This is a genomic window from Ornatilinea apprima, from assembly GCF_001306115.1.
GTDB classification, from domain to species: domain Bacteria; phylum Chloroflexota; class Anaerolineae; order Anaerolineales; family Anaerolineaceae; genus Ornatilinea; species Ornatilinea apprima.
On record NZ_LGCL01000023.1, the window covers coordinates 115343 to 173013 of the forward strand.

Here is a 57671-nt window from a genome sequence, read left to right on the forward strand (position 1 = left end):
TTCTTCTTGCTCCGGGGCCGCTTCAGAACGGCGAAACACAGAATGGATGCGTGCCAGCAGCTCGCGCATGCGGAAGGGCTTTACCACATAATCGTCCGCGCCAAGCTCCAGACCCAAAACCGCGTCGGTCTCTTCCTGGCGGGCGGTGATGATGATCACCGGTGTACGCGCTTCTTTGCGATACTGGCGAATAAATTCATAGCCATCCATTTTCGGCATCATGATATCCAATAAAATCAGGTCCGGCTTCACATGGCGCGCGGTGTAAAGCGCGTTTTCACCGTTATCGGCTTCCACAATCCGGTAACCCTGCTCCGCTAAATATTCGCGCAATAACTGTCGAACGCTGGACTTGTCATCTACAACCAGGATGGTTGAACTCATTTTCCTTCCTCGCAATCACAATCGGCTGAGGCTAAACGTATCACAGACTTGTTCAGATTTGGTTCAGGCGCCAAAGTAAATTTCCGCGCCGCCCGGCCCCCGCCAGCCACATACACAAGATATATAGACGCTCTAAACCAAATCTAAATCACCAGCGCCTACGATTAACTCGATCCTAGAAAAGCATTGATGATGATCGCATTTCCGTTGACTCGATTCAAAACCGTTTGGAGGCCTTGCATGTCATTGTCATTAAAGAAGATAACAGGTTTTTTCACAAAAAACAAAAGGAACACGGTTATTGGGGCCGTCGTGGTGGTGACTCTACTGGTTGTCGCCAGCGCGCTGGCCTTTTTCAAACCAGCGGTGGGGGCCGTCGCAACGGCCACGGCCGAAGCCGCCGCCACACCCAAATACTACACGGCATCCGTCAGCGTGGGAGATATTGAACTCAGCGCCTCCGGGTCGGGAAACTTAATATCCAACTCGGTGGTGGAACTAGCCTTTTCAACCTCCGGCACGGTAACCCGCCTGTATGTTCAACCCGGGGACATGGTGAAGACCGGCGACCTGCTCGCAGAGCTGAACGCCTCAAAAGAACTGCAAGCCGAGGTCGCCAGCAGGAAGTTAGCCGTGATTGAAGCCCAACAGGCGTTGAACCAACTGCAACAGAACGCCGAAGTGAGCCTGGCCAGCGCCTTCGAGGCGTACGTTACCGCCAAAGCGGATTATGAAGAGGCGCTCTTCAACAGCCAGCGCACCGCTTACTCGCGCTGCGACCAACAGACCACCACCCGCCTGGCGCAAACCCTGGAAAGAGCCACGGAGCAATTGAAAAAACTGACCGATACAACCACAGAAGAATATACAGAAGCCAAGAACAACTACGAAACCGCCTCCGCCAATTATACCTACTGTGTTTCGTACAGCGAGGACGAAAAGACGCTTGCCAACGCCGCCCTGTCGGTGGCCGAAGCCACCTTGAAACAGGCGGAAGCCACCTATAACAAGTTAAAAGAAGCCTCGGGGGTTGACCCGGAAGAACTGGCGCTGGCGGAAGCCAACCTATCCAACGCGCAGTCAAAGCTGGAAATTGCCCAGGAAAACCTGAATGGCACCACCCTCATCGCCCCGATGGATGGGACGGTGATATCCATCGCGGCCGGTGAAGGCCAACGGGTAGAGGCCACAACTTTCATCACCATCGCCGATCTCAAAGACCTGATGATGGAAGTCTCGGTGGACGAATCAGACCTGTCCTTCCTGACCCCCGGGACCCACGCGGAAATGGAATTTGATTCCATCGCCAACACGGTGTTCAGCGGCAGCGTGATCCAGGTTGACCCCACGCTCAGCGAATCGATGGAATATAAACTGGCAACCGGCAAAATCCGCATGGATATTGAAAACAACCCTGCCGCGGAGCAGCTGCTGCTGGGATTGAACGCGTCGGTTACGTTGATTAAAGAAAGAGCCGAAAACGCGCTGCTGGTTCCGCTGGAAGCCGTGCGCGACCTGGGGAATGGCAATACCGCCGTCTTTGTGGTGGGCGCGGATGGGAATTTGACCTTCCGGGCAGTGGAAGTGGGGATCACCACTGAAACCCAGGCGCAGATTTTGAGCGGTCTGCAAGAAGGGGATACCGTCTCTACCGGCCTGGTTTCCACCAATTCATAAAGGTGAACAAGATGACTGAGAGTAAATCAAAGCAGCCCACAAACCCCGGCCGGCGGCGCAGGCAGATTGCCATGATTACCGTGGCGCTGACTGCCCTTCTGGTTGCGGCAGCCTGGTTGTGGCAGCGGCAGCAGGCGCAAAACGCCAGCGCGCCGATCTACCAGACCAGCGTAGTGCGCCGGGGAGACCTGGTTCTGACCGTAACCGGAACCGGGAATCTGGCCGCGACCAGCATCCAGGAACTGGCTTTCCCGGTTTCGGGCAAGGTGGCCGAAGTGAACGTGCAGGTTGGCGATGAGGTGAAAGCCGGGCAGGTGCTGGCCGTGTTGGATAACCTGGACGAGCTGGCACTTGAAGTCGAGACACAGCAATTGGCTGTAAAGGCAGCGGAAAAAGAGCTGGAAACACTGCTGGCGAGCGCGGATCGCTCTTTAGCAGAGGCGCAGATTGCGCTTTCCGACGCACAGGCCAGTTATGAAGAGGCCAAAGCAAATTTACACCAAAAAGGTGATGGCCGCTGCAGTAAAGACCTGACGGAATCGTATTTCTACGCCTATTTGCGCGCCAAAATCGAGGCAGACAAATGGGAGAACTATTACAACGATGGCGTCGGATACGGAACCAACTTTGTGCTTGAACACCTGCAGCCCTTGTTGGAGGAGAAAAACCAGGCTTACCAGAATTGGAAATACTGCGAAGCCTACACCGAACAGGAAATCCTTGAATCGGAAGCCAACCTGGCCACAGCCGAGGCAGCGGTTCACCTGGCCCAGGCGCAATTGGAAGAGCAGTCAGCCAACGGCGGTGTTTCAGCCGCCAGCCTGGAACTGGCGCAAGCCGAGCTGGAAAGCGCCCAAGCCGCCCTGGCAGAAGCAGAAGAGAACCTGACCGGCGCAACGTTGACGGCGCCGTTCGACGGCGTGGTGACAGAAGTGGCCGCCAACGCGGGCGAAACCGTGGATTCTGACACGTTCATTCAAATCGCGGACCTGTATCACCCTGCTGTTGAAATCCAAATCGACGAAGTGGACCTGCAAAACATTGCCGAAGGCTGTACGGCCGAGGTCATGTTCGACGCGATCCCGGACCGGATCTTTAGCGGAGAGATCACCAACATCTTCCCCACCCTGGTGTCCGTGTTCGATTTTGACACCCTGTCTGGCATGGTAAGCCTGGAAGACCAAATCACCGCTTCCGGTAAGATCCTGCCCAGTGGATTAAGCTCGCTGGTCGACTTGAAATGCCGCAGCGCCAGCAACGCCCTGTATATTCCACTGGAGGCGCTGCACTACAGCGAAAATGGGGATGGCTTTGTGTATGTCTTGAACGCGCAGGGTGCAGCAGAGATGAGAAAAGTGAGCACCGGCCTGGAGACGATCACCGCGGTGGAAGTAACCAGCGGCCTGAGTGAAGGCGAAATTGTAATTACCTCCGGGGTCAGCCCCGAATCTTCTCAATCGTAATAATTCATTCCATTGAACTTTTTGGAGGAACTGTGAACTTAAACGCACTGAAACCAATAACCTGGAAAAAAGGTCTCATCCTGGGAGGAGCGGCGGTCATCCTGCTGGGCGGCGCCGCCTATCTGATGTGGGGACTCAACGCCAGCGACACGGCCGCGAGCGGCCAGACCACGTATGAAACCTCGCCGGTGAGAAGTGGAAACCTCACGATTTCCGCCTCCGGCAGCGGCACTTCTGTCGCCGGGCAAGAATTGAACCTGAGCTTTTCCACATCAGGCACGGTCTCGGCTGTTCATGTGCAAACCGGCGATCAGGTGAAAGAAGGCGACTTGCTGGCCGAACTGATTTCGGATGAAAGTCTGGACGTCCAACTGCTGGAAGCCAAAATCAATCTGGAAAACGCCGAACAGGCCCTGGAAGACCTGAAAACCAACGCGCAAACCACCTTAGCCGAAGCGCAGATTGCGGTTGTGGAAGCACAAGAAGCCTATGAAGACGCAAAATCAGCTGTGGTATATGAAGGCCAGGCGCGCTGTGATGAAGACACCACCCAGGCCTATTACCAGGAGTATTGGGAGGTTCAGCAAAAACTGGACCGCTACACCCAGGCAGATTATGACAACTCCACAATTTATCTGAGTGAAATCCAACCCCTGGTGCAAGAGCGCAACTCCAGATATGCCACCTACGCGTACTGTGCCAACTTCACAGAATATGAGATCGCCGGTTCACAAGCCGAATTGACCAAAGCGGAGGCGGTATTGAAAGAAGCCAAAGCTGCGCTGGCCGCGTTGGAAGCCAACAATGGTGTTGACCCGGATGAACTGGCGCTGGCCGAAAACAAGGTCAAAAGTGCGCAGATGGCCCTGGAAAAAGCACAGGCCAACTTGGACGGGGTGAAGATCGTAGCGCCCTTCGACGGGACGATTCTCAGTGTGGCTGGCGAAAGCGGAGACGACTACGAATCGGGTACCTTCATCACAATCGGCGACCTGAACCACCCCAACGTGGAATTTTATGTGGATGAAACTGATATGGACAAAGTGGGCGTGGGTTATGTGGCCAACGTGGTGTTCGATGCTTTCCCTGACACAACCTACAGCGGCGAGGTTGTGCAGGTAAACCCCTACATCGAAACCAGCGGGAATTCAAAAGTGCTGAAAGGTCTGGTCAAAATCACCCTCCAGAACGCGGACCAAAGCATTTACCTGCCCGAAGGGCTGAGCGCATACGTGGATATTATCGGCGGGGAAGCCACCAATGCCCTGCTGGTGTCGGTGGACGCTCTGCACAAACAGGACGATGGAAGCTATCTGGTTTACCTGCTGCAAAACGGGCAGCCCGTTGAACAGCCGGTTGAAATTGGCCTGATGGATTACACCTACGCCGAGGTGCTTTCTGGCCTCAGCCTGGGACAAGAAGTGGTTACGCAAATTGTGGAGTCGAAATGACAGCGATGAATCCAATCATTGAGACCGTTGAGATCAAGAAAATCTACGGGATGGGCGATGTGCAGGTGGCCGCGCTGGACGGCCTGAGCATTCGTATTCTACCTGGGGAATTTGTGGCCATTATGGGGCCAAGCGGATCGGGAAAAAGCACGTTGATGAACATTCTTGCCTGTCTCGACCACCCCAGCGAGGGACAATATTACCTGGATGGCAAAGATGTGAGTGGACTAAGCCGGCGCGAGCTGGCCGAGATTCGCAACCAGAAATTGGGTTTTGTTTTCCAATCATACAACTTGCTGCCGCGCTTGAGCGCGCTTGAAAATGTGATCCTGCCCATTATGTACCAACACCATAGCAGCATGCCGCCGGAAGAACGCCTGGAACGCGGTAAAGCAGCGCTGGATGTGGTGGGACTGGCCAATCGTGCCCACCATCTTCCCAAAGAACTTTCCGGCGGGCAGCAGCAGCGTGTGGCGATTGCCAGAGCGTTGATCAACGACCCGGTCTTAATTCTGGCCGATGAGCCAACCGGCAACCTGGACTCGAAATCAAGCGTGGAGATTATTGATTTGTTGAACGGCCTTAACGAGCGCGGCAGAACAATTGTGATGGTAACCCACGAACCGGATATCGCCAGTTACACCAAACGCATCCTGCATATTCGGGATGGAAAGCTGGAGTTTGACCATTTGAACGGGCATTCCCGCTCGAAACTAACCAAAGAAGCGGGCGCGGGCAGCCAAGCCGGCGCGCCCAAAACCGAGTTATTGGGAGGTGAGGCGTGATTCTCAAAGAAGTGTTTAGAGCATCCTGGAAAAGCATTTTATCCAATAAGTCGCGGTCACTGCTGACCATGCTGGGGGTGATTATTGGTGTGGCGGCGGTGATTGTAATGATGGCGATCAGCGCCGGAACCGAGGCCACCATTTCTGATGCAATCACCGGCCTGGGATCAAACCTGTTATTTGTGCGCTCTTCGATGATGCGCGGCGGGCCTGGCGAGCCGGGCACCAACCGCCAGAACCTGGTCTACGAGGACGTTACCGCCATCTCCGAGCAGATCAGCGGCGTCGCCGGTGTTACTGTCGACCAGACCTCATCGGTAACCATCAAGTTTGGCAACAACGCCCTGGAAGACATCGCACTGGTGGGAACCACCCCGGACTACACCGTGGTGCGCGATGTAGAAGTGGATGAAGGGCGCTTCTTCACCGAAAACGAAGTTGACCGCACCCAAAAAGTGGTGGTGTTGGGGTCGGCGGTGGCGGAAGAGCTGTTTGGCAGTGAAGATCCCATCGGCCAATTGGTCACTGTGGATGATGTGCGCTTAACGGTTGTAGGTGTGATGAAGGAAAAGGGGCTGGTGTCGGGTGTCAATTTCGACGAGCAGATTTACACCCCCATCAGCGTGGTCTTTTCCAAATTCGTGCCTAACCAGTTCGCGCGCATCTTTGGCAACGATATTCGCATGATCTATGTGTCGGTGGAAGATGGCGCGAATATGGAAGAGGTCTCGGACCAAATTTTGCGCCTGCTCGCCAAGCGTAAAGAAGTGAGCCTGGATGAAGCAACCTTCACCATCCAATCGCAAGAAGATATCATCGAAACGCAGGAATCGACCACCGAGTCCTTCCGCAATCTGCTGGCATGGGTGGCTGGTGTCTCGCTGATCGTGGGCGGCATCGGAATTATGAACATCATGCTGGTCAGCGTAACCGAACGCACGCGCGAAATTGGCCTGCGCCAGGCCATCGGTGCCACACCCGGCGATATTCAAATTCAATTTCTTTCCGAAGCCTTGATGTTAAGCCTGATCGGCGGTCTGCTGGGCGTGTTGGCCGGCGTAGGTGGTTCAATTTTGTTCGGCCAGTTCGGCGGCATGCGCACCGTGATTGTGCCGTACTCCATCGCGCTGTCCTTCACCTCGGCTGCCCTGGTGGGCATCTTCTTCGGATATATGCCCGCCCGCCGCGCCTCGCAGCTTGACCCAATTGAAGCCTTAAGACACGACTGATACCGATATAAAGGAAAAACCAATGAAAAACAAATTTTTAATTTTCATAATGATATTGATCATAGGCCTGCTGGCGGCTTGCGGACCCAGCGTCGCGGCCAGTGAACCCGCCAGCGGCGAATCGGCCGCGCCTGCAAGCCCCAGCACACCGGCCCCTGCCGAAACAGCCGGAGCCGATTCGCAAGCTGCTGGCGGGATGAATATGGAAATCAACGACAAACTGGCCGCGGGAACACTGCTGCTGGAAGGCACAGACCTGGCCGTTACACAGCAACAGGCGCAAACCCTGATCCTGTTATGGCAAGGAGTACAAAGCCTGTCTGCCAGCGACTCGACCGCCCCCGCGGAATTGGAGGCCATTTACCAGCAGATTCAAACCGCCATGACCAGCGAGCAATTGACAGCTATTGAAGCAATGGAGATTGACCCCGCCAGCTTGCACGAAACCCTGACCGGCTTAGGGCTGCAAATGGGTAGAATGGGCAACCCGGCGGGCGGTGAAGCCACCGGTGCTAACGCCGCAGAGGGCGGCTTCCCGCCTGGTGGAATGGAACCGGGTATGATGGGCGGCGGACCGGGTGGAGGTGCAGGCGGCGGCCCTGGCGGCGGCATGGGGTTGGAAGGCCAGCCTCCAGCGCAGGGCACCCCCAGCAGTGAAATGGCCACTGCCATCGCCGAGCGCCAGGCAGCGGGAGGATTTGATTTGAACGCCATGTACATCCGTCCCCTGATCCAGCTTCTGGAACAAAAAACGAGCGACGCGCAGTAAACCAGATAGATCTCCTCCTCGAAAACTCGATCCCCGGGGAACCCATGGGGATCGAGCATTTTAACCGGAACCCGCTGATTTTTTACGCGTTGTAAATGGGAATGCGGTCCGGTTTTTCGCTATAATTGAGAACAGGTTTATTTTTTACCACGATGGGCTGAGATGGAATTCAGGGATTGAGGTAACGCATGGTCATTATCGATTTGCTGCAGAACTTTGCCCTTCTCATCGCAATTTCCGCCACGTATCGGATTATTCTGGCCCGGCAGGAAAAAGACAGTCTCACCTTTAAAATTCTGGTCGGATTATTGTTCGCCGTCGCCGGAATTTTGGGTATGCTGACCCCCATGAATTTCCTTCCGGGCGTATTCTTTGATGGGCGATCCATCATTCTGAGCATAGCAGGCTTGTTTGGGGGACCGATTTCAGCGATCATCGCCGCCAGCGCCTGCGCGGCGTACCGCTGGTGGGTGGGCGGTGCTGGCGTTGTGATGGGAATTTCCGTCATCGTCGAATCAGCCGCCATTGGTGTCCTGTTCTTTTATCTGCGCCGCAACACAAAACTTGTCATGTCCGTGCCAGTTTTGTTTGGTTTCAGCTTCATCGTGCACCTCATTATGTTTTTCCTGACGCTTGCCCTGCCCGGCGGAGCCGGTTATGTGGTGATGCAGCAAATTGGCTACGCGATTCTGTTTCTCTATCCGCTCGTATCCACCCTGATTTGCCTCTTCTTCCTGGATTCTGAGGCACAAATTCGCGACCGCAAAGCCCTTGCAGAAAGCGAAAAAGCATTAAAGAAAGCCCAAGAAGTGGCCCATGTGGGCAGTTGGACCTGGTACTTACAAGAGGACCGGTATGTATGGTCAGATGAAATGTATCGCATTTTCGGAATAGACAAAGACCGCTTCACCGGCCATTTGAGAGAAGCGATCTTTAACACCGTCCATCCTGATGACCGCGCCGCGGTGGAAGAAACGTACCGTTCGATGATGGAAAAGAATCAGCCTATCCCCGTTGAACATCGCCTGATCAGGCCAGACGGAAGTGAGCGAGTGGTGTGGACGGAATCTGGAGAGCTGACACTGAACAATAAGGGGGAAGCAGGGGTATTGACCGGCATTGTGCAGGATATTACCGAGCGAAGGGAAGCGGAAGAAAAACTGAAAGAGAGCGAGAGCCGCTACCGTAATTTGATTCTGCATTCACCGGACGCGATTCTCGTCATTCATAACAGTCAGGTGGTGCTGGTGAATATGGCCTGCATCAAGCTCTTTGGCGCCAAGAGCGCGGATGATCTGATCGGAAAACCTCTCTTCGATTTGTTTCACCCCGATTTTCATAATCAGATCCGCGAGCGCATTGATTACCTGCGCGACATGGGTGAAGTGGTTCCTGTGGTGGAAGAAAAGATTGTGCGCCTGGATGGGCAGGTGATCAATGTGGATGTGCTGGCTGCCCCTTTCACCTTCAAAGGCAGCAATGATATCCATGTGATTTTGCGCGACATCACCGAGCGCAAGCAGATGCAAGACGCCCTGCAAAGCTCGCACGACCTGCTGACCCGGCTTGCCGAACAGGTGCCGGGCGTGGTTTATCAGTACCAGTTAGACCCGGACGGCAGTTCGCGCTTCCCCTACTCCAGTCCGGGCATATATGAAATCTACGAAGTAACCCCCGAAGAAGTGCGCGAGGACGCGACCGTGGTTTTCGGGCGGCTGCACCCGGAGGATTATGATTACGTTGCGAACGCCATCTTTGAATCGGCGCGCACGCTGGAATTATTTCATGTGGTATTCAGGGTGATCTTACCAAGCCAGGGGCTGCGATGGCGATCCAGTTACGCCAAACCCGAGCGAACCGCCAATGGCGGCACACTGTGGTATGGCGTTATCACCGACATCACCGAGCGCAAGCTGGCCGAACAGAAAATTGAGGAACAGCTCCAGGAGCTGCGGCGCTGGCAGGCTGTAATGGTGGGGCGGGAGAAACGCGTGATTGAATTGAAACAGGAAGTGAATGAACTGTTGGCACAGGCAGGCAAGCCCGCAAAATATGCGGCGGAAGAAAACAGCCAGCAGAAGTGGAGCGGAGGACTTGAATGAATGCTCCAATGACTGAAAATCCCAATGATCGCGGATCTAAACGATGGTTTTCCTTCTTCTGGGCGCGTCTCTTAGCAGCCGCGCTCGTTGCCATATTGATTAGTCTGGCATGGTTTCAGGCAGGCAAAACATACCAGGCTTCCTTGATCGAGCAGCAAAGAACGCTTTTATACAGTCGCTATGAGGCGGCTGGAACGGTTTTAACCTCGCGGATTAATCGCCGCCAGGCCATTTTGATTGGTTTGGCCGCCAGTGTAAAAACGCACTCCATTGATGACATGCGATTGCATTTCTATAATAATTTTGCAGAGAACCTGAGAAACAACGATCCGATGATTCGCGCCATTCAATTCTTTCCGGCAGAAGGTGAAGTGCTGGTTTACCCAATGGAGGGTAATGAGGCTGTCCTCGGCAGCACATTAGAAGACTTGAGAAACACCGATCGGGTATCGACTCGCACGGATGTTGAGAGAGCTATTGAAACAAGGCAAATCACCTTGAGCAGCCCTTATGAATTGCGTCAGGGAGGCAAAGGGGTGGTGGCGCGCATGGCCATATACGACCAGGATAAATTGCTGGGGTTGGCCGTGGTGGTTCTGAACCTTGAACCCCTCTTGGAAATTCCAGGCATTTCTCCCACCCCAGATAATATTCACGTTGCGATCAAAGACCAGAACGGTGTAACGTTTTTTGGCGATGAATCGGTATTTTCTGCTGACCCGGTGGTCACCACGGTGATTTTACCAGAAGGGAACTGGACGCTGGGTGCGGTACCGGCCCAGGGATGGTTTGCCACCATTCAATCGCAAATGGTTGGTTTTTGGCTGATTGGTGCGTTGATTTCTACACTGGCAGGTGCGATCACGTATTTAATAATCAACAACCAGGCAGCCTTAAGAAGAACGGTTGAAGAGCGCACGGCGGCGCTGGTTGAAAGTGAAACGCGTTTTGCCACCGCCCTGCGATTGGTGAATGAAGGAATCTGGGAATGGAACTTACAAGAAAACAAAGGATTTGCCAGCAAAAACTGTTACGCCATGTTAGGGTATGAAGAAAAGGAATTTGATTCCTTTGAAGATTGGCTGCGGCTTGCCCCGCCCGAGGAAGAAAACCGGGTTCGAGTGGAGATTCAGCAAGGCATCGAATCAGGCAAGGGCTTTGATTGCGAACTTCGCCTGCGTAAAAAAAATGGAGATTGGATGTACGCGCTAGTGCGAGGGCGCGTTGTAGATAAATCGAAAGGCGGAACTGTTGCCAGTATTATTGGCACAATTTCCGACATCACCGAACGCAAACTGAAAGAAGCCCAACTGCGCGAGAGTGAATCAAAATTTCGCTCATTGTTTATGAATGAGCATGCGCCAATGATGCTGATCTCGCCGGAAAGCAGTGAAATCATAGACATCAACCCGGCGGCGTGCAAATATTACGGTTGGAGCCGCTCAGAATTGCTCACGATGAAGGTCAGCCAGATTAACACACTCAGCGAAACGGAAATTGCTGCAGAAATGCAAAAAGCGGTTGACGAACAGCGCAACAGCTTCCACTTCCGGCACCGCCTGGCCAATGGAGAAATTCGGGACGTGGAAGTTTTCAGCGGCCCGATTGAATTCCAAGGCAAGACTTTGTTGTATTCCATCATCCACGATATTACTGCCCGCAAGCAGGCCGAAAGAGCGCTGGAAGAAAGTGAAGAACGCTACCGGCAGTTGCTGGAGCTGGCGCCGGTTGGGATCGCGGTGGAGTGTGAAGAAAAGATTCAATTCATCAATCCGTCCGGGGTTCAACTGCTGGGTGGCAAGTCTGCGGGCGACATCATCGGAAAAACAATCAGCAACTTCACCCTGCCGGATCGGCAAGAAGAGATTCTAAATCAATTCCGGCAAAGAATGGCCGGAGAAGAGATTTACCCGGTAGAAAATATATTACGCAAACTGGACGGCGCGCTGGTCAACGTGGAGGTGGTGGCCAACCCCATTCTATACCTGGACAAACCCGCTATTCAAATCATTGCTACTGACATTACAGAACGAAAAAAGACCGAAGAAAAGATCCTGGCCAATCAAAAGGAATTGCAGCGCCTGCTGCAAGAAGCAGACGAATCGCGCAAGGTTCTGCTCAGCCTGGTGGAAGATCAAAAAGCAGCCGAAGAACAATTGAGCCAATTGAACGCTGAACTGGAAAAACGTGTAAGCCAGCGTACCGCCCAGTTGGAGGCAGTGAACAAAGAACTGGAAGCCTTCTCATACTCGGTTTCACACGACTTAAGAGCGCCGCTGCGCGGTATTGATGGTTGGAGCCTGGCGCTGCTGGAAGATTACGGCAGCCAGTTGAACCAAGAAGCCCAGCGCTATTTGAATCGGGTGCGTGATGAAACCCAACGCATGGGACAATTGATTGACGACCTGCTGCGCCTTTCCAGGGTAACCCGCGTGGAGATTAAACACAGCGAAATTGACCTCTCCGAACTGGCAAAGTTGATCGTAAACCGCCTTATGGAAGAAAACGGCCAGTCTCCCGTTGAGATAAAAATTCAAGAAGGCTTGCTCGTATCGGGAGATGCCAATTTGCTGGAGATTATGCTCACCAATTTACTCTCCAATGCGTTAAAATTCAGCGGGCGGCAGGCGCAGCCGCGAATTGAGTTTGGCTGTCAGACAGTCGACAACCAGCCAACTTATTTTGTGCGCGACAATGGAGTTGGTTTTGACATGCAATATGCCAAGAATCTATTCGGCGCCTTTCAACGCATGCACAAACAGACTGAGTTCCCTGGCACAGGAATTGGTCTGGCCACCGTTCAGCGGATTGTCAACCGGCACGGTGGAAAAATATGGGTCGATGCCAAGAAGGACAAGGGAGCAACATTCTATTTCACCTTGGGAGAGAAGAAATGAATGAAAAAATCATTCTGCTGGTCGAAGACAACCCGAGCGACATCGAACTGACCAAGCGAGCGCTTGCCAAAGCGCACATCATGAATGAATTGGTGGTTGCCGAGAATGGGCTGGAGGCGCTGGAGTATCTCTTTGGTCTGGAAAAGAATGGAGAGCATCCCGAACCACTGCCGGCCATCGTGCTGCTGGATTTGAAACTGCCCGGCGTTGATGGGCTGGAAGTGTTAAGAAAAATCCGCGAAAACCCTTACACGCACCGCCAGCCGGTGGTGATTCTGACTTCCTCACGCGAAGAACAGGATATTGCCGCCTCTTACGACCTGGGCGTTAACAGTTACATTCGCAAACCGGTGGATTTTTACCAGTTTGCGGAGGCTATTCAGCAGCTCGGTTTATATTGGCTGGTATTGAACGAAAACCCACCCAGCATGTAAACGGCGCAAGAGTCAACGCTCTGTTAGAACAAACAGGTAACCCAGGCATTTCTGAACATATCGCTGGGGTTGCCTGTTTGTTTCTCATTTACAAGGCCACCAATCAACCTGTTGTCTTTTGCTATAATCGGATCAAGACTGATTCCGGTTCCTACACCTTTTTGTGCCGCAAGCGGTTGGGAACAACCTTTCAACCCTATCTGGAGGCAGCATGCCCAAAGATCAATCCCCCGAAAGCAGCCAGGAACTGCAAACTTTACGCGATTTGACCGTAGAATTGCAGGCTAAATTGCACAGCCAGCAAAAAGAAATAGCAGACTTGCAACAACGGCTTTCTGAACACGAAAATTGCCATCTGTTCCGTTTCTTGTTTGACCAGATGGCACAGGGGGTGGTGTTTCAAGGGGCAGACGGCCATGTTCTGTATGCCAACTCCGCTGCCGAATCGATTCTGGGGCTAACCAGCGATCAACTCCGGAGGACAGCGCCCTTGGACCCGGCCTGGAAAGCCACCCGTGAAGACGGCACGCCCTTTCCAGAGCAGGAATACCCTGCATGGGTGGCCTTGAAAACGGGAAAAAGGGTGGAAAACGTGGTCATGGAGATCTACAGCCCGCTGCTGGGAGAGAGTCGTTGGATCAACATTAACGCTATTCCGCAGCGTTCGCCCGGCAAAAAAACCGTTCAGCACGTTTTCACCACCTTTGAAGATATCACCAGCCGCAAACAGGCGGAAACTGGCTTACAGCGCAGCGAAAGAGAACTTCGTGCCCTGTACGAATCGATGATGGAGATGGTTGCCCTGCACAAAGTGATCTATGATGAAGCGGGGAATCCCACGAACTACGAGATCATCTACTGCAATACCGCGTATACCCAAGTCACCGGCCTGGCTTATGATCAGGTGATTGGCAAGCCGGCCTCAGAGGTATATGGAACAGAAGAAGCTCCGTATCTGGATATATTCGCCAAGGTGGCCGAGACTGGAGAACCTTATCACTTCGAAACGGCCTTTTCGCCCATGCAAAAGGTTTTCGATGTGTCTGTTTTTTCGCCGGAAAAGGGGTTGTTCGCCACCATTTCAGAAGACATCACCGAAAAAAAGCGTATTCAAACGCAGTTGGAAGAAAGCCAGCGCCAGCAGCTAACGCTGCTGAGCAACCTGCCTGGAATGGCTTACCGCTGCCGCAATGATGAGAACTGGACCATGGAGTTTGTGAGTGACGGCTGCCTGCAAATAACGGGATACCGGCCTGAAGAGCTGCTGGGCAACCGCATTCAAAGCTATGCAAGCCTCATTCATTCGCTTGATCAAGGGATGGTCTGGGATTCTATTCAAGCCCAAATTTCGAAAGATGAACCATTCCAGCTAAACTATCGGATTGTAACTAAAAATGGGGTAGAAAAATGGGTTTGGGAGCAAGGACGCGCGGTGAAATCACCAGAAGGAGAAATCATCGCCCTGGAAGGATTGATTTTTGATATCGACCAGCGCGTCAAGGCGGAGCAGGCTCTGGCGGAAAGCGAGGAGCGGTTTCGCTCGTATGTTGAGCACGCTCCGGTTGCCATTTTAATCGTCGATGAAACCGGAAAATACCTGGATGTGAACCAGACAGCCTGCCAAATGTTCGGCTATTCAAGGGATGAATTTCTGTCTTTGAACATCCCTGATCTGGTGTATGCAGACGATATGCAAAAAGGCCAGCAGCATTTCTTAAAAGTATTACAGACTGGCTCTTCCCAAGATGACATTCGCCTGAATAAGAAAGATGGTGGCACCGTCTGGTCTACCGTGAGCGCGGTAAAAATTGCAGAAAACCGCTTTATGGCCTTTTGCAAAGATATCAGCGACCGAAAGAACGTGGAAGAGGCGTTACGTGCCAGTGAAGAGAAATATCGCAGCCTGGTAGAAAGCCAGGAATCGGCGATCTTTACCATTGACTCAGAAGGTAAATACCATTTCGCAAATCAACAAGCCCTGATTGAATTTAACCCCAGCCCCGCGGACCTGGTGGGGGTTAGCGTTTACGATCTCTTTCCCAAAGAGGTGGCAGACCGCCAGCTTGGCAGCGTGCGCAAGGTCATTGAATCCGGGGAAGGCATGATTCGAGAGTCAATGAGTCCGATTGCGGGCAAGCCGCGCTGGTTTCGCACCAGCATTCAACCGGTTTTTGGCCCGGATGGCAAAGCCGTGCTGGCATTGGTCAGCGCGGTGGACATCACCGAGCGCAAGGAAATTGAGTTGGTGTTGGAAGACAAGGTAAAGCAGCGCACAGCGGAAATCGAATCCATCCGCCAGCGCCTGGAATTAGCCACCCAAGCAGCGGGGATCGGCATTTGGGATTGGAATCTCAGCACCGGAGAAATGCTTTGGGATGACCAGATGGCGGCCATCTATGGACTACCGCCCGTCGGATTTATCAGCCGGCTTGAAAAATGGAAAGAGATGATCCACCCCGATGACAGCGGAGTAGTTGCCCAGTTATTACAGTGTATTGAGCAGCGAACCCCTTATAAGAGCACCTTTCGCATCCTATGGCCAGATCAATCCATCCACTTCATCACCGCCAACGCGGTTACGCTTCTGGATGAGAACGACCAACCCCTGCGTGTGGTGGGCACCAACTACGACATCACCGCCCAAAAAGAACAAGAGCACGAGCTGCGCCGCCGGGAGAACCTGTATCGAACATTGTTTGAAAATTCAAATGATGCCATTTTTTTGTTGTATCCCAATGGGCGAATCTGGCGGGCCAATGAAAAAATGACCGGTTTGTTGGGCTATTCAACCGAAGAAATTAAGTTGATGACATATGAGGAATTTCTTGTGGAAGAAGAGCGACAAAAAGCCCTGGAGCATTTGCGAAAGTCAGCCAACGGTGAAGAAATGCCTTTACATGAGCACCTATGCCTGGATCAATCAGGCAACCCCGTTCATGTGGAAATCAACCTATCACCGATCCATGATGCGGAAGGGAAAATCATTCTCATTCAAAATGTGATGCGCGATATTACTTCACGCAAAAAGGTGGAAGCCCTGCGCCAGCAAAGCGAAGAGACACTGCGCTTTGCCAACACCGAACTGGCGCGCGCCAACCGGGCCAAAGACGAATTTCTGGCAAACATGAGCCATGAGCTGCGCACACCATTGAATAATATTCTGGCGCTGGCTGAAACCCTGAATGAAGAAACGCAAGGACCCGTGAATGAGGTACAGCGCCGTTCGATTAAAAATATTGAGCTCAGCGGCCGCCATCTGCTGTCGCTGATCAATGACATTCTCGACCTCTCGAAGATCGAATCGCGCAAAATGAAACTGGCAATCGATGAATACTCGGTCAACGAAATTGGTCAGGCCAGCATAAACTTTGTCAAAGAGTCGGCCAATAAAAAAGGCATTGAAATGGAATTTCATCTGCAAGATCCCGCTCTGCGCCTGCGCGGAGATGGGCGGCGCATCAAACAAATGCTGGTCAATCTGTTAGGCAACGCCGTAAAGTTTACCCCATCCGGTGGCCGGGTAACGTTATCCGTCTGGCAAGATACGCTGAAGGATGAGATCTGCTTCCGGGTAGAAGACAACGGCATCGGGATGAAAGCTGAGGATATAAATAAACTGTTTGAGCCTTTCGAGCAGTTGGACAGCAGCCTGGCACGCCGCTACGAAGGGACTGGGTTGGGGCTGGCGCTGGTGAAAAAGCTGGCCGAACTGCACGGAGGTTCTGTTTCCGTGACCAGCGAATTTGGAAAAGGAAGCATCTTTACCATCGCCCTGCCCCAATCGCGAGAATAACCAGGGAAAACTGCTTTCCTTTAATAAGAAGACCCGCCCCGAAGGATCGATTCGCGGCGGGTGATTTTTTGCCGAATTTCAATCCTACTTTCGGTAATTCTTCAACAAAGACAACAGCTCGCTGGCAGCCAATTGAGGGCCGTCCAGTTCCATGCCAGAGATGCCCAGGCAAGTGCGCATCTGGCCAACAAACACATCTTTTTTGAACATCGCCGCAAAATAGTTTTTTACCAGCTCTTCATGCACCTCGCGGTACTGCGGCGGGCCAAAGATATTGGCAAAATAGCTGTGGGTAAGGCCGGTGGTTGTGGTGGTGCCTTTGCTCATTACCGCGCCTTCCCGAAACACATTCAGAGCCTCTTCGGGAGTTGAAAAGCGGTCAATGGTGGGATGATCTTCGTCCACTGCTTCGTAGTTGTTGGCATAAAGCACAAAATCTACCGGAAAGCCATACATCACATCTTCAAACCTGGTTACCGGCAAAACCACGCGAGCGTTGACCTGGTTGGCGTTCATAATGATGGCGCGGTCAATTTGCCCCAGGGCGTAACCGGGCTGCAGATCATCCAGGCGCACAAACGCGCCAATTTCTGTTCCGTAACCCAATACGCTCCCATCGGGTGAGATTTTCAGAGAGCCCATATCGTCAGCCACGATGACAATATCTTCCACCTCATCCCGCGCCATGACGCGCAGTGCTTCCAGGGATTCAGACTTGCCCGCGCCGCTGTCGCCAATCAATAGAACATTGAACTCACCCGCGTCACGAAGGGTCATATTCACCAACGCGCCGTGGAATGGCATGAAACCGCGTTTCATCATGATGATGTTGTGAAGGGTTAAGATCATCTTTTTTAAGTAGCCAAAATAGGCAAATTCATCGCGGCAGGGAATGGTAGCCGCGAGCAGGTCATTCTCCACATCGTCATAGAAGATGGTCTCTGAATTTCCCGGTGAAGGAAGAACCGTATCAGGAACACCGTAGAGAAAAACCGCGTCAGGCTTATGCGTGCGCAGTTCGCTTTCATCGGCCAGTTCAAACAGGTTGCACAGCGAAAAACCCAGCTCAAAAAAGCGCACGTTGAAATAAACCATGATGAGCAGCGGGCCGACTTTTGCCGGATAGCACAACCACTCCTGGGGATTGATGATCACATTTTCAATCGGGTTCTGGCAAACCTGCTCAAACATTCCCTTGCGCTTATTCATGGGCGAGTTGAAGATCATTGGGGGGTAGATAAGCGCCTGCGTGATCACCGAAATCTGGTTGAGTTTTTCGTACAATTCGGGGTAGTCAATTTTTTTCGGCAGGGCAATCGCGGCAACTTCCGCGCCGGCGCTGACCTGGCGGTAAATGCGCGGGTATTTTCCGGTGATATTCTCTTGAATGTCCCGGTACGTACTGCGAATCAGATGCATTAGCGTTTCAACAGTGCTGTTAAAGGTGCGGTAAGGTCGCTTGTCGTAACGGTCGGCTTCCCGTGAATCGACAATGATCAGGCGGTGCAACCGCCGCCAATGGTTATAGAACTTCTCAATGAAATCATTGAAGAGAGCTGGATTCTCAAAGAATTTTTCAGAGCCTTCCACCACGCTGGGCACATATTTGCCTGGCAGTTTCACCAAGAGCTGCAGGGTTTCAATCAGCAGATTAATGTCCTGCTCGGTAACCGCTTCGTGCTTGAATATCTTCAGCAGTTTGGACTTTTTCTGGGCAAGCTCTGAGATATACTGTTTCAAAATGACCCTGAAAAGGTTGCTGGTAATCAATTCCTCTTGCTTTTCGCAAATGCGATCGCGCACGCGGATGATGACCTTGCCTTCATAGATCTGATAAGATCCATTTTCCATATTCATCTCCCTGTTGACCATGACAATTGTACCGCAACCTTAAGGCACAGGATCACTATATCTGGCTGCTTATGCCCGCAGTTAACTCCTCCAGGTTCCCGGTGGTGAGTGAAACCGGGCGTTCAATGGGCAGGCCCAAAGCGCGCGCCCAGACGTTGTTGGCAGTAATACCCATGATGCGCCCCACACCGAACAATACGGTGTAGAATTCAAATTCTTTGACCCCGTAATGATACTGCAATGTGCCGTTAATCGCGTCCACGTTCGGCCACGGGTTTTTCACCTTGCCCGTTTTTTGCAGGACATCTGGCACCACCTCGTAAACGAGTTTGACCAGTTTGAAAAGCTCGTCTTGGGGAAGATATTTATCAGCAAATTTCAATTGGGCAGTGAAGCGTGGGTCCACTGTCCGCAGCACTGCGTGCCCATACCCTGGAATGACTTTACCGGCGTTGAGGGTATCTGAGGCAAATTTTTCAAGCTGATCGCGGGTAGGAAAACTCTCAAAACTTTCGCGCACGCTCAACAGCCAGCGCAGGCATTTTTGATTGGCCAGGCCATGCAGCGGACCTGCCAGACCATTAATGCCCGCCGAGCAGGAGTAATAAATATCCGAGAGGGTGGAACCCACCAGGTGAGCCGTGTGAGCGCTGACATTGGCGCCTTCATGATCGGAGTGCAGCACAAAGAAAAGGCGGCAGAGTTCCAGGTAATCGCTGTCTTTGCCCTTGCCAATCATGTGACCGAAATTCGCGCTCCAATCCAAATTGGGATCAGGGCTGATGAACTGTCCATCGCGGTAGCGCAAGTTATAAATGAAGGCGGCGATGGTGGGCAGTTTGGCCGTCAGGTTGAGCGAATCTTCGAGAGCGGCTTCCCAATAGTCCACTTTTTGCAGATCTTCGTTATAGCGCCGCGCGAAGACAGATTCGTGCTGCATGGAAAGGATCGCCTGCGAGAACATCGTCATGGGATGCGTGTCGGCGGGGAGCGACTTCAGCACATTGAACACATAATCGGGAACATGGCTGCGCGCTTTCCACTCATTCTCAACCATCAACGCGTCTTCAAGGGTGGGCATTTCACCCATCAACAGCAGGTAATACAGCCCGCCAGCCAGTGGATATTCGGTGCCCGGCGCTTTTGGCAGCAGATCCAGCACTTCTTGAATGGTGTAGCCGCGCAAACGGATGCCATACTGTGGATCCACTTTGGAGATTTCCGACACCAGAACGGTCATGCCGCGCAAACCGCCGTAGAGGCGATCAATGGTTACCTGATCAACCACAAAACTGCCGTGACTGCGCACCAATTTGGTAACGCGGGCGCGATGAGCCGGGATGATGGCGGCCATTCTCTCAATCAACGAGGCGTCTTTTCGCCAGGTGGGTGTTGTTACCGAAACACTATCTTCAAAGATCATCTTATCCTCCTGACACAATCCAATCGCATGGTATCGAAACCATAAAAAACATCCCTGGGCGGTTACCCGTCCAGGGATGTACCCGAACGAATGACCAAACCCAGTTAACCAGCCGGGGGCTGGATAGGTTGCTGCTGCTGGTGCTGCGGGTTCAAAAAAGCAAATCCAGGGAGTGAACTGCAATCACAGTCGCCAGTGCGGCTTGAACGATTCTCTCGAAGCATAACCAGGTGTAAACCCATCTCCCCTACTCCTCAGTAGCGTCCTAAATAACCAAGATAGCGCGAGATTTGCTCCCCGACATGCAGGATTTCGGGAATATACTGGTTCACCTTTTCTTCGGTAAAGCGCTGCGCCGGGCCTGATATGGTAACGGCAGCAACAATTAACCCACTCTGGTCAAAAATTGGGGCGGCCACACCCGCCGCGTCTGACAGCCACTCGCCGCGGCTGAGGGAATACCCCTGACGTCGGATTTTTGTCAGCTCATCGCGGAGAGCGTGCTCATCCACGATGGTATTGGAAGTGAGCGGCTTGAAGTCGGTATGGCGGATGATCTCATCGCGGCGCGCCTCGGGTAAAAAGGCCAGGAACACCTTGCCAGCCGAACCGGCATACAGAGGAAGGCGGCGGCCCACCCGGGCAACAATGCGCACATTCTGCGGGCTTTCCAGGCGCTCCACGCAAACCCGCTCGTTGCCTTCCATGACATACAGGCTGATCGTCTCCTGGGTTGAGCGATGCAGTTCTTCCAACATGGGCATCGAGCGGGCGCGAACGTCCAGCGTTTCGCTGTAGACACCCGCCCACTTTAAAACCTTACCACCCAGCGCGTACGTATGGGTGGTAGGATTTTGGGTGAGTATTCCGAGTTCTTTCATGGCAGCCAGCATGCGCCCGGTGGTGCTGGTAGATAGACCAATCAGGCGCGCGGCTTCACGCACACCCAATTCAGGGCGTTCGAGGGTGAAACAATCTAAAATAGCGTTGACCCGCTCTATCGTTTGCATGGGCTACTCGATTGGGAAAAAATGTCCCGCTATATGGGACATCGTCCCGTTATTTTCAATGAAATTATTATACAAACCTGCGGGGCTGAATGTCAAGTACCTCTCTGTTAAAATCCGTTAAACAAATCGGCGAGATGGGCATCACCAACCCGCTCCTTATTTGTGCAAGATCTGCGAAAGGAACAGGCGGGTGCGGTCGTGCCGGGGATTGTTGAAGAGGTCATGTGGTGTGGTGTGCTCAATGATGATGCCCTGATCCATGAAGATCACCTCATCAGCGGCGGCGCGGGCAAAGCCCATCTCATGCGTAACCACCACCATGGTGATGCCCTCTTTCGCCAGGTCGAGCATCACATCCAGCACCTCTTTGATCATTTCCGGGTCCAGAGCGCTGGTTGGCTCGTCAAAGAGCATAATTTTGGGGTTCATGGCCAGCGCGCGGGCAATTGCCACACGCTGCTGCTGGCCGCCAGAAAGCTGGGTGGGAAAGTTATGCGCTTTTTCGGCAATGCCCACCCGTTCCAGTTGTTTCATGGCAATCACCTCAGCCTCTTTGCGCGGGGCTTTCTTGACCACACGCAAAGCCAGGGTTACATTTTCCAGCACGGTCAGGTGCGGATACAAATTGAAGTGCTGAAAAACCATGCCAATCTGTGAGCGAACCGAATTGAGATGTTTTTGATTGCCGTTGACGCGCGCGCCATCCACAAAAATCTCGCCCGAAGATTCGACCTCCAGATGGTTGATGCAGCGTAGCAAAGTCGATTTCCCCGAACCGCTGGGGCCAATGATCACCACCACTTTTCCGCGATTAATTTCCAGGCTGACGCCATTCAACGCTTTGACCGGGCCAAAGTGTTTGTAAACATTATTCATGGAGATAATTGAATCGGTACTAGTGTTCATCTTTACGGATCCGCCTTTCAATCAGTTTAACCAGAAGTGAAAGTGCAACGGTCATGGTCAGGTACATAACCGCCAGGGTAATATAAGCTTCTTGATAACGAAACGAATGGCCGGCATACAAGCGCGCCACCTGGGTGATGTCGCGCACAGCCAACACCGAAACCAACGATGAATCTTTCAACATGGATACAAAATCGTTTCCCAGAGCCGGCAGAACATTGCGAATGGCCTGGGGTAAGATCACAAAGCGCATGGCTTGGGGGTAAGACATGCCCTGCGAACGGGCTGCTTCCATTTGACCCTTGCCAATAGACTGAATGCCAGCGCGGAAGATTTCGGCCAGAAACGCTCCGTAGGTAACCGAAAGAGCGATGATCGCGCGCAGGTTCATGGAGACATCTTTGTTTTGAACCAGGAGGAAGGGGGTGGCAACTGCTTGTAGACCAATGGAGGTGATCCAGTTGCCAAGCGCATTCATTCCATTGACCAGGGCAGGAACACCAACCAGGGCGATGAAGAAAATTAGAACCAGCATGGGAATGCCGCGCACCAGCTCAACGTATAGGGTGGCCAGGTTTTTCAGCACAACGTTGTGAGAAATCCGCGCCAGGCCGGCCAGCAGACCAAACAGAAGAGCCAGTAAGAACGCCCAAAAAGTGGTCTGGACGGTAACTCCCAGCCCCACCTTGATAAAGTTGAACGCCTCGGTGTAGTTTTCTCGCGTGATGATGGTATAGGTCGTGATAATGGCAATTAATACCATCGCGGGAAACCACCAGGGAAAATCCCGGTAATTGAACTTACGCTGCTCTTTCTGAATCTGGTCTTCGATGCCAGGTAAATCAACTGCTGTCGTTTTATAGGCCACAATAACTCCTTTTCTCGAGGGGCGGTCGGGCAACCGCCCCTCAAGATGATTGGAAAAAATTACTCAGTAACGATGTCGTCGTAGGTGATGGTGAAATCGGGGCCAAAGAATTTGACGTTGACTTCGTTGAGGAAGCCGTCATCTTTCATAGACTGGATCGCTTGGTTGACCGGGTCTACCAGGTCGCTACCTTTAGGGAAGACAAAACCAAGCTGGTCGCTGCTGATATTGGGGCCGATCAGCTCAAGCGCTTCTTTGTTCTCGCCCAGGTAGCCCATGCCCACCACCTCATCGATGATGACGGCATCCACATCACCGGCGATCAGAGCTTGCACAGCAAAGGGGAATTGCTCGAATGCCTGGATGCGGTCAGCAGACATGTAGGTGAGCGCGGTCTCATAGTTGGTGGTACTGGCCTGAGTGCCAAGCACCAACTCGGGATTGGCCACAAAGTCCTCAATGCTGGCAAAGCGGGTTTCACCCTGGCGAACCAGCAGGCGCTGGACAATGTTGATGTAACCTTCAGAGAAATCCACAATTTCGGCGCGCTCGTCGGTGATGGTGATGCCATCGGCAGCTACGTCATACTGGCCATCCGCGACGGACTGGATCATGGCGTCCCAGGCCACTTCGGTGAAGACCGGTGTGCAGTGCAGGCGGGTGCAGATCTCATTCCAGGTATCATAGTCCCAACCGCCCGGCTCGCCGGTTTCGCTGGAAATGTAGTTAAACGGCAGATAAGCGTTTTCAACGGCAATGGTGATCTCACGGCACTCGAGATCAACCAGGGCCTCTTCAGCCGACCCCAAACAACCTTCCGGATCCGCCGCACCGGCTGCGTCTGCTGAGGGAGCTGAGGCGCACCCCGCCAGAACCAGCGCAAAAACAACCATCAACAAAATAAAAAATCGATTTCTATTCATCCTTCTATCTCCTGTTTTCATCAAGTTTTTTGTTTTTCAGAAGTGGAGGGTCCAGCTTCTGATTGGGCAGCCAATTATTGTCTAGACATCTAAAAACAAACAACACTTCGCACAACGGAGGGTTTCCGCCGGGTACAGGACAGCCTTTTCCGATTTTTCAACGTGGGTGGGAAGTAGTACGAAAAAAGGCCTTCCCCACCGGAAGGCCTTCGCTTTACATCTGCTATCAAGCTTCAATCGTCTGAATGCTTAAGCAAGAAAAGCCGCACCTCCCGATAGAGTGCAGATATGCTTATGCTTCAGCTGCTTAACTCGCAAAACGATTTCGCTCATAATGTAACTACTTTAACCAATCACAGGGCATTTGTCAAGCGATTATTGTTAATAAATCTTTAAGAGATGACGGCTCCCTGACAAGGCTGCGGACAAATATTCTGCCAACCATTTCGACTCTGGGATAAAAATGTATATTTTCTGTCTATGCCGTGTATGCTACAATCTTTACAAATCTATTGTTTTCAGGAGGGATTCATATGTTATTCGCTCCGCAAGAACAAGCACAAGGTCTATTGGAATACGCGCTCATCCTGGTCATCGTGGCTGTTTTGGTCATCGCTGTTGTTTTTATCTTTGGTGGTGGTGTAGGGAGAATGTTCAGCAACGTTACAGAAACCATTTAAGCAAATTTCTGCTCCCCCAACCAGCGCGTCAACGTTCGCGGATGGGTTGTTGGGCGCAGCCGATCCCTGCTTTTGCCGGATTGTGCCAACCCGCGCTCCCGAACAACCGGTCCCTTTCAGCAGCAATTGAGGCGCGCAAAATCACCAAAACAGAACACACCCCAACAAAAAAGAGCCAGGCGGGCTCTTTTTTGCTGGACAGATTGTGTCCCAACAGGTTTGCCTCAAAGAGAAGCAGGAATGGCGCAGGGATGGCACCCTGACAGGAATATTTTCTCTAAAAACGAGTAATCTGTCAAGAGATGTCTGGACAGGTAATTGATGTCTCGTTTAATGGGACGGCGTCCCAAAATAGTTGACTTTGATTTTCCAATTTGGTAAGATATTTTTCAATTCAAGGCTTCGCTTGCCCGCCGATTCAACGGATACTTTTGCGAGCCGGTAAAGAACGGAATGCCTTAACGCGGCAAAGGCCGCGCCCACAGGAGATAGACCATGTCCCAACCCTTTTTCAGCCCCCCTTTCGATGCCCAGCCGGTCACCAAACCCGGTGATCAATTGCTGGTTCCCGATTACCCCATCATCCCCTTTATTGAAGGAGACGGTATTGGCCGCGACATCTGGCGCGCCGCGCGGCGGGTGATGGACGCCGCGGTGGAAGTCGCCTACGGCAAGCAGCGTAAGCTGGGCTGGATGGAAGTGCTGGCTGGAGAAAAAGCCAATCAGTTAATGCAAGCCTGGCTGCCGCTAGAGACGCTGGAGGCCTTTAAGACCTACAAAATTGGCATCAAAGGCCCCCTGACCACACCGGTGGGCGGCGGAATGCGCTCGTTGAATGTAACCCTGCGCAAAGAATTGGATTTGTTCGTCTGCCAGCGGCCGGTGCGCTATTATCAGGGCGTGCCCTCGCCGGTCAAGAATCCGCAAGACGTGGACATGGTGGTCTTCCGCGAAAACACCGAAGACATTTACACCGGCATTGAGTTTCAGTCCGGCAGCGAGGAGAATGAACGCTTTCTGACGCTGTTGAAAGAACATTTTCCGGCCGAATACGCCAAAATTCGCTTCCCGGGCAGTTCCAGCGTGGGCATCAAACCCATCTCGAAAGAAGGCAGCCAACGCCTGGTGCGGGCGGCCATTCGCTGGGCGCTGGAGAACCAGCGCCGGCGGGTAACCCTGGCGCATAAAGGTAATATCATGAAGTTCACCGAAGGCTCTTTCCGCGCCTGGGGCTACGACTTGGCGGAAAGCGAATTTGGGGGGCGGGTCTATACGCAGCGCGCCTGGGAGCAGACCAGGAAACAGGCCGGCGAAGAGGCCGCCAACGCCGAAATGCAGCGAGCGTTGAGCGATGGCAAGCTGTATGTCAACGACATGATCGCTGATATTGTTTTTGAGGCCACCATCACCCGCCCGCGCGACTTTGATGTGATTGCCACGATGAACCTGAACGGCGATTATCTCTCCGACGGCCTGGCCGCTCAGGTGGGCGGCGTGGGCATCGCGCCGGGAGCCAATATCAATTATGACAGCGGAGTGGCCGTGTTCGAAGCCACGCACGGCACCGCGCCACTCTTTGCTGATAAAGATATGGCCAATCCCTGCTCGCTGCTGCTCTCCGGGGAAATGATGCTGCGTTATTTAGGCTGGCGCGAAGCCGCCGGGCTGGTCGTGAAAGGCATCGAAGGCGCGCTGACCGCCAAGACGGTTACCTTCGATTTTGAGCGCCTGATGGACGGCGCGGTGCGCCTCTCCACTTCGGAGTTTGCCACCGCGATCATCCAGCACATGCGTTAAGCCGCTTGCATTTTGTGAAAAAGAGGTACTGATGAACCAAGATTTTTCTTCCGCAAAAACGACCTTAACCACTCCTTCCGGCAGCTACGTCTATTACCGCCTGGGATTTCTGGAAGAGCAGGGCCTGGCAAAGCTGGCGAGCCTGCCCTTCTCCATCCGCGTGATGCTGGAAGGCGCGCTGCGCGCCTGCAACGGCCGCGAAATCACCCGCGAAGATGTGGTCAACCTGGCGCAGTGGACGCCAACCGCTGCCGAACGGCCAGTGATGCCCTTCAGCCCGGGGCGGGTGGTGATGCAAGATTTCACCGGCGTGCCGGTGCTGGTGGACCTTGCGGCGATGCGCTCGGCGCTGCAGCGCATGGGTGGCAATCCCATGAAAATCAACCCGGTGGTGCCGGTGGATGTGGTCATTGACCATTCAGTGCAAGTGGACGCGTACGGCGTCGAAAACGCCGCGGCCATCAACGCCGAGCTGGAATTCAAGCGCAACCGCGAACGCTATGAATTCCTGCATTGGGGGCAAAACGCTTTCGACAACCTGCGTGTGGTGCCGCCGGCGACGGGCATTATCCACCAGGTAAACCTGGAATACCTGACCCCCGTGGTGCTGACCAAAGCACACGGCGCGGAGACGCTGGCCTACCCAGACACCATCGTTGGCACCGACTCACACACCACGATGATTAATGGTCTCGGTGTGGCAGGCTGGGGTGTGGGCGGCATTGAAGCCGTGGCCGCCATGCTCGGACAGCCCATCGAGATGGTGACGCCGGATGTGATCGGCTTCAAACTCAGCGGAAAACTGCCCGCTGGGGCCACGCCCACCGACCTGACCCTGACCATCACGCAGATCCTGCGCAAGAAGGGCGTGGTGGGCAAGTTTATTGAGTACTTTGGCCCCGGCCTGGACGCGCTCAGCCTGGCCGACCGGGCGATGATTGCCAACATGACCCCCGAATACGGGGCAACCATGAGCTACTTCCCGGTGGACGAGCTGACCCTGGCCTATCTGCGCCTTACGGGGCGCGCTGAAGCGCAGGTGGAGCTGGTGGAAGCCTACTTTAAGGCGCAGGGACTGTTCCGCGAGAACGGCGCTCCCGACCCGCAGTACAGCGAGGTCATTGAGCTGGACTTGAATTCCGTGGAACCCAGCCTGGCCGGGCCCAAACGCCCGCAAGACCGGGTCACATTGCGGGAGGTGAAAACCAATTTCTACGCGTCGTTACAAAAACCCAAAGCGGAACGCGGCTACGGCCTGGATTCGCAAGAGCTTGAGAGCAAAGCCACCCTTTCCATGCAGGGCGAGGATTTTGAGCTGCGTCACGGCGCGGTTGTGCTGGCTGCCATCACCTCCTGCACCAATACCTCCAACCCCTTTGTGATGCTGGGGGCAGGTTTGCTGGCGCGCAAGGCCGTCGCTCGGGGGCTGCGCGTCAAGCCGTATGTAAAAACCAGCCTGGCGCCCGGCTCGCGTGTGGTCACCGACTATCTGGTGAAGGCCGGGCTGATGGATGGTCTGGAAGCACTCGGTTTTACCGTGGTTGGCTATGGCTGTACCACCTGCATTGGCAACAGCGGCCCCCTGCCCGAAGATGTGGTCAGGGTGATTAAAGACAATCACCTGGTAGCGGCGGCAGTGCTTTCGGGCAACCGCAATTTTGAAGGACGGGTCAGCCCGCACACGCTGGCCAATTACCTGGCCTCCCCCCCGCTGGTGGTCGCCTACGCACTGGCCGGCCGGATGGACATTGATTTTGACAGTGAAGCCATCGGTGCTGGTAGCGACGGCAGGCCGGTCTATCTGAAAGATCTTTGGCCCACACCAGAAGAGATCTACCAGTTGATTGACGCCAGCGTAACGCCGGAACTCTTCCGCCAGCGCTACGCAGAAGTGTTCGCCGGCAATGAAGCCTGGAATGCACTGGGCGCAGGCAACGGCAAAATCTACACCTGGGATGAAGCATCCACCTATATCCAGGAGCCGCCTTACTTTGAAAACCTGACCCGCAGCGGAAATATGGCCGCGCCGATTAAAAATGCGCGCGTGCTGGCGCTGCTGGGCGATTCGATCACCACAGACCATATCTCCCCGGCCGGTTCCATCCCCTCACAAAGCCCGGCGGGGAAATACCTGCAGAGCCTGGGGGTGGATGGTACCGACTTTAACTCGTATGGCTCGCGGCGCGGCAACGACCGGGTGATGACCCGCGGCACCTTTGGCAACATACGCCTGAAGAATTTGATGGTGCCCGGAACCGAAGGCGGTTACGCCATGCACCTGCCAAGCGGCGAGATATCAAGCCTATACGAAACGGCTATGCGCTATCAATCAGAAGGGACCGCGCTGCTGGTGCTGGCTGGCAAAGAATACGGCACCGGCTCCAGCCGCGATTGGGCGGCGAAAGGTACTATGCTGTTAGGAATTAAGGCGGTCATCGCTGAATCGTACGAGCGCATTCACCGCTCCAACCTGATCGGCATGGGCGTGCTGCCCCTGCAGTTCAAACAAGGGGAAAACGCGCACAGCCTGGGGCTGGACGGCAGCGAAACGTACGAGATTGAAGATCTAACGGAGCGCCTGGAGCTGGGACAGGAAGTGCAGGTACGCGCTGCCCGCCCGGATGGAAGCCATGTCCAGTTCACCGTCATCGCCCGCATCGACACGCGCAATGAACTGCGCTATTACCGCAACGGCGGATTGCTGCACACCATCTTGAGAGATTATTTACAGTAAGGCTACTGTATTGGATTTTTACAACACGGCCCGGATGGATTGTCGATTCTTTGGCAAATATTCAATGCGGTACTTGTTCATGCACAACCATTGGGTTTATGCTGAACTTTCACCAAGTAAGTCAAACCTTTCTTCTTGATGGTTGAACTTTTCATCATTGTATGGAGGGGCTGCACGGGCAACCAGCAACTTTCTCCAGCCGCATAGCTTGCAGTTTTTTGGGAGTCGACGTTCCATCCCCAACTTCTAAAAGCATTAATAAATCCATTCAAGGTGATATATTCGCCTTGAATGGATTTTGAAGCAACTTCCGATGCAAATTTACCGATTATATTTTCTCTTCAAATGACTTGATAAATTCAAATCCCACCTGCTGGCGGCGGTCAAATTCTTCAACGGTGGGTTTCTTATGGCCAGGCATTAAGAAAGGCGCGCACTGTTCATAGGCAAAATATCCTTCATAGCCAATCTCTTTGCACGCCTTAAAGAAAGGCAGCCAATTCTCAATGCCATCACCCGGAATAACCTCCTCGCTGGCATAGACGACCCCGCTGGGACCGTGCTTAAGTTTCACTCCCAGGGTATGAGAATGCACCATCCTTTTCCCAATACTCTTAACAATTTTTATAATATATTCAGACTCCTGATGATCAAACAGCGGTAAATCCAGCCCGATTTTTACATTCTCCATGTCCACTTCGTCTACAAGGTCAATCAAATCTTGGACACAATTAACCACAGGCGGATGGCCCTGGACCGCAAGTGTAACCCCAAATTCTTTGGCAATGTTCCCTGACTCGATAATCCCAGCGCGTACTGATTCCCATTCCCGTAAATAATCATCTTGGGTAGATACTTCTAATGTCCTTGAATGCATTGCCGTTTGGCAATAACCCTTGTCCCAATAATCTTGCCAAAAATACCCGATAAAGGCAGGTAAAATGCGAACAACTTTACAATCCATGTCTCTTGCAAGTTCGCAACAAGAGCGAACGTACAGCAATTCCTTTTCGGTGTGCGGCACCAATACATGATCTGACCGCATAAAGTTCGTGCAAGCATCCACTGCCGCAAACTTAATTCCCTTATCGTTTGCATAGCTAAGAAGGTTTTTCCGTGCTTCCAAACTCAAATCTGGCGGAAAGCTCATCGGGCGGTGCGGCCAAAGGTCAACAGCTTCATAGCCAAACCTGGCAGCCCGATCTACCACTTGCTCCATTGTCAACGGATTTCCACTGTAAAAATAGGCTCCATAATTCACAGCATCCAGGCTTTGTTTAATCTTGAACATTAATATTTTCTCCTTATAAGCAAAATTGAACCGGTTGTGGTGGAATTAACCTTTTAATCCAGTAATTGAAATGCCCTGGATAATTTGGCGTTGGAAAATCACATAAACAACAATGGGTAAGAGTGCCGCAAGGAAGAATGCGGTCATCATGAGATTAACCGTCATGAAGGAGTTGGGATCGTTATACCAATTAATCATCTGGCTCACCGTGATGATGTCATTGTTCTTGGCAATCACCATTGGCCAAACGTAGTTACCCCAGGTAGTCATAAAGGTAAGAATGGCCATGGTCGCTAACGCATTCCGCGAAAGCGGAAGCACAATGTGCCAATAAACTCCGAAATGGTTATCACCATCGATAAGAGCCGCATCCATCAGTTCTCTCGGAATATCTTTAAAAAACTGTGTCAGCATGAACAACCCAAAAGCGGATGCTAAACCAGGCACAACCAGACCTTGCATTTTATTCACCCATCCAAAATTCGCAACCAGCAAATAAGTCGGAACAAGGGTCACTGCAGTAGGGATCATTAAGGCAACCAGAACAATGCCAAACAAGATTTTCTTGCCGGGAAAATCAAAAAGTGCGAATTCAAAAGCAGCCATTGAAGTCAGCAGCAAAGACCCAAGCATAGTCAAGAAAGAATATTCTAGTGAGTGCGCATAAGCTGCCAGAACATTGGCTTCAGAGAGAACCTGTTTGATATTTTCAATTCCGGCAGTAAAAGAACTGGGGTACAAACGCGGATTAATGGCAATGGGAATTCCGGGTTCGCTGAAGACAATATTGAACATCCACCAAATGGGAAACAATGCCATGACCATAAAATTGACAGCCAAAATCCATTTGAGCATTTCGCCAATATTGAAATGTTTCCGTAGATATCTAAAAAGGTTCATTGTAGAGCTCCATTAGTCTTTGCGGCGAAGTAAGAATAAGATAGCCGTAATCATCATGATCAGAACCGTTAGCAGAAAACCATAAGCGGAGGCCTCGCCAAATTTGTACACGCCAAAAGCGCGTCCAAACATATCCATTACAGGGAACAAAAGCGCTTTCAAGCGGCCGCCATAGCCTTGAGTGGTTGACAAAGTCAATAACCAGGGAGCATCAAAAACCTGCAGGGCAAAAATAAAACCTTGAGCAATCACGAAGAACAATACCGATTCGAGCAAAGGAATTGTGATATAGATCAATTCTTGCCATTGATTGGCGCCATCCACTTTTGCTGCATCGTAATAATCATTAGGAATATTCTTCAACCCGGCCAGCAAAATAACCATGTTCCAACCCGCAGACCGCCAAACATCCACAACAATCAGCGCATAGATCATTACCGATGGGTCTTTTAACCAATTTACCGATTCAAGTCCCAATGCCTGTATGGCTGTATTGATAATGCCAACCTCAGGAGCATACATCCAGCGCCAAACAGATGCGGCAAGAAACAAGGGCATCATCGTTGGCACGAAATAAGCACTACGGAAGAAGTTGGCTACTGGTCCGGTAAGGCTGTTTACAAATAACGCCAGAGCAAAAGCAACCGTAATTCCAAGTGGCACGGTGATAGATACATATTTAAGAATATTGGTGAATGAGATAATGAAATCCCGAGATTTGAGCAGGTGTATATAATTTTGAAATCCAACAAAGACTGCCGGGTTTACGCTATCCCATTTATAAAAACTGGTATTTAAGCCCTTCAAAATCGGATATAAAAAGAAAATGGAAAAGAATATGAAGAAAGGGAGAAGCATCAAATAATGCTTATATGTCTTTCTAAGCCAGTATTTCATTAATTTGATTCTCCTGATAGTTTTTTGTTTTGAGGTGCGGAGTAAAACTCCGCACCTCATGTGTTGGGTTTTCGAACTCAGTAATTACCGATTAACAATGGTGTCATTCAACTGCTCGATCAGGTCTGCTGCGCCTTCTTCAGGGGTGAAAACGCCGGTGGTGATTTGAGCAAGGTTGTCTTGCAATACCTGGTAGTAGTTACCAGGGTATGCCTCGGTGAAATGCGGCGGACGTTCGAATAAAGAGGAAACCGCAGCATCGTAGGTGATTGATAACAACGGATTTGTTACTTTGGCAATTGCAGCATTGTTCGAATTGAATCGTCCCAAAGTCTCACCCCACCGCAGTAATTGGGGTTCGTCGCAGATATAGGTGGCAAACTCCCAGGCCAGGTCAAAGTTTTCGCTGTTGGGCGAGAAACCGATAAACTCGGTGCCGCGAACGCCACCCTTATTATCGGGTGTTGCGCCAGGGATGAGAACATAGTCATAATCCAGGCTGCCATTCTCTTTTGCCGCTTTGAAAGTGGGATCCATCCACGGGCCGGTTACAATGAAAGCTAATTTATTGCTGAGGAAGAGATCCGTGGTGGCCTGATCCTGATCGCCATTTTCAGTCCCATACGGCTTGGCAGCTTCCAAAAATTCTACGGTCTGAATATATTTTTCAGGATTGATAAGCGTGGTCTCATTTTGGAAATCGATACCCCACTCCTCGGGGGTGGCGGCGCCGCTGTAAATATTGGTGAAATCCCACCAATCGTTATAGAAGGAGCCCATACCAAGGTAACCGGCATTGTAGATCTGCTCCATCTGGGCAAGCCATTCATCCCATGTCTCGATGGGTTCATCGGGATCAATTCCGGCAGCTCTTAAGACAGTCAGGTTGCGATATAAGAAAGTAGAATACCCCGTAAATGGCAAAGCATACATTTCATTATCGCCAGGCATGACTTCCTTAATCATTTCTTCATTGAACTGGCTTCTGTATTCTTCCGGCATAGCCATCCAATTATCATAAACATTTTCCATAGCGTTAATGCTGGTGAACAGCGCACCCTGGCTCGTTGTACCCATGTAGACGTCAGGAATGGTGCCACTGGCAGCACTGGTTACAATGCCAGTATTCAATTCATCGCCGCCTTTGCCAGTCATGTTAATCTTTACGCCAGGATGAGCCGCTTCGAATTCAGCAATGAAGGTTTTCATCAAATCGCCGCCGACATCAGATGCATAATCTGAGAACGTCCAAAATTCAAGGGTGACGTTCTGTTCGCCAGTGCTGCTTGCAGGCTCTGCTTCTGATGCAGCTTCGGCTTGCGCCGCCGGTGGTTCTGATGCTGGCTCTTCGGTTGGCAATGCTTTGGGTGCGCACGCTGAAAGCAAGAATGCACCCATCACGAGCACACTGATCAACACTCGAAAACTCTTCTTCATTATTTTCTCCTCCATACAATTCAACTTTCGCCAAGAATGGATGAACGCCAAGGATTGTCTTTTAGATTTTTTTTGTTATTCACACCTCCAAACAAGCATAATTGAAGGATTGCAGAATCGACTGTTCAGTTTCATGAAAAAGTCTCAATAACAGATTAGTACAAATTACACTCTTTCTTGCGCCAAATTATTGCCAAGCAATTGCCTTTTTGGTTTCGATTGGTAAAATGAATATCCAGATAAGTTTACAATTGATTACAGGCTGGCCTTTGCATTAGCTTAATGGATTGCCTTACAGTTTATTAGTCAAAGATATTCAAAACAGAAGGTGACAATGGATAGACATGAATTTCAAAATAATGTTAAAGATATCCTGAATCATTTATCCGATCCTGCTTACCTGGAAAACCGTAATTTAATCAACTTATTCTACAATGGAGAAGACGCCCCCCTTACTGTGCGGATGCAGACCCTGCGCGACACATTTCAGGAATGTGTCAATTTTTTACAGCCACCTGAAGGAACTCCAACTAATGCCGCCGAGTGGCGGTGTCAAAGAATTTTAACGCTGCGATATTTCCAATTAAAAGAATGGCATTTCATTGAAGAAGAATTAGGGTTAAGTCAAAGACAGGTTCAACGTGACCTTAAGAAGGGCTTGGATGCCTTGATTTCAATCCTTTGGGACCGGTTTATGACCCAAAACCAGGACCTAACCCAACCAGATGGCAAATCAGAAGAAGAACTTGAAAACTACGAACAGGAATTGATCAAAGAGGAGCTTAAGAACTGGGAAATTTCCCTTGACCTCATCAATTTATCCCAAATTCTTGAACAGGCGCTTCAGCTATGCAAATCACAGCTAGGGGCTGAATTCCACCATAGTGTGGACATGAGGGATGTGGATGTAAATTTGAATGTCGTGGTTGACCAGGTGCTGACCAAGCAAGGGCTGTATAAGATCTTTTCGATCATGAGTGACTGCATGGATAGTCTTGAGTCCCAAATTAAAACTCGCAAATTAAACGATTTTTTTCATGAATTAGAATTCACTTTCAATTCCACGAACATGTGCTCCTTGAACCAATGGAGCATTGCGCAGTTGTTCTTTTCCATCCAGGGATTACGCAACAACATTGTCGAGAGCAACGGCTTAACGGTTGTCTCTATTATTTTTCCCGTGAAGAAACATTCAAGTTGTCTTGTGATTGATGATGTCGAATCGGTCCGCAGGTTGATTGAAAGGATGCTTGGATCATTTGGAATTCAAGTTTTTGGAGCCGACAATTATAATCATGCCCTGAATTTGATCCAGCTGGTGAAACCAGATTTTATTTTGCTGGATATTTTGATGCCGAAGATGGACGGCTGGCAAATGATAAAAAATCTAAAGTCAAATCCAGATACTTCAAAAATTCCGGTCATTATTTGCTCAGTATTGTTTGAGCCCGAACTCTCTCAAGCTGTTAATGCAGCGGGGTATATCCGCAAACCGATTAACCGGTTGGAACTTATTAATACGTTACAAGAACTAAACCTCATAAAAACTGTTGAATAATAACCATCCCGTATTTATCTTATGAGTTGTTGGCGATGGTTTGGCAAATGGCTGGCAAAATTCTCCTTAGGAATCAAGTATAGTGATAAATAATCTCATCGGAAAGGTGTACTTGGACCGGCCATGAATTTAGAGCAATTGAAAAGAAAATTTCCATCTGGTATCTTGCGAAATCAACATCCCTTCTACATGGCAGACGCCATTGGGGACATTCCCGATTGCCTGCAAGCTTGTATTTCAGACGAGTTACAAAGACAAATTAAAGCTGCAACCTCTCAAGTAAAACCTTCAAAATTCATGACCATTGGTTGTGGCACTTCGTATAATGCCTGCCAGGCTGCTGCTTATTTTCTGCAAAATCTTTTGAAGATACCCGCAATTGCCTATGATGCATACGACTTTGAATTGGATACACCTCCTGGTATAGATGAAAACACAATGGTTATTGCCATTAGTGAATCAGGGCAATCAATCACCACCTGCTTATCATTGGAAAAATCAAAAGAGTTGGGTGCTTTCACGGTTGGCATTTCCGCGAACCCTGAATCACGGCTTGCCAAATCTGCGCACCTCGCAATGACCGATCCATTTTTACATGAAATCCCACTTGGGAAAACCCGCACTTATCTCAGCACAGCACTATTAGGCATGTTGGCAGGTGTTTTCACCCGGGGCGAATCCGAGATCAATCTCTTCATCTCACAAATTTCAAAAGCAATTGACGCCATCCGAGATAATTCGGACATTTGGCAAACAGATGCGAAGATAATCGCAAGTGACTTGCCAGCTACGCAAACCCGGTATATTGTCACGGGTTTCGGCGCGCAAAAAGCCAATGCAGATGAAATCCGGTTAAAAATAATGGAAGTATTGGGAGAAAGCGCCACCAGTTTTGGATTAGAAGAATTTACCCATGGGCCAAGCGCCTGCTTTAAAGATGACCTCACCGTGATTCTGTTGCAAACCGACGAGAGAACGCTGAAAAAAGCAGTCCGCATTGCAGAGGGCATTGTGTTCTCCAGCGTGAATTTAGTCGTCATCACCGATCAAATGGGTGCAGGGTGGCCCGAGAAAGCGCACACCATCTCCATCCCCAAAATGGATAATGCCCGGTTGTTTGGCATGTTTCCCGCGGTAGTGGCTGCGCAATACCTTTTATACTACCTTGCTCTGAACAAGGGATTAAACCCTGATGTAAACCTGGAAGATATTCACCCCGAATTAGGGGCTATATATGCCTTCTTTTTTCCTCCCGGCACTCACTAAGCACAAAGGGGCAGTATGAATTACTTTGGAATTGATATTGGTTGCTCATCGATAAAATTTGGTGAAGTAAAATTAGGTGCAAAGGTCGAAACAATCGGTTTTGATATGATGCTGCCTTCACAAGCATCCAAAACAGAAAAATATACCGAAGCCCTCATGTATCTAGTCCAATCAGCCGAAAAATATAAAGGCGTTGGGGTCGGGTTTCCGAGTGTTGTTTGGCAGGATGGCATAATGGATTTGGAAATACAGTTTAACCAAATTTGGCAAAAGGTGGACCAATTTCTTCAGAATAAGAATGTTCCACATTTTGCTATCAATGACGCGGATTCAGCCGGATTTGCAGAGCTGTATAACCCAGCTGCACCAGAATTGCGAAAAGGAGTAACGATCGTTCTGACACTTGGCTCTGGTATCGGATCTGGAATTTTCGTTGATGGAAAATTGCTGCCGAATTCGGAATTGGGGATGATCCAAGTTAAAGGAATGATGGCTGAACAATATGCCGCTGCTTCGGTAAAACATCGCGAGAATCTTTCCATGCAGGAATGGGCATCACGATTACAGGAAGTGATCACACAAATTGAAATTATCCTCTCTCCCGATCATATACTGCTTGGCGGCGGTATCAGCGCGGATTTTGAGATGTATCGCTCATTCTTGCAAACAAAACGCGCAGTTCTGGCCCCTGCTTTCTATCGCAACCAGGCCGGTGTGATTGGCGCCGCAATGTACGCGGCGTATTGCTCGAAAGATTACAATTTCATATAACCAGAGGTTTAATTTGTGCAAAAAAGAAACAAATCTTCAAAAATGACCTGCCGGTGAATACATTTCGCAGCGAATCGCTGAAATACTGCCTTGGCTTTACCTTTATATTAGGTGTAGTGCTTGCATACGCCGGAATATGGTCCCTCCATGTCGGAGTCAACTCAGACGAAATCATCGTCAGTTCTCTTGATACACCGGTATGGATCGTGTTTGGTTTAAACTCAATTGGTTTCTTGTCTGCCCTGTATTATAAAGAGCGATCTCCGGCTGCAGCCAGTTGGATTCTTTGTCTTGCCGAAGGGATCGCGATTTTTGTTCTCCTGACAGTGCACTTTGACCCGCATTATTTGTTCATTTTCATCATCCCTGTTCTGTTTGCAATATCTCTCTTGGAACTAAAACAATCCGTCATGTATATCGGATTGGTGATTGCTGCCTCTGTTGTTCTTTTTTACCTTCATTACCAGACCTGGAATTTTTTTGACAAGTTCATATTTCCGGTATTTCTCTTGATTTCGGCCTCAGTTCTTCTGGAATTTATTCTCAGTCAGCTCCATTCGAACCTGATCTGGTACCACAATCGATATCTGACGGCATTAAACAACGAGCAGATTATTCGAGACAATGAAGTGAAACTTGAGAAATTGGTCAACAATTTAAAAGATTACAAACGGTATCTATCGGCAACCAATATCTCATTGATCCAGGCTCGTGATGACGCTGAACAAGCCCGTAGGGTTAAACAAAACTTCGTTCAAAACGTCAGCCATGAATTACGCACTCCCCTGAATTTTATTATTGGCTTCAGCGAGACGATGATCAATTCGCCAGAAAGTTATGGTGAGGTCAATTGGACGCCTGATCTGCGTGGGGACATCGAGTGCATATTTCAAAATAGCCAGCACCTAAAAGCTTTGATTGATGACATTTTGGATATGGCTTCCCTTGAAAACAAAAAATATGAAATTGAACTTGACGTCGTTGATTTGAACTCAATTATCCACGAGGTGGTGTTAATTTCTGAGAGTACCTATAAGTCTAAAGGTCTGTACCTTGAAACAGATTTAACCTCGAACATAAAGTATGTGCACGGCGATGCCGTTCGCTTAAAGCAGGTAATTTTGAATTTACTCTCCAACGCGTTGAAATACACCAGTACAGGCGGGGTAACCATATCTACAAAAATAGTTGATTCAATGGCCTGGGTGTTTGTAAAAGATACGGGGATTGGGATTCTTGAAGAAGATATTGAAAAAGTGTTTGATGCGTTTTTCCGGGTAAACAAATCGAATAATCGTGAAGATTATGGCACCGGGCTGGGGCTTTCAATCTCTAAACAACTCATCGAATTACATGGCGGAGAGATGTCCATTAGCAGCGATTTTGGCAAGGGTACAACTGTTTATTTCTCCATCCCCTTATCTTCCAAACAAGCTTAAGTACCGCTGCAGTCCATAACCTGATCCATCACACATTCGGTGACTTAATAAGGAAACACGATGAAATCAGAGAAGATTACTGTCGGCGTTATCGGTGTGGGGCAAATCGGAAAATTGCACCTCGAAACTTACCTGTCCATGCCAAACGTACGGGTGGTTGGAATAGCCGGGCGCGATCCACAGCGCACTGAAGCGGTTGCGCGTCAATACAATATTCCATTTTGGACAACCAATTACCACGCTCTGCTGGAAAATCCGAATATTCAAGCCGTAAGCGTTTGCCTGCACAATAATCTACACATGCCCGTATCGGTTGCCGCGCTTCGAGCAGGTAAACACGTTTTCTGTGAAAAACCAATTGCCGGGTCATATCACGATGGGTTAATCATGCTGGAAACAGCGGCTCAGCAAAACCGCTTGCTCTCCATTCAACTTTCAGACTTGTTCAGTAAAGAAACAAAAGCCGCGAAAGTGGCTATTGAGAATGGTTGGCTAGGAGCGCCCTATCTGGCTCATTCGTCTGGATTTCGGAGGCGGGGAAGACCTTTCGTGGACGGTTATGGCTCTTCTGATTTTGTAAAAAAGGAAATCGCCGGGGGCGGCGCACTCTATGACCTGGGAGTTTATCACATCGCTAACATTCTCTATTTGCTGGGCAACCCTAGACCATTGCGAATGTCAGGCCGCACATTCCAACAAACCGAAATGCACCAGGGAAGAAAAAATGCCAGTCATTTTAACGTAGAAGAACTGGCTGTCGGTCTGGTCAACCTAGAGAATAATATTGCCCTTAGCGTTATAGAAGCATGGGCAATGCATCTGGACCACCTGGAATCATCCTATATTACCGGCACTATGGGTGGCATCAGGCTTAATCCTTTCGGCCTTTTCAGAAGCCTGGGAGACCTGGATTTGAACACCACCGCCGACCTGGATAGTTTCGATTTCCGCAGCAAAAACGTGCAAGAAACTGGTGATTGTTTCGATGGCCCACAACAGCATTTCATTGCCGCGGTTGAAGAAAGAATACAGCCCATTCCAACGGCTGAAATCGCTTTGAATACCATGTTAATCCTGGAAGGGATTTACTTATCCGAACATCTTGGATGCGAGGTGACCGCTGATCTGGTGAAATCCAACTCACAAGGCAATGCTATCCCTGCCTGATTCAATCCTGAGCATGCATTTATTCCTCAAACTCTACGAAATCATCAATGAATAATGCCCCAAAAATAGAGGAAGATAACTCAACCAGTCATCTTCCTCTTCATTTCTTGATCACCCCTAACGGCCAATTGAGTGAGCTGCTTCTAGTATGAAAGCCTATCAAATCAATTAAGTATGAAGTTCCGCTAATTTTCCATACTTTTTCCGGGCTTCACGAAACAGTTCGGTATATGTTTTATTGTACAGAACACATCCCACGGGCATTTGCCGAATCATCAACTCTTCACAGTTCAAGCATTGGGTGCAGTATTTAACTTCATCTTCTCTGCCTTCTTCCAGCTTCAACGGCGTATAGGGGTCGGCAAACGATTGACGGCCAAGCCCGACCATATCAACAATCCCATCTTCAATGCAGCGCGCGCCCATCGCGAACATGGATGATTTTTCTGGTTCAATGGACAAAAGTTTGTTCACCTTGCCGCGAAAAGATGAGAAGTGAGAACCGACAACCACGGTTTCAGGCTTAAGATTGTCCTTCATAAGTTTTGAGAAATACATATGCAGATAGGAAAGATACGGATCTTCACTTCCGGCTTCCATAAACTCCATGCTGCAATGGACATTGCCCAACGATTCGACAAAATACTGGGCGCCTCGTTCTTCCAACCCTTTAATCAGGTCGATGGGTTCGCGCATATCCATCAGCGGCGAGTCCGGCCCTGCTGAACCAAATCCGCCCGGAAAAGCCTCCCACATGGAGATTTTTGAACCAATCAAAAAATCTTTATCAAAATTCGTTGCCTTACGAATCCGCTCATACAAATCATAAGCAAACTGTGCGCGGTTTTCCCAGGCTCCACCATATTTCCAGGGGCGGTCATTATATGGCCGCAAAATTTGACTCCCCAAATAACCGTGGCAAAGCTTCATGTCAACACCATCAGCGCCAACATCCTGAACGATTTTGGCTGCTTCTGCAAATTGATCAATGATTTTATCAACCTCTTCTTCCGAAAGCAGATCCCCACCCAGTCCATACACAGGCTTCACGGTCACCCTCCGGGAAAAATCTGGTTCGCTGATTTCACCAGAATGGGTAAGCTGAAAAACAAACAAGGCATTTGGATTAATTTCCTTAAGGCTCCTGACGAACCTTGTTAATGCCTTTACATTGCGCGGCATGATCTCAAGCTGCGTTTTTCTAGCCCGGCTTTCGTTTGTTACCGTGATCGCTTCCAGGTCAATGAATGCGAAATGGCCCTTAAATAAGTTTTCGTACCGCCTGTAGGTTAACTCAGTTGGATTCCCCTCTTCGTCTGAGTCAACACATTCCATAGGCTGTGCAAAAAAACGGTTTTCGCATTTTCTGTTGCCAATCATAATCGGCTGGAGCAGTGTTTCTTTGTAGCCCATTTCTTCTCTCCTTTGATTGATAGACTGCTTACAGATAGTCTTCGATGCGAATTTCAGGGATTTCAATCTCATCCTTGCAGGCAATCGCTTCTTCAGCGATACTAATGGCGCTGCTTAAGCCAATTCCAAATTGCGTTACGCCTAGGGCATACATTTTCGTCAGTAAATCCAACGAGCGGACACCCCCAGCAGCCTTGATTTTGCAGCGGTCGCCAACTGTTTTCTTCATCACAGCGATATGATGCAGTGTGGTTGGCGCGGCAGAAAAACCTGTGCCGCTTTTAACGTAATTGGCGCCACAATCGGCGACTATCTCACACGCTTTAACGATTTCCTCATCACTTAAAAGCATTGCCTCAATAATCACTTTGAGGGATGTGTATTTGGTCGCGTCCCGAACAGCCACAATTTCCTCCCGCACCTTCTCATACCTGCCGCTCTTCAAGAATCCGATATTCAGAACCATATCCACCTGGTCAGCCCCAAGGCTGGTGAAATACCGGGCCTGATGAACTTTAATCTCCAGCGGTTCCTGCCCAGAAGGGAAAGAAAGTGAGGTTCCGAACTCTATGCCCGTGCCTGCCAACGCATCGCGAAGCTCAGCCGAATAGGCCGGCCAAATAAACGCGCATCCGAATTGATACTTTTTACAGGCGTCAACCAGGGCGTGAAAATCATCATAAGATGTATCCAGTTTTAACGCGCTGGCGTCGATCATTTTTGCAAATTGAACATAAGTAATTTTCATATTCTTCTTTTCCTGAATTCCTCAACTCGATTGTGTGCTTTGAAAATCTCCTTTACCCTGGTTGAATGGCAAACAAGTCTTATGCTTGCCTGTTTCGTTTATTGGGTAAGGATGATCCTTTCTGTAATTTCTGGCGAAACCAAAACCTTTACCAGATTCTTATTTTGATGCAGCTCATTCAGCGCTTCCTCAAGCTCATAAAGAGGAACGACCATCGAAATCAGCGGATGTGGATCGACGCGTTTATATTGCAGAAGGGCAATCGCCACTTCCCAATCATGCCCAATACCCGCGCAAGACCCTCCAATTTTTTTCTCTTCAAGCACAAATTTTGCTGGCGGAAGTTTGACAAAATCATCATCCGAGCAGATGCCAAAAGCCTCCAGTTTTCCGCCCCGGCGAAGCATGTTAAATGCCTGTTCGTATGTTTGAGACTTTCCAACTGCCTCTATCACATAGTCCACACCAACGCCACCAGTGAGGCGCTTAATCTCAGCAACGGGGTCTGGCGTTTTCGTGATATCAATTACGACGTCGGCAGACATCATTTTGGCCGTTTCAAGCCGTTTCTGCTGCGAATCGATCACAAAAACCGGGGCTGCGCCTCGCAGTTTAGCCAGCAATGCGTGAATCGTTCCCAACCCAGCGCCAATAACCGCCACCGATGCGCCAAGCTCGCAGTTCATTTTTCGTGAGGCGTTGATGCAGGCAGTTAGCGGTTCGATGAATGCCGCTGCATAATCATCAATTTCGTCCGGCAATAGGTAACAATTGACTGCCGGAGCCTTTACATATTCGGCGAATGCGCCATCAACATGAATACCGATCTGCTTGAAAGTGCTGCAAAGCAGGCTTTCGCCGCGCCGGCAGTAATAACAGGTGCCGCAAGGCAGGCAAATATCCACCGCCACGCGGTCACCTGGCTTAACCGAAGTCACGTTTTTTCCAGCTTCTTCAATAACTCCCCAAAATTCATGACCAGTAATTAAAGGCAAACAGGCAACTTCTTCCTCATAAAACCCATTGTACGATCCCCAGTCTGAACCGCAGATGCCGCAGTATTTTACTTTGATTAAAACTTCATCATCACTGATCGCGGGCACCGGCACGTCCTTGTAGACAAATTTTCTCGGCTCTTCCAGAACCATTGCTTTCATAGTTTTCATTTCTCGCTCTCCTTATTTTTGGAATAATTTATCCTTGCGGCCTTCGTAGGGTTGATCAATCATTAACGGCTTTAAGAAAGCAATCGCCTTATCCAGACCGTCCGCGCGAGACATGATTACATCTTCATGCTCATAAGAAAATACTCCCGTGTATCCGGTGATGAACAACTCGGAAATTACGCTCTTCCAGTTGATCGACCCCCACCCCGGAATGCGGAACCGGAAGGACCGGTCGATTGTGCCCCAATCGCGCTGCAGCATCCAATACCCGCCACGCATAAGGTTGTGTTCAACAATTTCACAATCCTTGGCATGAACCAGCACGATTCTGTCCCCAATTTCATCGATATAACTGCCCAGATTGATGCCCGTGTATAAGATGTTTGCCGGGTCGAAATTAATTGCAAAAGAAGGGTGGTAGTCACAAAGGGACAGGCATCGTTTTGTGGTGTGAATATCGTAAATAATATTGTTGGGGTGCGGTTCAAACGCAACTTTAATGCCGTATTCCGCATATTTATCAAATATCGGCACCCAGTTTTGGACAAAGGCTTCCTCTTCTTCTCTCCAACCATCTGGATATGGCCAATCGTTGAAGCGGCCAAAGTTCCCAATTCCAGAAAAAGCCACAACAGCCGGCACCTCTAACGCATTCGCCAGCCTAGCGCATTTAAGCATGCTTTCGGTACCAAATTGAACCTGCTCGGCGGGCGTGCCATTGCAGATACTGGCCAGGTCCTTGCCATGAGGACCCAGCACCAAAGGAGAATCTGCATGATTAGAAATACCGGAAATAATCAGCCCGGCGTCTTCAACTTGTTTTTTTAATTTTTTCGCGTTTCCCCCGCGCAGCATCTCATCAACATCCATCTGGCCATTATCGGTATAGGCGGGAATTTCTACTGCTTCGTACCCCTTTTTTGCGACCATTTCGACCACTTCAAAAAGCGGTAATTCCGAGTAATTGATGGTACAAAATCCAACTTTCATTGCTCTCTCTCCATTCTTTCTAATATTTTTTCTGCTTTCATGTTGTCATGAATAATTGCTAAAGCCGTGATCCATTCTAAAAACCATTTTGAGATGGTGCTGTATTGATCACGATTTTCTGCAATTGGGTCAAATGATTTCTTTACTTGAAACAACGTATCGAGAGGCGCATAATCTTGCCAGAAGCCCGCTCCTCGGATCGCGATGGCAGCCGCGCCCAGCGAGGCGGCATCTTGATCCACATTGGCAACAATAATCTTCTTGTTATAGATATCCGCAAAAATCTGCATCCAAAAATCACTTTTCGCGCCACCCCCGCAGATGATCATCGTGTCATTCGACACAATCATGGAGTCAATGATTTTGAGACAGAGGTTCAGACTAAACGCCACCCCCTCCAGAATAGCCCGGAGAATATCGCTTCTTGCATTTGACAGTTTCAAGCCAAAGAAAGCCCCCTGCAGTTCTTCGCTTGGTTCCTGTGAACTTCCGCCAGCCATCGAAGGGTTGAACATGATGCCATTAGCCCCCACCGGCGACTTTGCTGCAAGCTCATTCATCTGGTTATATGGGTCTATGGATAGGTCCGGGCAGAAGTTTTCTTTGGCCCAGCGGTAAGTATTGGCTGCCGCAAAGATCGATACGGCGGATGTGTAATATCCTCTTTCGACATGCGCAAAAACAAATGGCAGCTTTTTTGGATCTAGAATCGGTTTATTGCTCGAAACAGCGATCCAAGCAGAAGAACCCAATGAGGTATAGACTCTGCCATTGCCTATACCTGTTGTGCCGAGTGCCATGCAAGAATTGTCCACTCCACCGCAGATCACTTCCGTGCCCACGCAAAGTCCGCACATTTCGGCCGCTTCTGGCGTTACCCTGCCAACCAACGAATACGAATCCTTCGGCTCTATGAACAGACTGTGTGATAAACCTGAAGCGTCGATAAAAGAATCACTGTATCGCCAATTTTCCAGTTCAAAAACGCCACTACCCGATGCATACGAATAGTCTGTGGCAACCTGACCAGTCAAACAATAATTGATATAGTCCTTGCTCCCAAGCACCGATTTGGTCTTAGAGAAAATATCTAGACAATGTTTCTTCAACCACATCAACTTAAAAACAGCGTATGTCTCTGGCGGATCACCGTTACCAGTGGTCATATACCATTGCTGATAATCCACCTGCGCAAAGAACTCTGTGGCTTCCGCTTTTGCCCGTCTGTCGGACCAAATCGGAACGCTTTCTACCAGCAGTTCGCCGTGCTGACCAATTGGCACCGATACGAGGCTATGACCACTCGCCGCCACTGCCGCAATGCAGGCGGGGTCAACTCCGCTAGTCTGGATAAGTTTCCTAGTTGAAATGCAAACAGCATCCCACCAGTCCAGCGGACGTTGTTCGTGCCAATCCGGTTTGGGATAATAGGTTTGGTAAGGATGAAAAATAAACCCTTCCGATGTGCCATCTATTCGATACAACCCGGCCTTCAGTCCTCCTGTACCCAAGTCATAAGAAATCACATATTGCATGGCGGCGACTTTTCCTTTACAAACCCTTAAACACGCAGAATTCCAGCAAGAGATTCTGTTCTAATCATCTTCAGTCCAATGGTTACTGGTCATTTCACAGCCCCTAGTCGCCCAAATTTTGAGTGGCAAAGGGTCTTTACGATAAAGCATAAATGAAATGGCTGTTAATCTACCGCCATACTTCTGCCAATGAATCGCCGCTTTCTCTTGTCGTTGGTTTGCGCTTTTTTTTAATGAACTGCGCTATTACCGCAACGGCGGATTGCTGCACACCATCTTGAGAGATTATTTACAGTAAAGCCGGCATTCCTCCACAGGAAATAGAAACGGTCTGGGTGAAGTGAATTCACCCAGACCGTTTTAACTTCAAATGGTGAGAACCTGTTGGCAGCGATCAGCCTTGCGCTTCTTCTCTAGCCTTCACAAACGCTGCCACGCTGCGGTCAATATCCTCCGCCGTGGTAGCCCACGAGCAAACGCTGACGCGCATGACCGGAGTGTTGTGCCAGTTGCCCGCGCCGCACCAGCACTCCCCCGCCCTTTGCAATTTCTGAAGCGTGGAAGTTGTCTCTTCGGGAGTATCGCAGGCGATCAGCACCTGGTTAAAAACCACCTCGTTCAAAACGCGGAAACCCTGCGCGCGCATCTGGTCCGCGAACTGGCGGGCACGCTGGCACAATCCGTCCACCAGCTCTTCCACGCCGCTCTTGCCGAGAATTTTCAGGGTGGCCCAAATCTCCAGGGAACGGCCGCGACGCGACATCTCAGGAGTGTAGAGCATACCGTCGCGGTTTTCGCTATACAAGATGTAAGCACCGGTCGCCTGCAGCGCGGATACCAGCGCGTCGCGGTGCTTGCAGAGCGCGATGCCGCTGTCATAGGGAGTGTTGAGCGTCTTATGCGCGTCCACCGACCAGGAATCAGCCTTCTCCAGCCCGCGGGTAAGGTGGCGCTGGTTGGCGGAGGCTGCCGCCCAAAGTCCAAACGCGCCGTCCACATGCACCCAGGCACCCGCCGCGTTAGCCTTGTCGCACAGCTCATCCAGCGGATCAAAGGACCCCGAATTGACGTTGCCGGCTTGCAGAATGACCAGGGTATTGCTGTCCAATTTGGGGAGTTGGCTCACCAGCATGCGGCCCTGCTCATCCACCGGCGCCAGCTCAACGCGTTCCTTGCCCAGCCCCAGCAGAGCCAGCGCCTTAAAGACGGTGCTGTGCGCCTCCGCGCCCACAACCACGCGGATCGGCGGCGCGCCAAACAGGCCCTGGGCATTCACGTCCCAGCCGGCGCGTTTGAGAAGTTCATAACGCGCGGCGGCCAGCCCGCACACAATCGCCATGGAAGAGCCGCTGACGAATCCCGCCACCGTCTGCGGGGGCAGCCCGAACAATTCCACCAGCCATTTTTCACTGACCGCTTCCAGTTTCGCCATGATGGGCGAGGAGACATATAAGGCGGTGAGCTGATCCCAAACGTCGCCAAGCCATTTGGCCGCCATCACCGGCGGAAAAACACTGCCAACAACAAACCCAAAGTAACGGCCGCCGGTGCTGGTAACCGCGGCTGGCGATCCATACTCATGCAGCATGCGCAGCATTTCTGCCGGATCGCCGGGCAGCTCGGTGAGCGGCTCGTCAAACACACTTAAGTTTTTCAGAGCGGCTTCGCTGGGAAAAACGTTTCGCTTAAAAGCACGGGCCATATAATCATAAGCATAGGATTTTGCCTGTTCAAACAAGTCCCGCTCTTGCGCGAGACGCAGCATTTTTGCTTGCATACCACTTGCTTTCGCCATTGGAATGTCTCCTGGAAGAGGTTCAACTTCTTATTGATCAATGCGGAGGAACTGCCCGCGTGTAGCGGGCAGTTCCTAAGTGTATCATCGAATATGGGGATTTGTGCGATGAGCCGTTGCTTTTAGCCCAGGCGCTATGACTCTTGTAAGGCTTTGACCAGCTCGCGGTTGAAATCGGGGATATCGGCGACCACACGCCCCCAGACCAGGTTACCGCTGCGGAAAGCAGGCTCGTCGCGCCAATTGGCGCCAGCATTGAGCAGATCATCTTTGATGCCTTCGCTGCCGGTAGAATCGTGTCCCTTCACGATGCCGGCGCTGATCCCCACCAGACCGGCGTGACAGATCATGCCAATGATCTTCTTCTGAGCATTCATCTCACGCAGAATGCGCTTGACGTGCTCATCGCGGCGGATCTTGTCCGGCGCCCAGCCGCCTGGCACAATCACCGCGTCGAATTGGCCGGTATCCACCTGATCAAAACCAATGTCGGCTTTGCCATCCAGGCAGTTGCCATGCTTGCCAAAGTAGACTTTGCCTGCCTTCTCACCGGCCACCACCACCTCGGCATGTTCTTCTTGCAGGCGCATGATGGGCACATAAAATTCCAGCTCCTCAAAACCGGGGCCAATTAAATAGAGAATCTTTTTGCCTTTTAAGGACATTTGGACACCTTCCTTGGGTTGATTCAAAAATTTATCTACTCATATCTTACCTGTGAATTTCGACCCAGGCAACCTGGCTTGTTGTACAATTGGGAACATGCCACTCGAATTCAAAAACGAGGAGACCATGACCGAAAAACTTGAGCAAGAAAAAACCTCGGAACGCACCGGTAGCATCGCGCGATCAACGTTGATCGTGATGGTGGGCTGGGCGGCTTCGATTGTGATTGGCCTGTTTCGCCAGCGCATCATCGCCGGGCAGTTTGGCACCGGCGCCGAGCTGGACGCGTTCACCGCCGCAAATGTGATTCCGGAGCTGATTTTCACCATGCTGTCCGGCGGGGCATTGAGCTTTGCGTTTATGCCCGTGTACACTCAGTTCCTAGAAAAAAAAGAAGCGGGCGATTCGAACCATCTGTTCAGCAAAGTTGTTAACCTGATCTTCTTGCTGGTAACCGCCGCCTCTATTGTGGTGGCGCTGGCCGCCCCCTGGCTGGTCACGGCGCGTTGGGGCGTGGGCGCGCAGTACCCACCGGAGATCCAGGCGCTGACTATGCAGTTAATGCGTGTGCTGCTGCTCTCGACCATTTTGTTTTCTGTGAGCGGCATCCTGACGGCGGTGCTGTACGCACACCAGCATTTTCTCATCCCATCTCTGCTGCCATCCATGTACAGCCTGGGAATCATTGGCGGAGCGCTTTTCCTGGTGCCAAGCATGGGCATTTTTGGCATTGCCTGGGGCGCGGTGATCGGCGCGCTGCTGCATTTGCTGATCCAGATTCCTGGACTGCTAATTTTTAAGGTACGCTGGCAGCCAGTGTTGGGGTGGGACGCGGGCGTACGCCGTGTGGCAATCTTAATGGCGCCGCGCATTATCGACCTGCTAATGGCACGCGCCAGTATCAACTGGCTGAACGCCACCCTCAGCTCGCGGCTGGGAGAGGGTCGGCTGGCGTCTCTGGATTTTGCTTACCGTTTAATGAACATGCCCTGGACGCTGATCGGCACAGCCATCGGCATCGCCGTGTTCCCCACCATGGCGGCCCTGGCCGCCCAAAAAGACACCGGAGCGCAACGTCGGGCGTTAAGCGGCTCGCTGCGGGCGATATTAACGCTGGCTATTCCGGCCGCGGTGGGGCTGATTGTGCTGGGCAAGCCCATCATCCGCCTGCTGTTTGAAGGCGGCGAATTCACCGCCGACAGCACTAACATGGTGTATTACGCGCTGCGTTTTTACGCCATCGCGCTGATTTCACAATCCATGTTGGAAGTGGTGGTGCGGGCGTTTGCCGCGCAGCAGGATACTTACACACCCCTGTATGTCTCGTTCTTCACTACCTTGTTGAATATTGGGCTGGCGGTTTGGCTGGCGCGACCCATCAGCGCGGGCGGATTGGAGCAGGGTGGGCCGGCGTTGGCCAACGGCGTGGCGGTGTTGATCGAAGCGCTCACCGGTCTGGTCATTTTGAGCATCCGCTGGAAGGGCGTCGACGCGCGGCGCATTGGCCTGGACGCGCTGAAAGCGCTCATCGCGGCCGGTTTGATGGCGGCGGTGATCGAGGGCGTGCGCGCCTGGCTGGCCCCCGGCGACATCATGCTGATCGTGATCGGCGGCGGAGCGGGAGCCTTGGTTTACTTTGGCTCTGCGCTGCTGATGGGGATTAAAGAGATCAAAGACATCCCAATGGCGATGGTGAAGAAGTTTATGCCTGCTAAAGCAGGCAATTAAAAAATCACTGATTAGAATAGGAGCAACTGTCCTCGTACCTTAAAGGACAGTTGCTTGTTTTTAATAACTGAATCATTTTTTGGATAGAAAATTTATTCTAAGTCGACTAAGGCAAACCTGTCCAGGATTATCACCCCCCTTAGTGAACACCGCCTTACCTTTTTGGGTTTATCTTTTCTATATCAATTCAGAAAAGCAATTTTTACTCTTTTACAGCACCACTTGTCAGACCCATAACAATGAACCTTTGAGCAAACATGATCAGGAGTAACACGGGCAGGATAACCGCACTTGCCACTGCGCATGCTTGTCCCCATTCAATTCTTGTATCTGTAATAAACGCGGCTACCGCTACCGGTAAAGTCTTTGTCCTGGATCCTGCTAATATCGCGGGGTACAAAAAAGAATTCCAAGTTGTAATAAAGGTCAAAATCGCAGTGGATGCCACACCGGGAGCCGCCAACGGTAAAACAACTCGTGTTAATGCACCCAATTTTGTACACCCATCCACCATTGCACTATCTTCCAGGTCCTTCGGTATCGAAACGAAATATCCGTGCAAAACCCAGGTTGAAAATGGAATGGTTAGAGCTGTAAAAATGATCATCAACCCCAATGGTGTATCTTGAATTTTTAATTGCCCATAAAGCATATAAAGCGGAATTGCATAAGCGATTCCGGGGATAGTATAAAAAACCAATAAACTCATTAAAAGACCGGTTTTTCCTCTAAATCTAAATCGTGCAGTTGCATAAGCAGCTAACGTGCTAATTACGGTAGCGACGAAAATTGAAACTGTGGTTACCCTTAAACTCACAAATAGATACTTGTAATAAGCCCCTTCGACGAAGGTTTTTATATAATTTTGAAGCGTTGGCTTAAATATCCATATTGGCGGTATTGCAAAAGTGTCTTGCGGCTGCTTAAGCGATGTCATTAACATCCAGAAAATTGGAAACATAAAGAAAACGAGAGCGCACGCCAAAAAAGTGTAGCTAAGAGTATCTCCTATTAATTTGGTGAATTTACGCTGCATCCTTATTCCCTTTCTGGAAGCTTGATTGAGCGGATGTAAAAAATTGATATTAAGATCGTAATCAACGCCAACACCCAGGAAATTGCAGAAGCATAACCTAAAAAGAAATTCCTAAATCCTTTCGTGTAAGCATAAACGCCCAATGTAAGTGAGCTTATTCCAGGCCCCCCACCCGTCAGCGCATATACCTGGTCAAAAACCTTGATCGAATCCATAGTCCTTAACAGCAGAACAACAAGGATCATTGGCCTTAACCAAGGAATAGTAATAAACCGCATCTTGTTAATTGCCCCAGCACCATCAATTTCTGCCGCTTCATACTGTTCTTTCGGGATTGATTGTAATCCCGCCAAAAGTAACAGCATCACAAACGGAGTATATTGCCAAATATCAACAATCATACATGAGAGGAGCGCAGTTTTGGGATTACCCGTCCATACTTGTGTGGGTAGATTTAATTGCGTTGCAAAATAATTGATAATGCCAAAATCAGGATTATACATAAACCGCCACATGATTCCAGAAACAATTGGAGAAGCAAGCATAGGAACCATCAGCAATCCACGCACAATTGCCCTTCCCGGAAAATCTTTATTAAGAATATTTGCAAAGATGAAACCCAAAGTCATTTCAACAAGTATGACAATGAGGGCAAATTCGAATGTATTTTGAAGTGCTGTGTAAAAAGTGCTGTCATTAAGAATTTCTAGATAATTTTTTAACCCAATGAAGCGTAAACCTCTGGCAATGGTGTAAGAGAAAAAGCTTAATCGAAATGTAGATAGTAATGGATAAACTAAGACGACCGCGATCACTATTATGGCGGGAGCCAAAAATTGGAATGTTTCAATTCGCTTTCTAATTGACTTCGAGATCATTCGTTGCTCCAAAGACGAGCCTGGCGAAACAGTATTCCGCCAGGCTCGTGAGGATCAGGATTAGTAATAGCCCGCCTGCTGCATCAGGTCATCGATTGCTTTGTTGGCATCATCCATAGCCTGTTGAGGGGTTTTTGAACCCACTAACGCCGAGGACGCTTCTTGTGCAATGGTTAGGATAATTTGACTGGTAGCGGTAGTGGTTGGCCAGAGCTGCAAATATTGGAAGGACTCATTCAATAACTCAAATTCAGGATGAGCTTCTATCATTGCTGGATCCGAAAGGACCGCTTTTGAATTCACATTGATGCTGGCTCCATCTGTGGGGAAATACTTAAGGCCTTCTTTTCCAGTTAAGTATACCAAGAAGGAATAAGCTTCTTCCTTATTTTGGGAACTGGCGTTCATCACAAAACCCCAAACATGACCGATTACTTTGCGATTGATTGTGCCATCCTCCATCTGCTTTCCGGGGAGTACAGTTGCATTAAATTTGTCATAAATAGCTGGAGAAGCTTCTGGATTTCCAAAATCTGCATAAGCGGCATTCCATTGTAGGACCATCGCGGCTTTATCTTGTTGGAAAGCAGCCAATACTTCTGGGTATTCATAAGTCGAAACGCCTGGGGACACTACTTGTTCTTTATTGAGTAGATCGGTGAAGTAGGTCAAAGAAGCAACGCCTTCAGGACTATTAACTGTGGGGCGGAAATTCTCGTCAAGAATTTCTCCACCAAAGGACCAGAAGTAATTAATAAAATCCCAGGCAATGGATTCTGGAAGTTTCCCAAAAAGGGTGGCACCATACCGTTGATCGTTCGTTTGCTCTTTTGCTACCTGTAAATATTCGTCCCATGTTTCCGGAGCCTTTTCGATCAAATCGGTGCGATAGTAAAGAAACACTGTGTCCAGAGCCACCGGAAATCCGTAAAGGTTTCCTTTGTAGTTATAGGCTTCAACAGCACCCGGAGAAGCCCAGTCAGCCTGATCGGGTTGTGGCAAGGATGAATTTTCCATATAAGGATTCAGAGGCTCAAGCAATTGACCTTCTGCTAATTCAGCCACCCATTCCGATGGCACCCATAAAAGGTCATAAGCGCCGGTTTTTGATGTAAGTTCTGTTTTCTCTTTTTCTTGCAGAACTTCACGAGCAATTTCTTCAACAATAACCTTTTTACCGGTTAATTTCTCATACTCTTCCGCAGCCTTTCGAACTGCAGGAGCATCCGTAACCCAAACAGAAACTACAACAGGTTTAGCTTCTTCAGTGGGCTGCTCAGGCGCTTCAGCGGGTTGTTCAGCTTGCGTTGGTTGAGCCGGTTGTGCTGGAGCATTGCTCACTTCAGTGGAAACCGGAGTTGTCGGCGCACAAGCCCCTAACAAGACAGCAGCAAAAAGCAATATTGCAATAACTTTTTTGGCGTACATGTCACTCTCCTTAATCAATCTTTTTTAATGTTTGACAGCATTTTTCTAATCCATCATCAAAATAGATAGTTTTTTCACCTCCTCACGGATTATCCGATCATTGCCATGCGCCGGTAAGCATGGCGTCGTCCTTTAATTGCCATGGCAAAGGAAAGAATGTTTTCTGGTAAAGTAACCCCGCTATATCCGCCATCGCCTATTTGATATAAATCTGCTCCGGTAAGGCGACTGTCCATTGCCAAACGTCGGACAGTCTCTTCATCAGCAGATTCCTGTGAAGTCCCAATAGATACTTCAGCCAATGCCCCAAGCTGATGAGCCTTATCCACTGCCGCTCGAACCGCCTCTATTGTGGCTCCTGGCATCGTCCCTGGCGCTGCAATGGCAACCATATCGGCGCCTGCTTCTACCTGCAATTCAACTTCATCCGCTTTCATAAAATCGGGCATTCCAGGTCGGGAGCCTCCCCACGGCATTCGGCCAGCAACCAACATTGGGTCTGGGCCAAGAGCTGTTCGCAATTCGCGGATATTATCAGCCAATATTTTTGGGCTATGAGCGGGTGTACCAATCAATGTTAAGTAAGCGGCTCCTTGTTCTAAAGCCCGTTCAGCGGTGTCCGGAATCGATAGACGACCTCGTGGAGCGGTTGCGCCAGGGAAGTTGACTTCTAAACTAAGACCAACAACCCTGCCAATGGCATTTCGTAAGTCTCTAATGGTGATTCCAAACCCCATGGACGCAAAGAAAGCCGCGGTAGGATCTTCAATTTGATCGCTAGGTTTTAATGAAATTCCTTGCTTTGCCCATTCCTCAACGCCTTCAGGAGTGGATGAAAATCCAGCTACTTGAGGCCTATCCACATCATAATGGTTCATATGGACAATGTCGGCGCCGAAAGTTGCCGCCAGATTTCCGTTGTTGGTTCCATCGACCAATCCAGGACGAAAAGCAACAATTTCAGCAGATACAGCTCTTCCACCACTTACCCGTATGGCATCAATCAACTCTCTGCCTTCGAGTTTTGCCAATATCGAGGGACTTACTTCGATAATTCGTTTTGCCATGATTTTTTTACCTTTTCTTGATTTAGTGATAAAACTGGGGAAGAAAAGCCTTGTTTTCTTCAAGAATCCTGTCGAGAAGCTTTTCAGCAATATCAACCGTTGGAACCAATGGATGATTAGCAAGCGCGAGTAAGGCCTGTTCTCTTGAGCCATGGACTGCCGCTTCCACCGTAAGCTGCTCATAGGTCTTTACTACTTGAACTAATCCACGGATGCCCAATGGCAATTCGCCCATAACCAACGGATGTGGCCCTGCTGAATTGACCATCGCTGGAACTTCTACAACAACGTCATTGGGCAACCCTCCTAGAGCACCTTTGTTCCGGGTGTTCACAATGTGAATCTCTTTCTTGTCATTGGCAATTGCACTGATCAATGCACAAGCCGCATCTGAATACCATGCACCACCCCGTTGATCCAATATTGCTGGTTTTTCATTTAAGTCAGGATCTGAATACAATTCCAATAATTCACGGTCAATTTTCATAACTTGCTCAGCGCGATTGCCCGAAGTTAATTGTTTTTCCAATATGCGGTCGCGATGGTAGAAATATTGCAGATACCCTCCGGGCAGCATGCCAAGCGAACGAACCATACTTTTGTTAAACGGAAAACCTAATAAATCCTGGGCATCACCTTCTAATATTCTTTCAGTAACTTCAGCAGTTATGTCTTTACCATCTAAATACACTTTTCTCATCCATGTCAGGTGATTCAATCCAAAATAATCCATATAGATGTGTTCTACGGATACATTGTAAAGTTTGGCGAACCGCATTAAGTAAGTAATCGGGACATTACATAAACCGATCATTTGCATTTTTGAATAGCGCGACAATGCTTCGGTGATCAAACCGGAAGGATTTGTGAAGTTAATCATCCAGCCTTCTGGAGATAATTCTTCCATTTCACGAGCTGTTTCCAGCATCACGGGAATGGTACGTAATGCCATTGCAAAACCACCTGGGCCTGTAGTCTCCTGTCCTAAGATTCCAAACTCGAGTGGGATTTTCTCATCCCGAGCACGGCCTTCCATCAGGCCTACACGAACTTGAGTTACCACAAAACTCGCCCCATCCAGGGCTTCCCGGCGATTAGTGGTTAAGATAATCTCGGTATCCATTCCTGCTCGTTTAACCATCCTGCGAGCCAAATTTCCAGTAATTTCCAGGCGTTCGGAATCCACATCCATCATTACAACTTGCTTCACATTAAGTTCTTCACGACGCTTGATAAAACCATCAATCAGTTCGGGGGCATAAGTGCTTCCGCTTCCAATAACACCGATTTTCAATTCTTTCATAATGTCCTCCGCATATGAATTTAGTGGTAATCAGCCTATAGCTGAAGGGAAAATATGTTTCAAAACAAGAGATAATTCAGGAAGAGCATTGCTTTCTTTTCGAGCTGCACACAAAGCAGCAAAACCATTAGCAAAATCGGCTGTCTTTTGAAGTGGCCAACCCATTAAGACACCATAACTGAAGGCCGCTCCAAAAAAGTCTCCGGCTCCAATCAAATCGCGGGCATCTACCTTAAGCGATTTACTCTTCAAGATTTCCCCTTGAGTCAATACCAAACAACCTTGCCCACCAAGTTTCACTGTAATGATCTTTGGTCCATAATCAGCCAAAATCCTTGCAGCTTCCTCAGGATTTTGTCTTTTTGTTAAAGCGATAGCTTCTTTGCGGTCAACCAAAAGAACTTCAACTTGTTCCAATAAACTTTTAGTAATGGCACGATCTCGATATAAATCCACAGGGATTGGCAACATTTGGGTATCAAGAATGGTGTGAGCATCTGGGCGTACTTTCTGTAGAAGATTGGAAAGTTTTCCATCCCAGATTTCTGGATATAGCAGGTAGCCTCCAAAATATACAAGATCAAATTCTTCTGGATTAATCTCAAGCAAATGATCTGGATACTTAAGAAATGGGGAACAACCAATGAAACTCTTTTTTTCCTTGTCAACCACTCCGATGCAAACCGAGGTTGCTGCTGACGGTTGCCGGTGAACATGAGAAATATCGATCCCCAGATATTGAAGTTGATTCAGATAAACCTCAATTAATGGATCTTCACCAACAACACTGTTGACAGTTGTAGGGATACCCAATACCTGTAAGCCTTGTGATACATAGGTGGCAGATCCCCCCAAGCGCATTTGAATGCTTTCCGCCCAGACATTTTTTCCCAACACCGGCACACTGGCTGGATTATTAAGAATGACATCAATACAGATTTCGCCTAGAACAAGTGCTTTAGTCATAGATCAATCCAACTTAATCAATATCTGCAACACAAATTTCACAGCCGGTTTCTTCAAGTTTTTGCAACATTAATGGGTCGATCTCTGAATCGGTGATCAACTTATTCACTTTGTTTATTGGAAGGATCGGTGCCAACGATACAACACCCATTTTGGTGTGGTCAGCAACCACAATAACCTGCTCTGCCGACCTAATCATGGCCTTATACATAGACGCTTCTAATAAATCCTGGGTAGTTACTCCCCGATCCAGACTAATCCCGGTGGCACCTAAGAATAGTTTATTGATATGAATTTGCTCCAAAATGCATTCAGCAAAAGGTCCGACTAAAGCAAAAGATCTTTCAAGCATGTAACCTGAAGTGACGATTAATTTTATTCCTCCACGATTTGCAAATTCCATCGCGATATTGATCGCGTTTGTCACAACAGTTACATTTTCTCTGGCAGGAAAATTTTTTGCGATCTGGAAGCAGGTGGTTCCTGCAACCAAACCTACCGTATCCCCATCCCGAATCAAACTTGCCGCTGCTCTAGCAATGGCCTGTTTCTCTTTCTCAAATACACCTACTTTTTCAACAAAGGACAACTGCAGAGCTACGGGGTTGGACGTAACAATTGCCCCTCCAAAAGTACGAGTTAACAAGCCAGCTTGCTCCAATTTATCCAGATCTCGACGTATCGTCATTTCGGATACACTGAGACATTCACTCAACTCAGTTACTTCGACCGTCTTATTCTTTTCAAGCATTTCAAGGATTGTTTTCTGTCGCTCAGTAGCTAACATGGTTCACCTAAATGTTATTATATGTTTATTTAATGTTTTATTTTGTTTATAAAAATTATAATAGCACATTTTAGATGATTATCAACATGACATTTGTCATATCCTCGGTTTTTGTGTCTTTTCTGCTAATCTGGGAAATTTGATAAAAATGATTGTGCTTACAACAAAAGACCACAGCTATAATTTCAATTCGCTGTGGTCATCTGAAAAGCTTATTTGGTTGAAGATCTATATTGGGTTCGCCGTACTTTTTGATAATTTGA

The 57671-nt window shown here is 49.8% G+C and carries 45 protein-coding genes (2 of these 45 running past the window's edge); 19 read left to right on the forward strand and 26 right to left on the reverse strand.

The genetic code is table 11. The features are described 5' to 3' along the window. On the reverse strand, nt 1-384 hold the 5' portion of the coding sequence (locus ADN00_RS09455; RefSeq protein WP_075062726.1) for a response regulator transcription factor. Its footprint begins 306 nt before the window's first position; 384 of the gene's 690 nt are visible here — the first part of the coding sequence; its start codon is at nt 382-384; its stop codon lies beyond the left edge, outside the window. Nucleotides 385-702: 318 nt separating this feature from the next. On the opposite strand from ADN00_RS09455, the gene ADN00_RS09460 reads away from it, so the two are divergent. The 10 genes from ADN00_RS09460 to ADN00_RS09505 all read left to right on the forward strand — a co-directional run bounded on the left by ADN00_RS09460 (nt 703) and on the right by ADN00_RS09505 (nt 16984). Next, nucleotides 703-2061 (forward strand): efflux RND transporter periplasmic adaptor subunit, encoded by a 1359-nt coding sequence (locus ADN00_RS09460; RefSeq protein ID WP_160317505.1) that lies wholly within the window; start codon nt 703-705, stop codon nt 2059-2061. 11 nt (nt 2062-2072) lie between these two features. Then, nucleotides 2073-3524, forward strand: coding sequence for an efflux RND transporter periplasmic adaptor subunit (locus tag ADN00_RS09465; RefSeq protein ID WP_075062728.1), 1452 nt, complete (start codon nt 2073-2075; stop codon nt 3522-3524). Between the two features lie 32 nt (nt 3525-3556). Next, nucleotides 3557-4975 carry an efflux RND transporter periplasmic adaptor subunit gene (locus ADN00_RS09470; protein ID WP_075062729.1) on the forward strand — a complete coding sequence of 473 codons (1419 nt, stop codon included), beginning with the start codon at nt 3557-3559 and terminating at the stop codon, nt 4973-4975. Between the two features lie 5 nt (nt 4976-4980). Then, nucleotides 4981-5760, forward strand: coding sequence for an ABC transporter ATP-binding protein (locus tag ADN00_RS09475; protein ID WP_075062774.1), 780 nt, complete (start codon nt 4981-4983; stop codon nt 5758-5760). Then, complete coding sequence (locus tag ADN00_RS09480) at nt 5757-6989, forward strand: ABC transporter permease (RefSeq protein WP_075062730.1); 1233 nt, start codon at nt 5757-5759, stop codon at nt 6987-6989. Before ADN00_RS09475 ends, ADN00_RS09480 begins: the two co-directional genes overlap by 4 nt. A 22-nt stretch (nt 6990-7011) precedes the next feature. After that, a complete protein-coding gene (locus tag ADN00_RS19980) occupies nt 7012-7758 on the forward strand; it encodes a hypothetical protein (RefSeq protein WP_160317506.1) in 747 nt (248 codons plus the stop codon). Between the two features lie 188 nt (nt 7759-7946). Next, nucleotides 7947-9860: a PAS domain S-box protein gene (locus ADN00_RS09490; protein WP_075062732.1), complete on the forward strand. Its 1914-nt coding sequence runs from the start codon at nt 7947-7949 to the stop codon at nt 9858-9860. Continuing rightward, nucleotides 9857-12757 (forward strand): PAS domain S-box protein, encoded by a 2901-nt coding sequence (locus tag ADN00_RS09495; RefSeq protein WP_075062733.1) that lies wholly within the window; start codon nt 9857-9859, stop codon nt 12755-12757. Before ADN00_RS09490 ends, ADN00_RS09495 begins: the two co-directional genes overlap by 4 nt. Then, the gene (locus ADN00_RS09500; RefSeq protein WP_075062734.1) at nt 12754-13191 is read left to right on the forward strand and encodes a response regulator; all 438 of its coding nucleotides are present in this window, start codon (nt 12754-12756) and stop codon (nt 13189-13191) included. The genes ADN00_RS09495 and ADN00_RS09500 overlap by 4 nt, the downstream gene beginning before the upstream one ends. A 211-nt stretch (nt 13192-13402) precedes the next feature. Beyond that, nucleotides 13403-16984, forward strand: a complete 3582-nt coding sequence (locus ADN00_RS09505; protein WP_075062735.1) for a PAS domain S-box protein — start codon at nt 13403-13405, stop codon at nt 16982-16984. A gap of 84 nt (nt 16985-17068) precedes the next feature. Here the strand turns inward: ADN00_RS09505 and ADN00_RS09510 are convergent, their stop codons facing one another. The 6 genes from ADN00_RS09510 to ADN00_RS09535 form a co-directional block, all read right to left on the reverse strand. Next, a complete protein-coding gene (locus ADN00_RS09510) occupies nt 17069-18835 on the reverse strand; it encodes an FtsE family protein (protein WP_075062736.1) in 1767 nt (588 codons plus the stop codon). Nucleotides 18836-18890: 55 nt separating this feature from the next. Next, nucleotides 18891-20258 carry a citrate (Si)-synthase gene (locus ADN00_RS09515; protein WP_082390024.1) on the reverse strand — a complete coding sequence of 456 codons (1368 nt, stop codon included), beginning with the start codon at nt 20256-20258 and terminating at the stop codon, nt 18891-18893. 254 nt (nt 20259-20512) lie between these two features. Then, nucleotides 20513-21268: an IclR family transcriptional regulator gene (locus ADN00_RS09520; RefSeq protein ID WP_075062737.1), complete on the reverse strand. Its 756-nt coding sequence runs from the start codon at nt 21266-21268 to the stop codon at nt 20513-20515. Nucleotides 21269-21424: 156 nt separating this feature from the next. Then, nucleotides 21425-22153, reverse strand: coding sequence for an amino acid ABC transporter ATP-binding protein (locus ADN00_RS09525; protein WP_075062777.1), 729 nt, complete (start codon nt 22151-22153; stop codon nt 21425-21427). A 10-nt stretch (nt 22154-22163) separates the two neighbouring features. After that, nucleotides 22164-23042, reverse strand: a complete 879-nt coding sequence (locus ADN00_RS09530; protein ID WP_236691499.1) for an amino acid ABC transporter permease — start codon at nt 23040-23042, stop codon at nt 22164-22166. Nucleotides 23043-23101: 59 nt separating this feature from the next. Continuing rightward, nucleotides 23102-23965, reverse strand: a complete 864-nt coding sequence (locus ADN00_RS09535; protein ID WP_082390025.1) for a substrate-binding periplasmic protein — start codon at nt 23963-23965, stop codon at nt 23102-23104. Nucleotides 23966-24498: 533 nt separating this feature from the next. Here ADN00_RS09535 and ADN00_RS09540 point away from each other — a divergent pair. The 3 genes from ADN00_RS09540 to acnA all read left to right on the forward strand — a co-directional run bounded on the left by ADN00_RS09540 (nt 24499) and on the right by acnA (nt 29176). Further along, nucleotides 24499-24645, forward strand: a complete 147-nt coding sequence (locus ADN00_RS09540; RefSeq protein WP_075062738.1) for a pilus assembly protein — start codon at nt 24499-24501, stop codon at nt 24643-24645. A gap of 495 nt (nt 24646-25140) precedes the next feature. Continuing rightward, nucleotides 25141-26442, forward strand: coding sequence for an NADP-dependent isocitrate dehydrogenase (icd, locus tag ADN00_RS09550; protein WP_075062740.1), 1302 nt, complete (start codon nt 25141-25143; stop codon nt 26440-26442). A gap of 31 nt (nt 26443-26473) precedes the next feature. After that, nucleotides 26474-29176 (forward strand): aconitate hydratase AcnA, encoded by a 2703-nt coding sequence (gene acnA, locus ADN00_RS09555; protein WP_075062741.1) that lies wholly within the window; start codon nt 26474-26476, stop codon nt 29174-29176. Nucleotides 29177-29504: 328 nt separating this feature from the next. On the opposite strand, the gene ADN00_RS09560 is transcribed toward acnA, so the two are convergent. The 4 genes from ADN00_RS09560 to ADN00_RS09575 form a co-directional block, all read right to left on the reverse strand. Beyond that, entirely contained in the window at nt 29505-30467 is a 963-nt protein-coding gene (locus ADN00_RS09560) for a sugar phosphate isomerase/epimerase family protein (RefSeq protein ID WP_075062742.1), read from the reverse strand. Nucleotides 30468-30512: 45 nt separating this feature from the next. Next, entirely contained in the window at nt 30513-31367 is an 855-nt protein-coding gene (locus ADN00_RS09565; RefSeq protein WP_075062743.1) for a carbohydrate ABC transporter permease, read from the reverse strand. A 12-nt stretch (nt 31368-31379) separates the two neighbouring features. Next, nucleotides 31380-32264, reverse strand: coding sequence for a carbohydrate ABC transporter permease (locus ADN00_RS09570; RefSeq protein WP_075062744.1), 885 nt, complete (start codon nt 32262-32264; stop codon nt 31380-31382). 84 nt (nt 32265-32348) lie between these two features. Beyond that, nucleotides 32349-33701 carry an ABC transporter substrate-binding protein gene (locus ADN00_RS09575; protein ID WP_160317507.1) on the reverse strand — a complete coding sequence of 451 codons (1353 nt, stop codon included), beginning with the start codon at nt 33699-33701 and terminating at the stop codon, nt 32349-32351. A gap of 334 nt (nt 33702-34035) precedes the next feature. On the opposite strand from ADN00_RS09575, the gene ADN00_RS09580 reads away from it, so the two are divergent. The 5 genes from ADN00_RS09580 (at nt 34036) to ADN00_RS09600 (ending at nt 39902) form a co-directional block, all read left to right on the forward strand. Continuing rightward, entirely contained in the window at nt 34036-35259 is a 1224-nt protein-coding gene (locus ADN00_RS09580) for a response regulator (RefSeq protein ID WP_075062745.1), read from the forward strand. 123 nt (nt 35260-35382) lie between these two features. After that, nucleotides 35383-36525: an SIS domain-containing protein gene (locus ADN00_RS09585; RefSeq protein ID WP_075062746.1), complete on the forward strand. Its 1143-nt coding sequence runs from the start codon at nt 35383-35385 to the stop codon at nt 36523-36525. 15 nt (nt 36526-36540) lie between these two features. After that, a complete protein-coding gene (locus ADN00_RS09590) occupies nt 36541-37296 on the forward strand; it encodes an ROK family protein (protein ID WP_075062747.1) in 756 nt (251 codons plus the stop codon). After that, a complete protein-coding gene (locus ADN00_RS09595; RefSeq protein ID WP_152966316.1) occupies nt 37269-38735 on the forward strand; it encodes a sensor histidine kinase in 1467 nt (488 codons plus the stop codon). Before ADN00_RS09590 ends, ADN00_RS09595 begins: the two co-directional genes overlap by 28 nt. A 60-nt stretch (nt 38736-38795) precedes the next feature. Continuing rightward, nucleotides 38796-39902 carry a Gfo/Idh/MocA family protein gene (locus ADN00_RS09600; protein WP_075062749.1) on the forward strand — a complete coding sequence of 369 codons (1107 nt, stop codon included), beginning with the start codon at nt 38796-38798 and terminating at the stop codon, nt 39900-39902. A 168-nt stretch (nt 39903-40070) separates the two neighbouring features. Here ADN00_RS09600 and ADN00_RS09605 read toward each other — a convergent pair whose 3' ends face one another. From ADN00_RS09605 to ADN00_RS09635, 7 genes are all read right to left on the reverse strand, one after another. Further along, entirely contained in the window at nt 40071-41315 is a 1245-nt protein-coding gene (locus ADN00_RS09605; protein WP_075062750.1) for an oxidoreductase, read from the reverse strand. A 28-nt stretch (nt 41316-41343) separates the two neighbouring features. Next, a complete protein-coding gene (gene deoC, locus ADN00_RS09610; protein WP_075062751.1) occupies nt 41344-42063 on the reverse strand; it encodes a deoxyribose-phosphate aldolase in 720 nt (239 codons plus the stop codon). A 98-nt stretch (nt 42064-42161) separates the two neighbouring features. Further along, entirely contained in the window at nt 42162-43229 is a 1068-nt protein-coding gene (locus tag ADN00_RS09615) for a zinc-dependent alcohol dehydrogenase (protein ID WP_075062752.1), read from the reverse strand. Between the two features lie 12 nt (nt 43230-43241). Then, nucleotides 43242-44219: a sugar phosphate isomerase/epimerase family protein gene (locus tag ADN00_RS09620; RefSeq protein ID WP_075062753.1), complete on the reverse strand. Its 978-nt coding sequence runs from the start codon at nt 44217-44219 to the stop codon at nt 43242-43244. Further along, nucleotides 44216-45754 (reverse strand): xylulokinase, encoded by a 1539-nt coding sequence (locus ADN00_RS09625; RefSeq protein WP_075062754.1) that lies wholly within the window; start codon nt 45752-45754, stop codon nt 44216-44218. The genes ADN00_RS09620 and ADN00_RS09625 overlap by 4 nt, the downstream gene beginning before the upstream one ends. A gap of 394 nt (nt 45755-46148) precedes the next feature. Continuing rightward, nucleotides 46149-47549: a pyridoxal phosphate-dependent decarboxylase family protein gene (locus tag ADN00_RS09630; protein ID WP_082390027.1), complete on the reverse strand. Its 1401-nt coding sequence runs from the start codon at nt 47547-47549 to the stop codon at nt 46149-46151. 134 nt (nt 47550-47683) lie between these two features. Further along, entirely contained in the window at nt 47684-48214 is a 531-nt protein-coding gene (locus ADN00_RS09635; RefSeq protein WP_075062755.1) for a type 1 glutamine amidotransferase domain-containing protein, read from the reverse strand. A 127-nt stretch (nt 48215-48341) separates the two neighbouring features. Here ADN00_RS09635 and murJ point away from each other — a divergent pair, with 127 nt between their 5' ends. Beyond that, nucleotides 48342-49943 (forward strand): murein biosynthesis integral membrane protein MurJ, encoded by a 1602-nt coding sequence (murJ, locus tag ADN00_RS09640; RefSeq protein WP_075062756.1) that lies wholly within the window; start codon nt 48342-48344, stop codon nt 49941-49943. Between the two features lie 202 nt (nt 49944-50145). Here the strand turns inward: murJ and ADN00_RS09645 are convergent, their stop codons facing one another. The 8 genes from ADN00_RS09645 to ADN00_RS09680 all read right to left on the reverse strand — a co-directional run. Further along, nucleotides 50146-50979, reverse strand: a complete 834-nt coding sequence (locus ADN00_RS09645; RefSeq protein WP_075062757.1) for a carbohydrate ABC transporter permease — start codon at nt 50977-50979, stop codon at nt 50146-50148. A gap of 2 nt (nt 50980-50981) precedes the next feature. Further along, entirely contained in the window at nt 50982-51857 is an 876-nt protein-coding gene (locus ADN00_RS09650) for a carbohydrate ABC transporter permease (RefSeq protein WP_075062758.1), read from the reverse strand. A gap of 60 nt (nt 51858-51917) precedes the next feature. After that, nucleotides 51918-53285: an ABC transporter substrate-binding protein gene (locus ADN00_RS09655; protein ID WP_075062759.1), complete on the reverse strand. Its 1368-nt coding sequence runs from the start codon at nt 53283-53285 to the stop codon at nt 51918-51920. A gap of 89 nt (nt 53286-53374) precedes the next feature. Further along, entirely contained in the window at nt 53375-54352 is a 978-nt protein-coding gene (locus ADN00_RS19985; RefSeq protein WP_075062760.1) for a DUF7916 family protein, read from the reverse strand. A 22-nt stretch (nt 54353-54374) separates the two neighbouring features. Further along, nucleotides 54375-55655 carry a 6-phospho-beta-glucosidase gene (locus ADN00_RS09665; protein WP_075062761.1) on the reverse strand — a complete coding sequence of 427 codons (1281 nt, stop codon included), beginning with the start codon at nt 55653-55655 and terminating at the stop codon, nt 54375-54377. 30 nt (nt 55656-55685) lie between these two features. After that, nucleotides 55686-56621 (reverse strand): carbohydrate kinase family protein, encoded by a 936-nt coding sequence (locus ADN00_RS09670; RefSeq protein WP_075062762.1) that lies wholly within the window; start codon nt 56619-56621, stop codon nt 55686-55688. A 13-nt stretch (nt 56622-56634) separates the two neighbouring features. Continuing rightward, the gene (locus ADN00_RS09675; RefSeq protein WP_075062763.1) at nt 56635-57408 is read right to left on the reverse strand and encodes a DeoR/GlpR family DNA-binding transcription regulator; all 774 of its coding nucleotides are present in this window, start codon (nt 57406-57408) and stop codon (nt 56635-56637) included. 228 nt (nt 57409-57636) lie between these two features. Continuing rightward, nucleotides 57637-57671, reverse strand: partial view of a Gfo/Idh/MocA family protein gene (locus ADN00_RS09680; RefSeq protein ID WP_201781176.1) — the 3' end only. The gene runs 1084 nt beyond the window's last position; 35 of the gene's 1119 nt are visible here — the last part of the coding sequence; the start codon falls outside the window, past its right edge — the gene reads right to left on this strand; the stop codon is at nt 57637-57639.

What these genes read in the sequence shown, in the direction of transcription:
- ADN00_RS09495 (WP_075062733.1), top strand. Translation starts at nt 9,857, where the DNA reads ATGAATGCTCCAATGACTGAAAATCCCAATGATCGCGGATCTAAACGA.
- ADN00_RS09505 (WP_075062735.1), top strand. Translation starts at nt 13,403, where the DNA reads ATGCCCAAAGATCAATCCCCCGAAAGCAGCCAGGAACTGCAAACTTTA.
- ADN00_RS09490 (WP_075062732.1), top strand. Translation starts at nt 7,947, where the DNA reads ATGGTCATTATCGATTTGCTGCAGAACTTTGCCCTTCTCATCGCAATT.
- ADN00_RS09585 (WP_075062746.1), top strand. Translation starts at nt 35,383, where the DNA reads ATGAATTTAGAGCAATTGAAAAGAAAATTTCCATCTGGTATCTTGCGA.
- ADN00_RS09645 (WP_075062757.1), bottom strand. Translation starts at nt 50,979, where the DNA reads ATGCAGCGTAAATTCACCAAATTAATAGGAGATACTCTTAGCTACACT.
- ADN00_RS09515 (WP_082390024.1), bottom strand. Translation starts at nt 20,258, where the DNA reads ATGATCTTTGAAGATAGTGTTTCGGTAACAACACCCACCTGGCGAAAA.
- ADN00_RS09565 (WP_075062743.1), bottom strand. Translation starts at nt 31,367, where the DNA reads ATGAACCTTTTTAGATATCTACGGAAACATTTCAATATTGGCGAAATG.
- ADN00_RS09665 (WP_075062761.1), bottom strand. Translation starts at nt 55,655, where the DNA reads ATGAAAGAATTGAAAATCGGTGTTATTGGAAGCGGAAGCACTTATGCC.
- ADN00_RS09655 (WP_075062759.1), bottom strand. Translation starts at nt 53,285, where the DNA reads ATGTACGCCAAAAAAGTTATTGCAATATTGCTTTTTGCTGCTGTCTTG.
- ADN00_RS09575 (WP_160317507.1), bottom strand. Translation starts at nt 33,701, where the DNA reads ATGAAGAAGAGTTTTCGAGTGTTGATCAGTGTGCTCGTGATGGGTGCA.
- ADN00_RS19980 (WP_160317506.1), top strand. Translation starts at nt 7,012, where the DNA reads ATGAAAAACAAATTTTTAATTTTCATAATGATATTGATCATAGGCCTG.
- icd (WP_075062740.1), top strand. Translation starts at nt 25,141, where the DNA reads ATGTCCCAACCCTTTTTCAGCCCCCCTTTCGATGCCCAGCCGGTCACC.
- ADN00_RS09590 (WP_075062747.1), top strand. Translation starts at nt 36,541, where the DNA reads ATGAATTACTTTGGAATTGATATTGGTTGCTCATCGATAAAATTTGGT.
- ADN00_RS19985 (WP_075062760.1), bottom strand. Translation starts at nt 54,352, where the DNA reads ATGGCAAAACGAATTATCGAAGTAAGTCCCTCGATATTGGCAAAACTC.
- ADN00_RS09600 (WP_075062749.1), top strand. Translation starts at nt 38,796, where the DNA reads ATGAAATCAGAGAAGATTACTGTCGGCGTTATCGGTGTGGGGCAAATC.
- ADN00_RS09635 (WP_075062755.1), bottom strand. Translation starts at nt 48,214, where the DNA reads ATGTCCTTAAAAGGCAAAAAGATTCTCTATTTAATTGGCCCCGGTTTT.
- ADN00_RS09605 (WP_075062750.1), bottom strand. Translation starts at nt 41,315, where the DNA reads ATGGGCTACAAAGAAACACTGCTCCAGCCGATTATGATTGGCAACAGA.
- ADN00_RS09475 (WP_075062774.1), top strand. Translation starts at nt 4,981, where the DNA reads ATGAATCCAATCATTGAGACCGTTGAGATCAAGAAAATCTACGGGATG.
- ADN00_RS09540 (WP_075062738.1), top strand. Translation starts at nt 24,499, where the DNA reads ATGTTATTCGCTCCGCAAGAACAAGCACAAGGTCTATTGGAATACGCG.
- ADN00_RS09620 (WP_075062753.1), bottom strand. Translation starts at nt 44,219, where the DNA reads ATGAAAGTTGGATTTTGTACCATCAATTACTCGGAATTACCGCTTTTT.
- ADN00_RS09630 (WP_082390027.1), bottom strand. Translation starts at nt 47,549, where the DNA reads ATGGCGAAAGCAAGTGGTATGCAAGCAAAAATGCTGCGTCTCGCGCAA.
- ADN00_RS09510 (WP_075062736.1), bottom strand. Translation starts at nt 18,835, where the DNA reads ATGGAAAATGGATCTTATCAGATCTATGAAGGCAAGGTCATCATCCGC.
- ADN00_RS09560 (WP_075062742.1), bottom strand. Translation starts at nt 30,467, where the DNA reads ATGTTCAAGATTAAACAAAGCCTGGATGCTGTGAATTATGGAGCCTAT.
- acnA (WP_075062741.1), top strand. Translation starts at nt 26,474, where the DNA reads ATGAACCAAGATTTTTCTTCCGCAAAAACGACCTTAACCACTCCTTCC.
- ADN00_RS09670 (WP_075062762.1), bottom strand. Translation starts at nt 56,621, where the DNA reads ATGACTAAAGCACTTGTTCTAGGCGAAATCTGTATTGATGTCATTCTT.
- ADN00_RS09520 (WP_075062737.1), bottom strand. Translation starts at nt 21,268, where the DNA reads ATGCAAACGATAGAGCGGGTCAACGCTATTTTAGATTGTTTCACCCTC.
- ADN00_RS09615 (WP_075062752.1), bottom strand. Translation starts at nt 43,229, where the DNA reads ATGAAAACTATGAAAGCAATGGTTCTGGAAGAGCCGAGAAAATTTGTC.
- ADN00_RS09465 (WP_075062728.1), top strand. Translation starts at nt 2,073, where the DNA reads ATGACTGAGAGTAAATCAAAGCAGCCCACAAACCCCGGCCGGCGGCGC.
- ADN00_RS09535 (WP_082390025.1), bottom strand. Translation starts at nt 23,965, where the DNA reads ATGAATAGAAATCGATTTTTTATTTTGTTGATGGTTGTTTTTGCGCTG.
- ADN00_RS09625 (WP_075062754.1), bottom strand. Translation starts at nt 45,754, where the DNA reads ATGCAATATGTGATTTCTTATGACTTGGGTACAGGAGGACTGAAGGCC.
- deoC (WP_075062751.1), bottom strand. Translation starts at nt 42,063, where the DNA reads ATGAAAATTACTTATGTTCAATTTGCAAAAATGATCGACGCCAGCGCG.
- ADN00_RS09580 (WP_075062745.1), top strand. Translation starts at nt 34,036, where the DNA reads ATGGATAGACATGAATTTCAAAATAATGTTAAAGATATCCTGAATCAT.
- ADN00_RS09500 (WP_075062734.1), top strand. Translation starts at nt 12,754, where the DNA reads ATGAATGAAAAAATCATTCTGCTGGTCGAAGACAACCCGAGCGACATC.
- ADN00_RS09650 (WP_075062758.1), bottom strand. Translation starts at nt 51,857, where the DNA reads ATGATCTCGAAGTCAATTAGAAAGCGAATTGAAACATTCCAATTTTTG.
- murJ (WP_075062756.1), top strand. Translation starts at nt 48,342, where the DNA reads ATGACCGAAAAACTTGAGCAAGAAAAAACCTCGGAACGCACCGGTAGC.
- ADN00_RS09675 (WP_075062763.1), bottom strand. Translation starts at nt 57,408, where the DNA reads ATGTTAGCTACTGAGCGACAGAAAACAATCCTTGAAATGCTTGAAAAG.
- ADN00_RS09570 (WP_075062744.1), bottom strand. Translation starts at nt 32,264, where the DNA reads ATGAAATACTGGCTTAGAAAGACATATAAGCATTATTTGATGCTTCTC.